General features: G+C 31.0%; 40 protein-coding genes. 12 read left to right on the forward strand and 28 right to left on the reverse strand.

Annotated elements, in window-relative coordinates:
• Positions 1-711 precede the first annotated feature (711 nt).
• The 12 genes from EC396_RS08430 to EC396_RS08485 form a co-directional block, all read right to left on the reverse strand.
• Complete coding sequence (locus EC396_RS08430; protein WP_164975231.1) at positions 712-1,296, reverse strand: LUD domain-containing protein; 585 nt, start codon at positions 1,294-1,296, stop codon at positions 712-714.
• Positions 1,289-2,656 carry a lactate utilization protein B gene (locus EC396_RS08435; protein ID WP_129366272.1) on the reverse strand — a complete coding sequence of 456 codons (1,368 nt, stop codon included), beginning with the start codon at positions 2,654-2,656 and terminating at the stop codon, positions 1,289-1,291. Before EC396_RS08435 ends, EC396_RS08430 begins: the two co-directional genes overlap by 8 nt.
• A 2-nt stretch (positions 2,657-2,658) precedes the next feature.
• A complete protein-coding gene (locus tag EC396_RS08440) occupies positions 2,659-3,396 on the reverse strand; it encodes a (Fe-S)-binding protein (protein ID WP_129366273.1) in 738 nt (245 codons plus the stop codon).
• Positions 3,397-3,467: 71 nt separating this feature from the next.
• Positions 3,468-4,475, reverse strand: coding sequence for a GntR family transcriptional regulator (locus EC396_RS08445; RefSeq protein ID WP_370276451.1), 1,008 nt, complete (start codon positions 4,473-4,475; stop codon positions 3,468-3,470).
• A gap of 294 nt (positions 4,476-4,769) precedes the next feature.
• The gene (gene uxaC / locus EC396_RS08450) at positions 4,770-6,182 is read right to left on the reverse strand and encodes a glucuronate isomerase (RefSeq protein WP_129366275.1); all 1,413 of its coding nucleotides are present in this window, start codon (positions 6,180-6,182) and stop codon (positions 4,770-4,772) included.
• 160 nt (positions 6,183-6,342) lie between these two features.
• A complete protein-coding gene (locus EC396_RS08455; protein ID WP_129366276.1) occupies positions 6,343-8,175 on the reverse strand; it encodes a DUF5060 domain-containing protein in 1,833 nt (610 codons plus the stop codon).
• Positions 8,176-8,261: 86 nt separating this feature from the next.
• Entirely contained in the window at positions 8,262-9,827 is a 1,566-nt protein-coding gene (locus tag EC396_RS08460) for a ThuA domain-containing protein (RefSeq protein ID WP_129366277.1), read from the reverse strand.
• A 186-nt stretch (positions 9,828-10,013) separates the two neighbouring features.
• Complete coding sequence (locus EC396_RS08465; RefSeq protein ID WP_240665665.1) at positions 10,014-11,006, reverse strand: kelch repeat-containing protein; 993 nt, start codon at positions 11,004-11,006, stop codon at positions 10,014-10,016.
• 183 nt (positions 11,007-11,189) lie between these two features.
• Positions 11,190-14,186, reverse strand: a complete 2,997-nt coding sequence (locus EC396_RS08470; protein WP_129366278.1) for a glycoside hydrolase family 2 protein — start codon at positions 14,184-14,186, stop codon at positions 11,190-11,192.
• A gap of 479 nt (positions 14,187-14,665) precedes the next feature.
• Positions 14,666-15,154, reverse strand: coding sequence for a hypothetical protein (locus tag EC396_RS08475; protein ID WP_129366279.1), 489 nt, complete (start codon positions 15,152-15,154; stop codon positions 14,666-14,668).
• A 135-nt stretch (positions 15,155-15,289) separates the two neighbouring features.
• A complete protein-coding gene (gene typA, locus EC396_RS08480) occupies positions 15,290-17,059 on the reverse strand; it encodes a translational GTPase TypA (RefSeq protein ID WP_129366280.1) in 1,770 nt (589 codons plus the stop codon).
• A 148-nt stretch (positions 17,060-17,207) separates the two neighbouring features.
• Positions 17,208-18,374, reverse strand: a complete 1,167-nt coding sequence (locus tag EC396_RS08485) for a proline dehydrogenase family protein (protein ID WP_129366281.1) — start codon at positions 18,372-18,374, stop codon at positions 17,208-17,210.
• 85 nt (positions 18,375-18,459) lie between these two features.
• Here EC396_RS08485 and aroB point away from each other — a divergent pair, with 85 nt between their 5' ends.
• Positions 18,460-19,527, forward strand: coding sequence for a 3-dehydroquinate synthase (gene aroB, locus EC396_RS08490; protein WP_129366282.1), 1,068 nt, complete (start codon positions 18,460-18,462; stop codon positions 19,525-19,527).
• Here aroB and bshA read toward each other — a convergent pair.
• The 4 genes from bshA to dnaB all read right to left on the reverse strand — a co-directional run bounded on the left by bshA (position 19,524) and on the right by dnaB (position 24,642).
• Complete coding sequence (bshA, locus tag EC396_RS08495) at positions 19,524-20,657, reverse strand: N-acetyl-alpha-D-glucosaminyl L-malate synthase BshA (protein WP_129366283.1); 1,134 nt, start codon at positions 20,655-20,657, stop codon at positions 19,524-19,526. The two genes, aroB and bshA, sit on opposite strands and share 4 nt — an antisense overlap.
• Before the next feature lie 229 nt (positions 20,658-20,886).
• Entirely contained in the window at positions 20,887-21,732 is an 846-nt protein-coding gene (locus tag EC396_RS08500) for a transketolase (RefSeq protein ID WP_129366284.1), read from the reverse strand.
• 95 nt (positions 21,733-21,827) lie between these two features.
• Positions 21,828-23,144 (reverse strand): asparagine synthetase B, encoded by a 1,317-nt coding sequence (locus EC396_RS08505; RefSeq protein ID WP_370276452.1) that lies wholly within the window; start codon positions 23,142-23,144, stop codon positions 21,828-21,830.
• Complete coding sequence (gene dnaB, locus EC396_RS08510; protein WP_129366285.1) at positions 23,122-24,642, reverse strand: replicative DNA helicase; 1,521 nt, start codon at positions 24,640-24,642, stop codon at positions 23,122-23,124. The genes EC396_RS08505 and dnaB overlap by 23 nt, the downstream gene beginning before the upstream one ends.
• Positions 24,643-24,891: 249 nt before the next feature.
• Between dnaB and EC396_RS08515 the strand changes: the two genes are divergently transcribed.
• The 10 genes from EC396_RS08515 to EC396_RS08560 all read left to right on the forward strand — a co-directional run bounded on the left by EC396_RS08515 (position 24,892) and on the right by EC396_RS08560 (position 36,085).
• Positions 24,892-25,965, forward strand: a complete 1,074-nt coding sequence (locus EC396_RS08515) for a DUF3810 domain-containing protein (RefSeq protein WP_129366286.1) — start codon at positions 24,892-24,894, stop codon at positions 25,963-25,965.
• Between the two features lie 24 nt (positions 25,966-25,989).
• Entirely contained in the window at positions 25,990-26,793 is an 804-nt protein-coding gene (locus tag EC396_RS08520; protein ID WP_129366287.1) for an RNA methyltransferase, read from the forward strand.
• A 143-nt stretch (positions 26,794-26,936) separates the two neighbouring features.
• A complete protein-coding gene (locus tag EC396_RS08525) occupies positions 26,937-28,169 on the forward strand; it encodes a M48 family metallopeptidase (protein WP_129366288.1) in 1,233 nt (410 codons plus the stop codon).
• 60 nt (positions 28,170-28,229) lie between these two features.
• Positions 28,230-30,452: a bifunctional (p)ppGpp synthetase/guanosine-3',5'-bis(diphosphate) 3'-pyrophosphohydrolase gene (locus tag EC396_RS08530; protein ID WP_129366289.1), complete on the forward strand. Its 2,223-nt coding sequence runs from the start codon at positions 28,230-28,232 to the stop codon at positions 30,450-30,452.
• Positions 30,453-30,556: 104 nt separating this feature from the next.
• Complete coding sequence (locus EC396_RS08535) at positions 30,557-31,003, forward strand: Fur family transcriptional regulator (RefSeq protein ID WP_129366290.1); 447 nt, start codon at positions 30,557-30,559, stop codon at positions 31,001-31,003.
• Between the two features lie 16 nt (positions 31,004-31,019).
• Entirely contained in the window at positions 31,020-32,291 is a 1,272-nt protein-coding gene (locus EC396_RS08540; protein WP_129366291.1) for an adenylosuccinate synthase, read from the forward strand.
• 99 nt (positions 32,292-32,390) lie between these two features.
• Positions 32,391-33,887: an OstA-like protein gene (locus EC396_RS08545; RefSeq protein ID WP_129366292.1), complete on the forward strand. Its 1,497-nt coding sequence runs from the start codon at positions 32,391-32,393 to the stop codon at positions 33,885-33,887.
• Between the two features lie 61 nt (positions 33,888-33,948).
• Positions 33,949-35,136, forward strand: a complete 1,188-nt coding sequence (locus EC396_RS08550; protein WP_129366293.1) for an aspartate aminotransferase family protein — start codon at positions 33,949-33,951, stop codon at positions 35,134-35,136.
• Between the two features lie 74 nt (positions 35,137-35,210).
• Positions 35,211-35,636 (forward strand): hypothetical protein, encoded by a 426-nt coding sequence (locus EC396_RS08555; protein ID WP_129366294.1) that lies wholly within the window; start codon positions 35,211-35,213, stop codon positions 35,634-35,636.
• Positions 35,637-35,656: 20 nt separating this feature from the next.
• Positions 35,657-36,085 (forward strand): hypothetical protein, encoded by a 429-nt coding sequence (locus EC396_RS08560; protein ID WP_129366295.1) that lies wholly within the window; start codon positions 35,657-35,659, stop codon positions 36,083-36,085.
• On the opposite strand, the gene bshC is transcribed toward EC396_RS08560, so the two are convergent.
• Entirely contained in the window at positions 36,069-37,661 is a 1,593-nt protein-coding gene (gene bshC / locus EC396_RS08565; RefSeq protein WP_129366296.1) for a bacillithiol biosynthesis cysteine-adding enzyme BshC, read from the reverse strand. The two genes, EC396_RS08560 and bshC, sit on opposite strands and share 17 nt — an antisense overlap.
• 6 nt (positions 37,662-37,667) lie before the next feature.
• Positions 37,668-38,333 (reverse strand): class I SAM-dependent methyltransferase, encoded by a 666-nt coding sequence (locus tag EC396_RS08570; protein WP_240665666.1) that lies wholly within the window; start codon positions 38,331-38,333, stop codon positions 37,668-37,670.
• Positions 38,334-38,673: 340 nt separating this feature from the next.
• Here EC396_RS08570 and EC396_RS08575 point away from each other — a divergent pair, with 340 nt between their 5' ends.
• Positions 38,674-39,678, forward strand: a complete 1,005-nt coding sequence (locus tag EC396_RS08575; RefSeq protein ID WP_129366297.1) for a radical SAM protein — start codon at positions 38,674-38,676, stop codon at positions 39,676-39,678.
• Positions 39,679-39,780: 102 nt separating this feature from the next.
• Here EC396_RS08575 and EC396_RS08580 read toward each other — a convergent pair whose 3' ends face one another.
• From EC396_RS08580 to EC396_RS08625, 10 genes are all read right to left on the reverse strand, one after another.
• Positions 39,781-40,656 carry an anti-sigma factor gene (locus tag EC396_RS08580; RefSeq protein WP_129366298.1) on the reverse strand — a complete coding sequence of 292 codons (876 nt, stop codon included), beginning with the start codon at positions 40,654-40,656 and terminating at the stop codon, positions 39,781-39,783.
• 71 nt (positions 40,657-40,727) lie between these two features.
• A complete protein-coding gene (locus EC396_RS08585; RefSeq protein ID WP_129366299.1) occupies positions 40,728-41,399 on the reverse strand; it encodes a Crp/Fnr family transcriptional regulator in 672 nt (223 codons plus the stop codon).
• Between the two features lie 101 nt (positions 41,400-41,500).
• Positions 41,501-43,897 carry a glycoside hydrolase family 31 protein gene (locus EC396_RS08590; RefSeq protein ID WP_129366300.1) on the reverse strand — a complete coding sequence of 799 codons (2,397 nt, stop codon included), beginning with the start codon at positions 43,895-43,897 and terminating at the stop codon, positions 41,501-41,503.
• Between the two features lie 136 nt (positions 43,898-44,033).
• Positions 44,034-45,941 carry a 1,4-alpha-glucan branching protein GlgB gene (glgB, locus tag EC396_RS08595; RefSeq protein WP_129366301.1) on the reverse strand — a complete coding sequence of 636 codons (1,908 nt, stop codon included), beginning with the start codon at positions 45,939-45,941 and terminating at the stop codon, positions 44,034-44,036.
• Positions 45,942-45,944: 3 nt separating this feature from the next.
• Positions 45,945-47,561, reverse strand: a complete 1,617-nt coding sequence (locus EC396_RS08600) for a trehalose synthase (protein ID WP_129366302.1) — start codon at positions 47,559-47,561, stop codon at positions 45,945-45,947.
• A gap of 5 nt (positions 47,562-47,566) precedes the next feature.
• Entirely contained in the window at positions 47,567-49,504 is a 1,938-nt protein-coding gene (locus EC396_RS08605; protein WP_129366303.1) for an alpha-1,4-glucan--maltose-1-phosphate maltosyltransferase, read from the reverse strand.
• Positions 49,505-49,530: 26 nt separating this feature from the next.
• Complete coding sequence (locus EC396_RS08610; RefSeq protein WP_129366304.1) at positions 49,531-50,793, reverse strand: glucose-1-phosphate adenylyltransferase; 1,263 nt, start codon at positions 50,791-50,793, stop codon at positions 49,531-49,533.
• Between the two features lie 41 nt (positions 50,794-50,834).
• Positions 50,835-52,037 carry a glycogen synthase gene (glgA, locus tag EC396_RS08615; RefSeq protein ID WP_129366305.1) on the reverse strand — a complete coding sequence of 401 codons (1,203 nt, stop codon included), beginning with the start codon at positions 52,035-52,037 and terminating at the stop codon, positions 50,835-50,837.
• A 325-nt stretch (positions 52,038-52,362) separates the two neighbouring features.
• Positions 52,363-54,636, reverse strand: coding sequence for an aconitate hydratase (locus tag EC396_RS08620; protein ID WP_129366306.1), 2,274 nt, complete (start codon positions 54,634-54,636; stop codon positions 52,363-52,365).
• 151 nt (positions 54,637-54,787) lie between these two features.
• Positions 54,788-57,565 carry a bifunctional aconitate hydratase 2/2-methylisocitrate dehydratase gene (locus EC396_RS08625; protein ID WP_129366307.1) on the reverse strand — a complete coding sequence of 926 codons (2,778 nt, stop codon included), beginning with the start codon at positions 57,563-57,565 and terminating at the stop codon, positions 54,788-54,790.
• Between the last annotated feature and the right edge of the window lie 106 nt (positions 57,566-57,671).

Raw genomic sequence — 57,671 nt, forward strand, 5'->3', positions numbered from 1 at the left:
TTTAACTCAACCTGTTCCTGAACTTTTTGCCAACAAACACCCCGTTAGCGGCTGCAAAGATACCACCTTTATTAATTCCTAAACAAACTTTTTGCAATGTTTTTTTATTTAATTTTTTGTTTTATTTATACAAACCTTAAAACGTGGTATTTACACCTAAATTATTTTTTGAAAGTCTACTTACTTAACACTTCCTTTTTTGAACCAAACTGCAATTGCAATCTATACATGTTAATATGGTATAAACAATCTACTACTAAAACGATCCTATTGCGCTTAGTTTTTAACAATATAATAGTATTATCCCACGATTTTTGATTGATTCAATCGCGTTAAGGATAGCAGCGGCATCCTTTTTTGTAATGAAGCTTGGCGTAATTACAAAAAAGATATAGCGGATAGCCTGGCCCCTTTTCGGGGAACGCACACTAAATTATTATCAGTAAACTTTATAACAACCACTTTAAACTGCTTGCAGAACCTTATTCAACTACTTTTTTTGTTTAATAAGCACTTATGTTTTACCAATTTACTAAAACTAAAAGCCAAATGCTGGATACTTTTAATGAAAAAGGTTCGCCTTTAATTAAAAAGACGAACCTAATTGTATAAATTAAAACACTTTTTATGTTGGTATGGCGTTGGTAATTTAAATTGCATTAACAATTTTAATTTGCCTATTTAACACAACTTATACTAAATTGTGAGTATTTAATTAACTATTATTACCGTTAAACTCATTGCTCCCTGAGCTCCAACAACCAAACATTGCTCAATATCTGCAGTTTTTGATGGACCTGAAAGAAACAATCCAAAACTACGTTCTCTATTTGCTATTATTTCAAAAGCTTTGTGCATATTTAAACACAAACTATCTTTTGACAAAACAAGTACCAAATCATTGGTTATAAAAGGCAAGACTCGAACTGGAAATTGATTTTCAGAAATCCAAACTGAGCCGTTTTCTGCAATTCCTATTTCACCTTTTATAATTGCCAAGTCAATATTTTCAAGTGAATGTGGTTTTGTTTCTTTTGAAATGGTAATATTTCCTAGGTTTGATTCTGATAACTGAGCTACAATTTTGTTTGCATTTGGATACAGCTTTTGAATTTCTGCATCTAAATTTTCAACATTATTTAATTCAATTAGTTTTCCACCTACCAATTGTACATTTCCTTTAAAGGTGTCTAACAAATCAATATCTTCAAAAAACAATTGGACATCAATTTTTGGTAACTCCACCAATGCTGGCTTGTTTTGTTGTATCGATTTTAATATGGATTCTCTACTCATTTTTTTTTCTGTTTTTATACCACTCATTAAAATTCTGCTTACCTACTTCTGGCAATTCACGTTCTTTACCCCAAGCATTTAATTTTGAATACACCATAAATCGAGGTGCGTGTTTCAACATAAATCTAGCTGAACCTCCCAGTAAATTAAATAATTTAGGTCTTGCCATTAACCAACCAGTAGTTTTTAGTATTACTTTTTTAACAAATGGTTGTTTTACATCTTTTACAATTAATTGTCTCCATTTATATAACTGCTCGTGAATGTTGATTTTTACAGGACAAACATTGGAACACGAGCCACATAAAGTGGATGCAAAAGGCAATGAACTGTGTTTTGTTAAATCTTTTCCCGGTGAAAGTATAGAACCAATTGGTCCTGGAATGGTAGCATCATAACTATGACCTCCACTTCGTCTGTAAATTGGACAAGTATTCATACAAGCACCACAACGAATACAACTTAATGAAGATCTAAAATCCTCACGACTTAACTGCTCTGTTCTGCCATTATCAACAATTACAATGTGCATTTCTGCTCCAGGTGCTGGCGTATTAAAGTGAGACGAATACGTTGTTATGGGTTGGCCGGTTGCACTACGAGCAAGTAAACGTAAAAAAATACCTAAATGTGCTTCCTTAGGAATTATTTTTTCTATTCCCATACACGCAATATGCACAGGTGCTAAATGTGCACCCATATCTGCGTTCCCTTCATTGGTACAAACTACAAAACCACCTGTATCTGCTACTGCAAAATTTACACCTGTAATAGCTGCATCAGCCTGTAAAAACTTATTTCTTAAATGTTTTCTTGCTTCATTTGTTAAATATTGAGGATCTCCACCACTTGGTTTGGTACCTAAATGTTCTTGAAACAATTCATCAACTTCTTCTTTTGTTTTATGAATCGCTGGCAATACAATATGGCTTGGTGGTTCTTGTGCAATTTGAACAATATACTCACCCAAATCGGTATCAACAACTTCTAAACCTTTGCTTTCTAAAAAAGGGTTTAAATGACACTCTTCAGTAAGCATAGATTTACTTTTTACTATGTTTTTAGCTCCTTTTTCGGCTAAAATTTTATAAATAATCTTATTGTGTTCTTCTGCACTTGAAGCCCAATGTACTTTTATACCATTTTTTTGAGCATTTGCTTCAAACTCCATAAGGTAATTATCTAAGTTTGAAAGTACATTTGCTTTAATTCCAGATGCTACATTTCGTAGTTCTTCCCAGCCTTTAATTTTATGAGCTGCGTTATCTCTTTTTTCTCTAACATACCACAAAGCTTTATCGTGCCAGTTTACTTTAGCTTCATTTTTGTTGAATATTGTTGCTTTTTCAGAATGACTCATAACTATAAACTATTGTTTAAAATTTCAGCAATATGCATTACACGTATTGGCTGTTTATTTCTATTTAACAATCCTTCTAAATGCATTAAACACGAATGATCTGCACCTGTAATAACTTCTACCCCATTGTCTAAATGATCTTGAATACGATCTTTCCCCATTTTTACTGAAATTGCTTCTTCAAAAACAGAAAAAGTACCACCAAAACCACAACATTCATCTTTTCTGTTTAAAGACATTAGTTCTAATCCTTTTACATTGTTTAGCAAATCTTCTTCAGTGGAATAATGTGCATCCATCCTTTCAGAACAAGAACCTAATTTTAAACCACGCAATCCGTGACAGCTTTTATGTAAACCAACTTTGTAAGGAAATGATGCGCCAATATCCGTTTTCCCTAAAACTTTCACTATAAACTCACATAATTCATAAGCATTGTTTCTAACTCTAATTACTTCAGGTGTTTGCTCTAAAATGTCAAAATGATGTTTTACATGGTAGATACAACTTCCTGATGGGCCTACAATATAATCGTACTCCTTAAAGTTTTCTACAAATAATTGACAGGCTCCTTTTGAATCATCCTCGTATCCAGAATTCCCCAAAGGTTGTCCACAACAAGTTTGACTTGAAGGATAATAAACCTCAACCCCTAATTTTTCTAATAATTCCAACGTAGCAATACCAACTTTTGGATATAATTGATTGATATAGCACGGTATAAATAGACCTACTTTCATTTTTTTAGTTATTCATTGTTATTATGAATTATTTTAATTCATTTAATTTTATCTTCACTTTATAAAAAATTTTATAAGGATTCTCTTTTTATTAATGATGTTGGTATATAACATTGCATTTTTTCACCCTCATTTAAATTTATAAATTCGGCAGCTTTCATCCCCATAGCTTTAAAATCTGTTGAAATCACAGAAACACCTTTATAAACAAATTTTTTCATAGGAGTTTCATTATAAGACAAATAACCAACATCAACTCCTGGTTCAAATCCTTTCTCTCTACATTGCTCTAAAAATGCTGCTAAAATTCTATCATTTACACTTACGTATCCAACATTTTTTTCAATGTTTAAATCCTTTACTTTTGTTACTACTTTGTAATTAAAATTGAATTTATCTCCAAATTTCTTAAAATAATTAACCGCATCTTTTGGATGCGTTGTATAAGAGGGATAAATAAATTTAATTTTTTTATATTTTCTAAATAAATCCTGCGCTTCTATTAGGCAATTATAAAATGATTTTCCAAAATCTTGAAAAACAAAATTATTGTCAGGTGAAGCGTGTATATTCCAGTCTAACAATAATAATTTATCTTTATTAATTTTTGAAATAACAGCAGGCACCTCTTTATGATCCATATTCATAACAATGTATTTGTAATATTTTCCTTCACTGTTATTTATAACCATTTTAAAATCTTCGATATTATAATGATGAAACTGTAAATCTATAATCGTATTTTCGGGTAAATTACCGATAAAAGAATCGTACAAGACCTCCTTATAAGCTTTAAAAGTATCTAACAACAATAAAACTTTTCGAACATTACTAGCAATATGATACCCTTTATTTGGCACAGAAGCTATAACACCATCTTTTTTTAATTTTGTATATCCCTTAAAAACAGTATCCCTAGATAATCCTTGTGCTTTACTCATACTAGTTACAGATGGTAATAAATTACCTACCAATAACTCCTTTTTTGCAATTGCATTTACAATTGCATTTACAAGCTGTTGATATTTAGGAATATCACTATTATCAATAATATTCAGTAAAACTTCATTTTTTCTCACTATAAATAGTTTTGATTAAACCATAATAAAAGTAACTTTTGCAAAAAAAATTACTTCCCATTCTCTTTAATTAAAGCCGTTCCGTTTTAATGTCTTGCCCTATTTAATTTAACGAGCAACTCTCCCAGAAGCATCAACGCACTTTAATTAATTTATTTACCTCATCAACCGTTACCAAGTTTGCATCACCTTTAAATCAGCTTGTGAAAATCTTAAAAATCCTTGTGAAGCCAATCTTAGCATGATTTCTCCAAATGTTACTACTATACCCATTTAATCTATTTAATACTTTGTTTATTTAAAATTGAAATATTCTTTTGCGTTGTAATAACAAATGTCCTGTATCATTCTTCCAAGAAAATCAAGATCATAAGGTAACAATCCATTATTCACATCGTTTGCAATTAAATTACACAATATTCTTCTGAAATATTCGTGTCTAGGGAAAGATAAAAAGCTTCTTGAATCGGTTAACATTCCAACAAATCGACTTAATAAACCCATGTTAGACAAGGTATTTAATTGTTTTTCCATACCATTTTTTTGATCTAAAAACCACCAAGCTGACCCCCACTGCATTTTACCAGGAATACCACTAGAATTAAAATTACCCATCATAGTAGCAAAAACTTCATTATCGGCTGGATTTAAATTATAGGTAATTGTTTTTGCTAACTTTTTATCTGAATCAAGTATATTAAAAAATTTAGACATTGCTTCTGCTATTGAGTAATCGCCAATAGAATCGCAACCTGCATCAGAACCTAACTGTTCTTGTAAACGACAGTTGTTATTTCTAATAGCACCTAAATGATATTGTTGAACCCAATCCTTTTCATGATATTTCTTTCCCAAATACAACATCAAACTTGATCTGTATTTCATTATTTCTACAGGTAAAAGTGTTTCACCTTTTAAATTTTTATCAAAAATTACTGTAATTTCATCAATAGTAAAATCTTCTTTTGAAATTTCGCCACCAACACCAAAATCGGACAATCGGCATCCATTTTCATGAAAATAATCAATACGACTATCTATTGCTTTTAAAAAATCAGCATAGTTATGAATTGGAAAAGCAACAGCTGCAGCTAATTTTTTTAGATAATTTAAAAATTTATTCTGACCAATAAAAAATAGTTCATCTGATCTAAATGTTGGGTAAACTTTTGTATAAAAACCAGCTTCAACAATCTTTTTATGACATAGAAGATCATCTGTTGGATCGTCTGTAGTGCAGATAATTTCAACATTCATATCTTCTAATAATTGAGCTGGTGTTTTTGTAGCCAAAACTGCATTCGCTTTGGTGTAAATTTCTTCAGCAGAACTTGATTGCAAAATCTCATCTATATCAAAATAGCGCTTTAACTCCAATTGTGTCCAGTGAAACAAAGGATTTCTTAATGTGTGTGGAACAGTTTCTGCCCATTTTTGGAATCTCTTTTCTAATGATGCTGAACCTGTAATAAATTCTTCATCAATTCCATTTGCACGCATTCCACGCCATTTGTAATGATCTCCAGAAAGCCAAGCTTTTGTAATGTTTTCAATAGGCTTATTTTCAGCTATTTGCTTTGCAGAGAGGTGATTATGATAATCAATAATAGGCATATCTTTTGCATACTCATAATACAATATTTCAGCCTCTTTAGAATTTAGTAGAAAATTGTGTTTAATAAATTTTTTCTCTGCAATTTGCCTCATTTATATGATATTTTAAAATTCCATAAAATTTTGGTTGATTTTTTGAATAAATTACTCGCTTATTTGTTGAAACTTTGATTATTCAATTATCAAAACTAATATTCAAATCTAAAAATAGTGTCCTGTACTATCATGATAACAGTTCGTAACAGTCATTTATTTATTTGTCCAACTTTTTTAAATAAACAACCCAATCCAAATTAACCTCTAAAGGAGCGCCTTCTAACTTCACAATTGAATTGGCTTTCACTTTTTTTAATTTTCCTTTTTGAAGATCACCACCTTTTCTTGGGTTGAACCACTGAATTGAAAACTCACCTTCAACACCTTTTAAATCTAACGTTCCATTTCCATTTTTAAGATAAACAATGTAAAATTCAGTTGGTTTGGCTAAACAATAATCACCTTCTAAAACCAACTCATCATGATTGACTGTTTCCCAAAAAGAAATGTTATTTTGTTTAAAAAAGGCTAACACATAACTACATTGATCCCAAAATAAATCACGACTAGCATAATCTTGGCAAGTTAAATCTGAATGCGGATGTTGGTATCCAAAATACCATTCTGTACCCCAAGCACCTGCCATAAAAGCACCCCACAAACCATTTTTACGTGCATTATTATGCAACGGATCTTCATCATCGGTTAATAAAGCATGTTTTGCATCACCAGGCTCATCAACAGCAACAGCCCATTGTTTACCCGCATTTTTAGATTCGTTTATCCACTTTAAAGCTTCACTATGAACCCTGTTAAAATCTGCTTTATTGGTTTGTACAGATGCTCCTGTAATTTTACTATCTGCCCCTAAAACATCATAAAAAGGTGCCCCATTATGAATTACAATATGATGCTTATAAGCATCCGTTTTATTCAAATAAGCTGCTGCAGCCAAACGTTGATCCGTATTCATTGGTAAAGTTTCATGTTTTTTAATCCACTCTCCGTTTTCTTCACCAATATTCCAGTTTAAAGCCAAATGATGTCCAAAACGCGCAATAATTTCTCGGTAATACAACATTGTATTTGCACCAATCCCACCATTGTCTAACAATCCTTGATTTTCAGATTCAGACAATTTAAAATGAAGGAACATTCCCATTTTATCTGCATAATCAAAAATAATTTCCCATTGATCTAATTTTGAAATATCATAACGGTCATAGGTATCATAATTGATAAATGGAAACACATTTTGATCATCACCTTCAATATTAAATGTTAGAAACGAAAAAACATTCATTCCTTTTGAAGCCAAGTAATTAATTGCGCCAATCATAGCTTTACCCTTGCCATTTTGCCAAGTTGGATCGCCATTGTTCCAATGTTTTAAATGTGCTTCCCAAGTTTTAACTAAATTATCTTTATGACCATCATTTTTAAAATCTCCATCAAAATCGGCGTAAGAAAGAAAATTTTCAGGAGCATCGGGTCCCACTTTTAAAAAATACTCACCTGTTTCAGCAAATTTTAAATAACGCTCACCAACATATTGCAATCTTCCTTTTGCTCTAAAATCCCTTCCACTTTTATCTGTTTTTTCAATAAAAAAAGTACCCGTTTCACCATCCATAAATTCAGCTGAATCACTAGAACTATTGGTATAACTTAAGGCTGCAAATTTCCCTTTTCTAAAATCAACTTTATAATTCCAATCACCAATTTCATCGGGCGAAAAATGCACTTTCCATTTGTTTCCTTTGGTTGCTGAAGTTTCACCTGCGTTTCCATCAGCAGCAAAATAACCTGGAATTAAATAGGTTTTTCCTGTTGCATTGTGCGTAAATAAAACATTTAATCTATAATTTAAAAACGGATTGTAATTTTCGGTTTCTGAAGTTTCAGGACCTTCAAATGTCAAAGTAACTTTATGCCATTTTTTTAATTCTCCTGTAATTTTAGAATTGTTTTTTTCTTGTGCCACTAAAAAATGAACACTTGTTAAAAAAACTAAAAAAGTGAAGTAAAATGTTTGTTTATATGATTTCATTTTTGAAAAATTTATTAAAATAATTTAAATCTTAATTCTGATTTTTTGAAATAACAAATAGTTACCATTTCAAAAAAAGCCAAATATTACTTTAAATACTTGTTGTATTTACCCGGAATTTTATCAATTGACTTGATTTCAATATTTTTATAAAACACTTCAGCTGCTTCAGACTGAATTTGAATTCTACCTTTTTGAAGTGGCACAATTTCTTTATCCAAATTTTGAATCTGAGAATTGAATAAAGCCATTACAACTTTGCCATTTACAATATGAAAACTGGTTCCTTCAAAACAAATTAACTCTAAAGTGTTCCATTCACCGTGCGGATTTTCATTATCAAAACCTTTATTGCAATGGTTTGAAGGGTACTTTGTTAAACTAGAAAACTGATTTAAAGTACCACCTTTTACATAATCAAACTGTTTTTCTCCTTTTTTCTTTTCTGAAGGAATCTGAATTAATGTAGTTGATAAAGCATAATAATCACCAACATTGCCTTCTTCAACCTGAAATTCTTGAGATTGCATCCAAACATTCCAAAATGTAGTATAAGGTCCTGTACAATGGTATAAAATACCACTGTCTCTATTTTTTGTTAAACGTGGCTCCCAAATTTTTTCTCCCCATTTAAATTGTAATTTTAAATGGTAATTTTCATATTCATTTTTTGAAGTTAATGAACCATAAATTTCTCCTGAAATATGAAGCACTTGCTCACCATCAATAGTTTGAAAAGTAAAAACATTTTTAGGATCGTTATTTAACCCAAGCGGCGCTGAATTTTTTCCATCACTATTTGGATCTACATTCTCCAAGCCTTGTACTGTTTTGTGCGGCGCCCCCATAAAAACATCCCAATTTAAATAAGGATCACCTTCTAATAAATTTGTCCATTTTTTTGACAATCCTGGTGTTTCTTTGACTCCTGCAGCCCATAAAACAGCACCTTTAATATGGTTGTAATAGCGATTTTCTTGATAAATTTCATTTGTATGTCCTAAGCCCGTATAAAAAACACGGCCACCATTATAAATATGATACCAACTATTTGGATGGTTATCGGTATTCATTTGTTTTCCTTCATACGTATTTTCATCAATAGATGTTAATACATTAACATGTTTCCCTACTGGTTTTAAAAAATTATACCATTCATCTTTAAAAACTTCTTTTTCATTCCAGCCATCAATAGCCGGATGCTGGCAAGTAGTATTTACATTTAAAGTAGCTGTTTGCACTTTAGGATGGTCTTTAAATGTTGCTCCAACCATTTCAGTAAACCACTGCCATTCTTTTTCTGTATCAGAAGCGGCGTGGATACCTACAAAACCTTTTCCTCTGGCAAAATAATTTTTTAAGGCATTTTTATTTTTATCACTAAAAATATTTCCCGATGTATTTAAAAACACAATAACATCAAATGTGGCTAGTTTAGCTATGTTAAAAACAGTTGAATCTTCTGAAAATTCCATTTTCCAATGATTTTCAGCACCCATTTTGCTCAAAAAATCTATTCCTGCAGGTATCGATTTGTGTCGAAATGCATTCGTTTTTGAAAATACAAGTACATTTAAATTTGTTGATTGTGCTTCTAAATTTTGAATAATTAAAAAAGTAAGCAGTATAATTGCGATTTTTTTTAAAGCCATTTAACCTTATATTATTAAATTATGTTAATTATAAATTGATTGAATATAACAATTATAAGTAAACGCTTTTAAAAACTTGTCCTGTACTGTCCTGCGATGAAAACTGAATTTAAATTGCCTCTATTTATTTTAACCATCTCAAAATCTGCTACCAAGAAACACTTTATTTTTCATGTTTAAATCAAATCATTTAAACTCGAACATCTCAATAGTATCCAATTCAGGTTTGCCACCTCTGCTTCCACTTCCGGCAGCTATAAAAATCTTTTTTTCATAAACAATTGCTTGCGTACCGTGTCTACCCGTTTTTAAAGTGTCTAATGGTCTCCATGTTTCATTTTTTATATTATAAGCATCAACATTGTTATGTGCAGATTTTTGAGACATACTTTCACCACCAATAACTATTAAATCATTTTCTAAAAATACTGCGGAAGCCCCCGCACGCATAGTAGGTATGTTATTTTTTGAAGGCAATGTAGTCCAAGTATTTGATTTTAAATTGTAAACATCAACCTCTGCAATTGTTAAGTCGAAGGTTTGGTTGGTAGCAAAAGAAGAATTTCTACCGCCAGCGCAATAAATTTCATTTCCGTTTATAGCTGCTGCAAAATGATCTCTAGATCTTGGAGCATTGGCTAAAACTGTCCATTTATTTGTTTTAAAATTATACGCATCAACCCATGGAACATGCGTACTATTATGCCCATCAACAATACCACTTATAACTATTGCAACATTGCCTTTTACTACAATTCCCGAAGAACCTCTTCTTCTTGCTTCAGGAATTTCAGCACCTTCTTGCCAAGCATCTAGCTTTGGGTTATACACCAAAATATTTTTCAATGGTGTTTCATAAGGGTATTTTCCGGTCATTGCTCCAATGACATATATTTTTCCTTTATAAGAAATCCCTTGAAAATGATGAATTTCTATTGGTGGTGCTAAGCCTTCAGACCAAGTTTTTGTTTTTGGATTAAAGATTGATATTGATTTTATGCCTCTTCCACCTAATAAATAAAACAATCCATCAACCTCCGTAAAACTACATTCGTGTCTTGCAATGGCATTGTTAGCACATTCCATCGTGTGCCATTCGCCTGTTTTAGTTGTTTCTTGTGCAAAAGAAATTTGAGTTGTTATTAGTAAATAGGTGAAAAAAATCAATAATCGTTTCATATTTTGGACTTTATTAGTTTTCTTTCAGTTTAAATAATGGTGGATATTGTAACTTTTCTAAGTGGCTTAAATTTCAATTAATGTACGCACTTTTCATAAAACTTTTAATATTTAACAAAAAAAAAGATTCTATACAATAGTTAAAACTACCTATAGAATCTTTTCTTCAAACTTAATTAATTGTTATTTTTTCTTACCAATTACAGTATACATTCTGCATTCTTTTGGAATTTCTCCATCGCTATTTCCAGCCATTACAATACTTTCTCCTGCTTTTGCTGTTCTTTTAAAAATAGACATTGTTACACCTCCAATAACAAGATCATCACCTGTATCAACATAATCTTTCAATAAAAACTCAGGTCGTGAAACACGATCATCATGCAACACATAAATATCCATATCTGCACCAGCAATAAATTGCAACAGGTCTCTAGCCCAATAACCTTTGTCTGAATCTGGAGTTCTAACATATTCAGCACCTCTTAGATATGAAGGAATTACCGTATAATTCATATCCAAATCTGTATACGCTTTTTTACCCCAATCCATCGTAGTTCTTAACATTGCTTTCGCGTCACCAGTATAACTAAATTTAGAAAACAAGTCACTTCTATTATCATCACCCGGATCGTATGCTTCCATTTTAGGCGTATAAATTGGTAAAGGTTCTTCTACTAAAGCTACATCAAATACTTGAGGAAGTTCCGTTGTCAGCCCATTTTCGATAGCTATTGGCAAAGATGTAATTTCTACACTTGCTGAAGTTAAACCATCTCTTGAAGCTGTAATTTTAACAGTTCCTGCTTCTAATAAAGAACGTACAGCAACTCTATTGATTCCACATTCAGTATCTAAATATAAATTATTGGTACTTTTTTCTTTACCACTATTGTAACCACCTCTCCATATTCCAGGACCAGAAATTGTAAAGTCTACGCGATCTTTATCTAACGGACATCTATCTCCATTTTTATCTACAACTTCAAAATCTATAAGTACAATATCAGAACCATCAGCTCTCCATCCTTTTGGACCTGTCATTGTTGTTAATTTAATAGCTACTGGTTCTCCAACTGTTTTTTTAGTTTGAGTAACTAGTAATTTACCATCAACATACCCTTCAACTTTAATTTCACCAGCTTCAAAAGCAACATCTGAAAATTCATATACATAGCCGTTTTTAGCAGCGCTATTTGTACCAATTAATTTATTGTTGATGTATAATTTTACTTCAGCACAATTTGATATTACAAACATATCTTTTTTTGTTCCTTCAGCATAATTCCAATGACCAATAACATGAACCTGAGGCTCTGGTCTCCACATAGATTTTACTGCATAAAATGCTTCTTTAGGCAATCTTACCGCATCAACTTCACCACTTGCTCTTGTAACTTCTGTAGGATTACGACCACCATGAGGACCATCAGTAAACACCCAATTTGCACCACCACTATGGTATGATTTTCTACCCATTTTATTCCACCAATGATCTGCTTGTCGAACGGCAAATTCTTCAGAACCAATTTGGTATGTATTTTTACTTATATTAGGATGCGTCCAAAAATTATCATCAGGTGTTGATTTATCCCAGGCACGTCTTGGTGCTTCATCACGCAAATATTCACTTTCAATAATTGGCAAACTTGCAAATTCACGTTGCCAACCTTCAGTACCAACTTCAATGGTAACATAATTTTCAGATTCCGTTTTTGTATCTGAACGTCTATTACCCATCAATCTTTTTCCGTTTGGATCAAAAGTATTGATAATATCTAAAATCTCTTCGTAATGTTCAGGAGTCTCAGCCCAGTTACCACCTTCCCAAATAAAAATAGATGGGTGATTTCTATAATAAACAATCATATCACGAAAAGCTTCCATACGAATTTTCCATGTTTCACCTTCATCTTGAGATTCTCCAGCTACACCAGGCATTAAGGTTACAAAACCATATTTATCACCCATTGCAATTTCTGCAGGCGATCCCGCACAATGTCCCCAACGAATAAAATTTCCTCCTGCTTCATCCATTAATTGGTATGTATAATCACGTAACCAATCTGGTAATGCTGCTCCTAAACCAGCCCACGTATTTGTAGGTTTTTGACCCCATCCGTGTAGTTTTGCATATTCTCCGTTGTTATGAAATCCAGTATCTTTATTGAATTCGAAACTTCTAATTCCAAGTGGTGTTTCATAAGTATCCAATACTGTATTGCCTTCTTTTAAGATTGAGACAACCTTGTACATATACGGATTGCGTGTATACCAAAGATTTGGGTTTAAAACACTTGTTGTAGTCTCAAACGTGAATTGTTGTCCTGCTTTAATTGTTTCAGATGCTTTTGCCGTTTGAACAACATTTCCATCTTTATCAACAATTACAGCTTCAAAAGTTACATTTTTATCTTCGTTATATTCGTTTTTAACTTCAGCCTTTACAGTAACATCTGCACTTTTTTCACTCACATTATCAGCAAAAACATACGTTCCAACAGTTTTTAAATTGTCGTATAGTGGCAATGTAATATGCAACGGATCCATAGTGTGTAAAAATACATTTCTGTAAATACCACCGTGTGTTGGATGCCAGTGTTCGTGGTTCCAAACAAGTGGATCGTTATCTCTAAAATCATCACTATTACGATCGTTATTAACTTTTACGGCAATAACATTTTCTTTATCTCCAAAATTTAGATATGGTGTTAAATCATAACCAAAAGGAATAAATCCTGTTTGATTTTGACCTAAATATTTTCCATTTACATAAACATCTGCAATTTGACGAACCGACTCGAACTCAATATATACTTTTTTACCAGCATCGGCTGCAGGTAGTTTAAAATGTTTACGATACCAAACAGTACCTCTCCATTGATTTTTTTCTCCTTTATGACCTCCTAAACTGAAATCGTCAAAAGTATCAACATCGTTAAAAGTATGAGGTGCACTAACCGTACTCCATGAAGTATCATCATAATTAAATACTTCTGCATTTTCAGGATTTTCTTGAATAAATTTCCAATCCGGATTAAAATTGTATTTGGTTCTGTTTCCTTGGGTAATTTCTTTTAAAACTTGACTATTTGATTGACAGGAAATCAACAAGAAACCCGCAAAAACAATCATTAAAAATTTGTTTCCAAATCTTGATAAAGTTCTTTTATTCATCATCTAATTAATTATGTTTGTTATTTTTATAAGGTTTATTTCTTAAAAATTAATTTTGAAGTATAATTCTTAACAAATGCTAATTTAAGTTTTGATTAAAATTATACTATCCTGTACCGTACTGCAATTGCAATCAATTCTTACATACTCAACATCTATTTATATTACATAACTTCCTGGATGTTTTGAAATTATTTTAAGGTTTAAACTTAAATATTGCTATTTTTATAATACTACTTTAGATTAAACGGTAATTTTTTTTACTAAAATGAAGCGCATTTATATTATAATTAAAAAGCCATAAAAAAAGTATTGATACTTTTTTTATGGCTTTTTAGGTTTAAAAAACTTACTTATTATTTTATTTTTCAGCTTTTTATTAAAAAAATTAAATTGTTTATTTTCACTAACTATGCTGCCTTTACTCTGCTATAAATTGTAAACATAAATATTAGTCGTAAAATAAAAAAAGAATTATTTTATTATTGTCTGTTATTACCTTTTCCTTGCCCCATTCCCATTCCATTTGGATGTTGTTGATTAAAATGATCTTCAAACCATACTGGAGCTTCTAATTTATTGCTAAACATGTATTGAGCAATTGCTATAATTTCATCACTATTAAACGGCTGTTTAGGCATAACATTAAATTTATCAACAGCTCCCCTCATTAAAGCATTTTCGCTAGTTGGATTTAGCACCCAATTTGAAACCGCTTCAACAAATGCTTGCTCTGTAGGGTAAGACATTTTATACCTTTTTACAACTGCAACCATTGGGGGTGCTATTATTTCATCATGAGATTTGGAAGTGGTTGAATGACAAGCATAACATTTTTGCTGTAAAAGATTTAAAATTTCTTTGTTATCATTTGTAATCTCTGCTGCTTTATTTTCTACAATCTTTGTTTTATTTTCAAAATTACAACTTGTCGCAATAAAAAATAACATAATTAAAACTATATATCTCATCTTATTAAAAATTAATTTGAAACAAATATCTTATAAAAATTTTAACCATATAGTAACTTGAGTAGCACTACTACTTCATATATAAAAAAAGCTTCCAAAATGGAAGCTTTTTATTTAAACTATTTGATGTAAAATTTATCTAAAATTAATTTTACGCATACGTAAACTTAATGGAGTAACTTCTAAATATTCATCATCTTTAATATATTCCATACATTCTTCTAATGAATAATCTACTTTAGGAGCAATTTTAACACTGTCATCTGTACCAGACTTACGAACGTTTGTTAATTTTTTCCCTTTAATTAAATTTACCGCCATATCTTCTTGCTTGTTGTTTTCTCCAACAATTTGACCTTTGTAAATATCTTGGTTAGGATCAATAAAGAATTTACCTCTATCTTGTAATTTATCTATTGAATAAGCTGTTGCTTTACCTGTTTCTGCAGAAATAATAGCGCCATTGTTTGACGTAGCAATTTCACCTTTATAAGCATCAAAACCACGTAATCTATGGTTGATAATTGCTTCTCCTTGCGTTGCAGTTAATATTTTATTTCTTAAACCAATCAATCCACGAGAAGGAATATCAAATTCTAAATGTTGTAAATCACCTTTAGGCTCCATTACTAACAAATCTCCTTTTCTTAAAGAAACTAAATTAATTGCTTTACTTGCAGACTCTTCAGGAACATTAATTACCAATGTTTCATAAGGCTCACATTTTACACCATCAATTTCTTTGATAATTACTTGTGGACGACCAACTTGTAACTCATACCCTTCTCTTCGCATTGTTTCAATTAAAACTGATAAATGAAGAATTCCACGTCCAAAAACATTAAATTTATCTTCAGTATCAGTTTCTTCAACTCTTAGAGCTAAGTTTTTCTCAATTTCTTTAAACAATCTATCACGTAAATGACGAGAAGTAACAAATTTACCTTCTTTACCATAAAATGGTGAGTTGTTAATGGTAAACAACATACTCATAGTAGGTTCATCAACTTTTAATCTTGGCAATGCTTCTGGATTTTCTAAATCAGAAATTGTATCACCAATATCAAAACCTTCAATACCAGTAATAGCACAAATATCACCACTTCTTACTTTTTCAGTTCTATCTTTACCTAAACCTTCAAAAGTATGCAATTCTTTTATTCTTACTTTTTTAAAACTACCATCAGCTTTACAAAGCATATAATCCTTTCCTTCAACCAAATCACCTCTAAACACACGTCCAATAGCAATACGACCAACAAATGATGTAAAATCTAATGAAGTAATTTGCATTTGAGGAGTCCCTTCCTGATAAGGAGCTTCTGGAATATTTTCTAAAATTGAATCTAATAAAGGTACAATATTATCTGTTTCTTCTTTCCAGTCGTAACTCATCCAACCATTTTTTGCAGACCCATAAATTGATGCAAATTCTAATTGTTCTTCCGTTGCATCTAAAGCAAACATTAAGTCAAATACTTTATCGTGAACTAAATCTGGCGTACAGTTTGGTTTATCTACTTTATTAATAACTACAATTGGTGTTAACCCTAATTCTAAAGCTTTACCAAGAACAAAACGAGTTTGTGGCATTGGTCCTTCAAAAGCATCGACTAATAATAATACACCATCAGCCATTTTTAATACACGTTCTACTTCACCACCAAAATCGGCGTGACCAGGAGTGTCAATAATATTAATTTTTACTCCTTTATAAACGATAGAAACATTTTTAGACAAAATGGTAATTCCACGTTCACGTTCCAAGTCATTATTATCTAGTAATAAATCGGTACGTACTTTGCGCTCATCTAAAATGTGAGCTTGGTCAATAATTTTATCAACCAATGTAGTTTTACCGTGGTCAACGTGAGCAATAATTGCTATGTTTCTGATAGATTGCATATTCTGATTTTTTAGAAGTTGCAAAAGTAGTTGTTTTATTTTATTTTACACTACAAAATTAAAAGAATCGAATTAAACTAATTAATTGATTTTCAATAAAATAAAAAAGAGTTATAAAAACAACTCTTTCAACTTCTTCTATTTTGAATTAAATTTTTCTTCGTTCACGTTCTCGCTTCAACAATTCTAGTTCTCGGTTTGTTTGGCCGGCTACAGAAGTATTTTCTTCGGCACGTCTAATTAAATAAGGCATAACATCACGCACAGGACCAAATGGCAAATATTTTGCAACGTTGTAATTTGCTTTTGCTAAATTGTAACTAATATGATCGCTCATACCATATAATTGACCAAACCAAATGCGTTTGTCATTTTTTTCTAAACCTGAATTTGCTATTAAACTCATTAATAAATAAGAACTTTCTTCATTATGAGTACCTGCAAAAATTGCCATATCATCAATGTTTTCAAACATATAAGTTAACACATCATTAAACATTTTATCGGTTGCTGCCTTGTTTTCGCAAATAGGATCTTTATAGTGTTTTTCTTCGGCACGTTCACGTTCTTTTTCCATATATGCACCACGCACTAACTTCATTCCCACCTTAAAACCTTGTTCTTTTGCGCGTTTATGCAACTGTTTTAAATAATCTAGTCTATCCCAACGGTATAATTGCAACGTTCCAAATACAATTACTTTTTTAGTATTGTATTTACGCATCATTTCTTCAATTAAATTGTCTGCGGCATCTTGCATCCAACTTTCTTCAGCATCAATTAATAAAGGAACATCTCTTTTAAAAGCAGCTTTACTAACAATATCATAGCGCTCTTTAATTCTATGCCATTCCAATTCTTCATGGGCACTAAGTTGTTCGCCCTCAGTAATTTTTCTATAAATTTCTAATTTCCCAAATCCGGTTGGTTTAAAAACAGCAAACGGAATACTCTTTTTCTCTGTACCAAATTTAATGGTATTCAAGGTTTTTTCAAGAGCCAAATCAAACTGCTCTTCAACTTCTTTTCCTTCAACAGAATAATCGAGTACCGAATGTACATTTTTAGTATACATTTTATCAATAACTGGCATACAATCTTTTTCAGTTACTCCGCCACAAAAATGGTCAAAAACAGTGGTTCTAATTAGTCCTTCAACAGGCAAATGTGTTTTCAATGCAAATTTGGTAACAGCTGTACCAATTTTAACCAAAGGCTCTCGCTTAATCATTTCAAATAAATAAAATGCTCTATCTATTTCCGAATTTGTTTTTACAGCAAAAGCGACTTCAGTATTGTCAAATATTTTTTCCATTGTGTATGTGTTTAAACAAAGATATTTACAAACAGTTTATTTTTTCGTTTTTTTACCTTTAATTTGCACAAAAATATTACCCAACATGCAACCTATTTTATCCAATAATTACTACGTAAATTTTCAAGAAGACGCTTATTTAAAATTAAATAAGTACATAGCCGATACAAAGCACTCTAAAATATTTATTTTAGTTGATGAAAATACCAATGAATATTGCTTACCACTTTTGCTACAAGCATTGGAAACAACTTTAGAAATTGAAATTATTGAAATTGAAGCAGGTGAAGAAAATAAAAATCTTGAGACCTGTACTGGCGTTTGGCATGCTCTAACCGAATTGGGTGCTGACCGTAAAAGTTTGATGATTAATTTAGGTGGTGGTGTAATTACAGATTTAGGTGGTTTTGTTGCTTCATGCTTTAAACGTGGTATCACTTTTATCAATATTCCTACAACTTTATTAAGTATGGTTGATGCCTCTGTTGGTGGTAAAACCGGTGTTGATTTAGGTGTGTTAAAAAATCAAATTGGTTTATTTTCTGATCCAGAGATGGTATTGATTGATACAACTTATTTAAATACAGTTACAGAGCGTGAAATTAGATCTGGTTTGGCTGAAATTATTAAATATGGCTTGACTTACGATGTTAATATTTGGAATGCAATAAATAATTTTGATGAATTGAATTTAGAAAATATTAGTACCCTAATACACCGTTCTATTGAAATTAAAAATGAAGTTGTTACTGAAGATCCAAAAGAAGGTGGTTTAAGAAAAATTTTAAACTATGGACATACTTTAGGTCATGCTGTTGAATCTTACTTTTTAGAATCGGAAGAAAAAGAAAATTTAACGCACGGTGAAGCCATTGCAATTGGTATGATTACTGAAGCTTTTATTTCTGAAAAATTATTGAATTTTCCTGCTGAAACTTTAAAAGACATCAAAGAAAAAATTATAGCTATTTACGGAAAGGTTCAAATAAACAAAGCTGATTATGATGGTATTATGGAATTATTAATCCACGATAAAAAGAACGTTGGCGGACGCGTAAATTTTGTACTATTAACTAGCTTAGAAAAATTTAAATTAGATTGTAAAGTAGAAAAAGATTTACTTATTGAAGCTTTAGATTATTACAACGCTTAACAACAATTAGGGCAAACTTTTCTATACAACTTTTTGTATGCAGGTAAAACATTTTGCAAACTAAATTGTTTTGCCTGCGCTACAGCATTTTGTTTAAACTGCTGTAATCTATCTGTATTTTCTAAAATATAAATTCCGTTTTTAGCCATATCGTCAGTATCACCAACATTGCTTAAAAACCCAGTAACACCTTGTATGTTTACCTCTGGCAAACCTCCAGCGTTTGTAGAAATCACAGGCGTTCTGGCAGCCATAGCTTCTAAAGCTGCCAAACCAAAACTTTCAGTTTGTGATGGTAATAAAAATAAATCGGAATAACACAATAGTTTATTTACTTCGTTGCTATTTCCTAAAAATAAAATCTTATCTAAAATACCCAATTCTTTTGCCTGAAACTCTAAATGTTCACGATCAGGACCTTCGCCAACCAATAATAATTTTGAAGGTATTTTTTGCTGAATTTTATTAAATATAGCAATTACATCTGCGGCTCTTTTAACAGGACGTAAATTACTTATATGTGTAATTATACGCTCATTGTCGTTTGCAATGGTATTGCGCTGACATTCAGAAGAGCTTATTTCAGGGTATTTTTCAAAATCTATAAAATTATGAATTACATGAATTTCATTCGTAATATTAAACAAACGTAAAGTATCTTGTTTTAAACTTTCAGAAACCGTAGTAACTATATCAGAATTGTTGATACTAAATTCAACGGCTGTTTTATAATTTGGATGACTTCCTACCAAAGTAATATCTGTACCATGAAGTGTTGTAACCACCTTAATATCAATCCCTTTTTCTTTTAACATTTGCTTTGCCATATATGCTGCATAAGCATGTGGAATTGCATAATGAACGTGTAAAATTTCTAAATTATACATTTGAACAACTTCAACCATTTTACTAGACAATGCCAATTCGTAAGGTTGAAAATGAAATAAAGGATATTCTTCAACAAAAACTTCATGAAAATGAATGTTTTTAGAAATAAAATCGAGTCTAACTGGCTGTTTATAAGTTATAAAATGTACATGATGACCTTTATTGGCCAATGCCATTCCTAATTCAGTTGCTACTACTCCACTTCCTCCAAATGTTGGATAACAAACAATACCTATTTTCATTTTATATTTTGAATGATTAAAAGATTATAAAATTGAATAATCACTATTCAACTTCATTTCATATCACTAATAGTTGTAAATATAACCGTAAACTTACAAAACCAATTAACAATTACTAATTTTCTATTGACAATTTAGAATTGGTAATTGATAAAACTATAAATAAAAATAGCTACAACCTAAGTTATAGCTATTTTTAAATATTATAATTATTTAATTTTATCAAAAATTAATAATCTCCTAAAGTTTCAGGATTTTGATTTAAAGCACTTTCTAATTGAGCATCGTTTGGTGCTTTACCATGCCAAGCATGTGTGTGCATCATAAAATCAACACCATTACCCATCATTGTTTTTAATAAAATACAAACTGGTTTTCCGTTACCCGTTAAAGACTTTGCCTTAGCCAATACTGCTTTTATTGCATCAATATCATTTCCTTTTTCTTCTTCAAGAACAATCCATCCAAAAGCTTCAAATTTAGCTTTTAAATCTCCTAAAGGAAGAACTTGGTCTGTAGAACCATCAATTTGTTGACCATTATAATCAACAGTAGCAATTAAATTATCTACATTTTTACCTGCAGCATACATAATTGCTTCCCAGTTTTGACCTTCTTGCAATTCGCCATCACCGTGTAAAGTGTAAACCAATTTATGATCACCATTTAATTTTTTTGCTTGAGCCGCACCTAATGCAACACTCATACCCTGACCTAAAGAACCTGAAGCCATTCTAATACCTGGCAAACCTTCGTGTGTTGTTGGATGACCTTGTAAACGCGAATTTAACAATCTAAAAGTTCCTAATTCTTTTACAGGAAAATAACCACTTCTAGCCAAAACACTATAAAAAACAGGTGATATATGTCCGTTTGATAAAAAGAACAAATCTTCATTAATGCCATCCATTGTAAAATCTGTTGAATAGCTCATAACATCTTGATATAAAACTGTTAAAAACTCATTACATCCTAATGAACCTCCTGGATGACCTGAATTTACAGCGTGCACCATTCTAACAATATCTCTTCTTACTTGTTGTGCAAAATTTTGCAATTCTTGTGTAGTTGACATTTTTTATATTTTAATTTTGAAGCGGTAAAAGTACTCTTTTTGAAGTTTTTATTCCTAAATATTTAAATAAAATTTATTGCTATGTTATTAACAACTTAGGTTTTCTGTTTTTTCTTTTTTGCGGCAGGAAACAATACATTATTTAGTATCAATCGGTAGCCTGGAGAATTTGGAAATAAATCCAATTCGGTTTTAGGATCACCTACTCTATGTTGATAATCTTCAGGATCGTGACCACCGTAAAAAGTAAACATCCCTTTTCCTTTTACACCATGTATATAACGAGCTTCTTGATTTTTATTTACTTCACCCATTACCAAAACCGTAGATTTTATTGTATTTCGATCAAATGAAGTAGTTTGCCCCATAAAACCTTTTACCAATTGTGTATGATTTTGACATAGCATTGTAGGCACTGGATCCCATTTTGCTGAATATTCCTTCAATAAAAAATAATCGGATGTACGTTGAATACTTTGCCTTTTTGAAGTCATATCTATAGAAGAAAACTCATATTCGTTGGGATTTCTAACCAAAGTATAATCTTTAAATGCAAAAGTTTTATTGAAATCTATTTTTTGCTGATAGTCTATTTCTGAAGGATCTCCATCAAACATCGTTTCACAAATATCAACACCTTCCGCAGAAAGAGCAATATCAAAACTATCAGTTGCTGAACACATTGCAAACATAAATCCGCCTCCAATTACAAAATCTCTTATTTTTATTGCTACGGCTAATTTTTCTTGTGATACTTTAGAATAACCAAGTTCTTTGGCTAAGTTTTCTGAAGCTTTTTTTTGTTCAATATACCAAGGTGCCGATTTATAAGCACCATAAAACTTACCGTATTGACCTGTAAAATCTTCGTGGTGTAAATGCAGCCATTCATATAAAAGTAGCTTATCATTTAAAACTTCTTCATCATAAATTACATCAAAAGGAATTTCAGCATAGGTTAAAACCATAGTTACAGCATCATCCCAAGGCATTTTATCTTTTGGCGAATACACCGCTATTTTTGGTGCTTTTTCTAAATCAACAGCCTCCATATTCAAAGACGGGCTACTAATTTCATCTAAAATTTGCGCTACTTGTGTGTCGGAAATTACCTGAAAGGTTACCCCTCTAATTTTACATTCATTTCGGGTTGCTTCATTGTCTTCTAATAAAAAAGAACCACCTTCATAATTTAACAACCATTTGGCAGCGTTTCCATTTTCTAAAGACCAATAAGTAATTCCGTAAGCTTTTAAATGATTGGTTTGTGTAACTGCATCCATTGGAATTAAAATAAAAGATGCAAATAAAGATGGAGATATTAATAACAAGAAAACGGTCAATACAAATTGTACTGCCGTTTTTTTAGTTTTTGAAAAAAGGATTTTATTAAAACGGAACTTCACCATCATCTTCTAAATTGTCGTGAATTCCAAAAGCTTCTTCAGCACTAGGTGTCATTCCACTGGTTGGATTCACATTCATTTTAGACTGAAATTCACTACTTGAACCATCATCTAAATTACTAAATTGTGCCAAATGACCTGTAAATTTAAGTCTGATATTTTCTAAACCACCATTTCTATGTTTAGCAACAATAAATTCAGCCTGACCTTCACAAGGTGTATGTTCTTCATCATCCCACTCTGTAAGTCCGTAATATTCTGGTCTAAAAATAAATGAAACAATATCGGCATCTTGCTCAATTGCACCAGATTCACGTAAATCGGATAATAAAGGTCTTTTACTTCCCCCACGCGTTTCAACAGCACGAGATAATTGAGAAAGTGCAATTACAGGAATGGATAATTCTTTTGCCAATGCTTTTAAATTTCGAGAAATTGTAGAAATTTCCTGTTCTCTGTTTCCGTTTGAAGCACTTCCGGCTGTCATTAACTGCAAGTAGTCAATTACAATAATTTTAATACCGTGTTGCGATGCTAAACGACGTGCTTTTGCTCGTAAATCGAAGATAGATAAAGAAGGTGTATCATCAATAAAAATTGGTGCTTTTGCTAAATTTTTCACCTTTACATTTAACTGCTCCCATTCATGTGGTTCTAAATTTCCTTTTCTTAATTTTCCTGAAGAAATACCAGTTTCACTAGAAATCATACGTGTAATTAACTGAACGGAAGACATCTCTAACGAAAAAATAGCAACAGGACTGTCAAAATCTATCGCCATATTTTTAGCCATAGACATTACAAAAGCCGTTTTACCCATACCAGGACGTGCGGCTAAAATTACCAAATCTGATGGTTGCCAACCCGATGTTAACTCATCTAAACGTGTAAAACCAGTGGCAACACCACTCATCCCTTTTTTATTAGAAATCTCCTGTATTTTTTTAATCGCTTGATCAACAAGACCTTGAGCAGATTCTGAACTCTTTTTTAAATTTCCTTGAGTTACTTCAAATAATTTGGTTTCAGCATCATCTAGCAAATCAAATACGTCTACAGTTTCATCATAGGCTTCTTCAATAATTTCAGAAGAAATGGTGATTAATTTACGTTGAATGTATTTTTGCAATACAATACGAGCGTGAAACTCGATATGTGCAGATGAAGATACTTTTTGAGTTAAGCCAACAATATAAAAATCGCCACCAGCAGCTTCCAAGTTACCCGACTTTCTTAATTGGTTAGAGACTGATAATAAATCTATTGGCTCTGTATTTTGAAATAAAGTAAAAATAGCATCGTAAATTAATTGATGTGATTCTTTGTAAAAAACCTCTGAATGTAAAATATCAATAACATCATCAACACCTTTTTTGTCAATCATCATTGCACCTAAAACGGCTTCTTCTAAATCAATAGCTTGTGGCGGAATTTTTCCTTTTTCAAGACTTATAACATTACTTTTTTTAAATGTTTTAGATGGGATTGGCTGTAAACTTTTCACTTAGTAAATTTTATAAATATTTAATTATTAATTAGTTGAATACTACTTGTAATTAAAAGTTCGTATTTCATTTTATAAAAAAATAAAATGTATTTTTCATTTTGTGTGTTTAGCAAATGTAATTTTTAAAACACAGTTTTACTGTTAATTTTTGTTTTTATTTTTACACAATTGTTGTTAACAAGTCTACAATTTGTTAATAACTTATAAATGACATATTACTGAATAATTATTTCCTATTTTTGAAAAATGGAAACAAAAAAGACCTATAAAATTTTAACGCTTATTTTAATTATGCAATGGGCATTGATTCAAATTTTAGCTCAATATCCATTGTTTATTGAAAATTACTATTCAAACGGTCTTTACATTTACATTTCAAAATTTTCACGATTTATTTTAAGTTGGATCCCATTTTCTATAGGTGATTTAATGTATGCTTTTTTTATAATATACATTGTTAAATCTATTTACAAAGCTATAAAAACAAAACAATTTAACTTAAAAAATACCTTATTTAAAATTGGTGGAATTGCATCTGTTGTCTTTTTTATTTTTCAATTAAATTGGGGTTTGAATTATTTAAGAGAACCTTTATATTACCGCTTAAATTTCAAAAAAAACACCTATACTGCCAATGAATTATATGGTTTTACTGAAAAATTAATTACAAAAGTAAATGAAGTTCAGCTATCAATAACCCACAATGATACTGTTGTTGTTGAAAACCCCATTTCAAAAAAAGAAATTAAAAACGAAGCTTCTTTTGCCTATAATCAACTTCAAAAAAAACACCATCAATTTATATATTCAAATCCAGAAATTAAACATTCTTTATTTAGTTTACCTTTAACTTATATGGGATTTGCTGGTTATTTAAATCCAATTACCAATGAAGCTCAGGTAAATTATTTGATTCCTAAAAATAGCTATCCAGCAACAGTTTGTCATGAAATTGCACATCAACTAGGCATTGCATCAGAAAAAGAAGCCAATTTTGTTGGGTATTTGGCAGCAACAAATGCTAACAATACTTATTATAATTATTCAGGCTATTTAATGGCTTTGAAATATTGTTTGTATGAAATTTATCAGAACGAACCTGATAAATTTGACACACTTAAAGCGACTTTAAATAAAGGTGTTTTAAAAGATATGCAACAACATCAGGATTTTTGGCAATCGTATCAAAACTGGTCAGAGCAATTTTTTAAAATATTTTACGACTCATATTTAAAAGCCAACAAACAAGAAGCTGGAATTTATGGATATAATAAAGTAATATTACTTTTAATAAATTACCACTTAACCGAAAAATTATAGCTTTTTTAAACTTATTTTTGCAAAATGCGAAAACAGATTACAAGTACACAAAACACGTTTATAAAAGAACTTTTTCAATTAAAAGAAAAAGCACGTGCACGAAAAAATACGCAAACTTTTTTAATTGAAGGTTTGCGTGAAATTACTTTAGCTATTAAAGGCGCTTATGTTATCAAGACTATTTTGGTTGACGTTAATTTAATTTCAGAAAAAGATATTGAAGGTTTATTAAATAGCAACTCTACGCCTGTTGAAGTGATTGAAATTTCGACCGATGTTTATAAAAAATTGGCATTAAGAGAAACCACTGAAGGTATTTTAGCCGTTGCAAAAAGTAAAGATTTAGCATTGCAAAACATTGTTTTTAAATCTGAAAATCCACTAATTTTAGTTGCTGAAGCTCCTGAAAAACCTGGAAATATAGGTGCTTTATTAAGAACTGCTGATGCTGCTGGTATAGATGCTGTGATTATTGCCAATCCGAAAACAGATTTATACAATCCAAATATTATTCGCTCTAGTGTAGGTTGTGTTTTTACAGTAAATTTAGCAACGGGTTCTACTGCTGAAGTGATTTCGTTTTTAAAAGAAAAAAACATACAATTATATGGTGCTGCTTTAACTGCATCTGTTGCTTATGAAACTATAGATTACACTAAAGGTAGTGCAATTGTAGTTGGTACTGAAGCCACCGGTTTAAGTAATGAATGGCTGCAAAACACAACAAAAAATATTATTATACCTATGAGAGGCGCTATAGACTCTATGAATGTATCTGTAAGTGCCGCAATTATTTTGTTTGAAGCTGTAAGACAACGAAAGTTGTGATTTTTGATTTACGATTTAAGATTTTAGATTTAAGATTTAAGAAGTTTGGAATTATTTAATACTTGACACCAAATAGTTGATACTAAATACCTGATAAAAAAACAATTACACCATTAAACCCATAAACCATTCCACAACAACGCATGACTCCACAAATACTTTTCTATATCATTATCGGCATTTTAATTGCAAAATTTTTATTTGATACTATTATTGATGCCCTAAATGCAAAACATTTTAACGATGCCATTCCTGAAGAATTACAAGGTGTTTACAATAATGAAGAATATTTAAAATCTCAAGCCTACAAAAAAGAAAATTACAGATTTTCATTGTACGTTAGTATTGTTTCAACTTTGGCAACATTGGTGTTTTTTATGCTCGACGGATTTGCTTTTGTTGATGAATTAGCAAGAAATTTTTCAGAAAACAACATCATTATCACCTTAATTTTCTTTGGAATTATCATGTTTGCTAGTGATATTTTAACCTTGCCATTATCGTACTACAAAACTTTTGTTATTGAAGAAAAATATGGCTTCAACAAAACTTCAAAAAAAACATTTGTACTAGATAAGTTAAAAGGTTGGATGATGACAATAATTATTGGAGGTGGAATTTTAGCTTTAATCACTTGGTTTTATCAACTTACAACTACCAATTTTTGGATTTATACTTGGGTTTTGGTAACTGTTTTTAGCCTTTTTATGAATTTATTTTATTCAAAATTAATTGTACCATTATTTAATAAACAATCGCCACTTGAAGAAGGTGATTTAAAAAATGCCATAGAAAGTTTTGCTAAAAAAATAGGATTTAAGTTAGACAATATTTTTGTTATTGACGGATCAAAACGCTCTACCAAAGCAAACGCTTACTTTTCTGGATTTGGCGCTCAAAAAAGAATTACGTTGTACGATACACTTATAAACGATTTAGAAACCGACGAAATTGTTGCCGTATTAGCACACGAAGTTGGTCATTATAAAAAAAAGCACATCATCTACAACTTACTATTATCCACACTATTAACCGGATTTACTTTTTACATTTTGTCTTTAATGGTAGGTAGTTTAATATTGTCTCAAGCCTTAGGCGTACAAATTACTAGTTTTCATATTGGATTAATTGCCTTCGGAATTTTATACAGTCCTATTTCAGAAATAACCAGTTTATTTATGAATATGCTTTCTCGTAAATTTGAATACCAGGCCGATGATTATGCTAAATATAATTTTGCTGCTGAACCTTTAATTTCAGCATTAAAAAAACTGTCAAAAAATAGTTTAAGTAATTTAACACCTTCAAATTTATACGTAAAAATTCATTACTCACACCCTACTTTGTTGAAACGAATTTTAAACTTAAAAAAATAATTGATAACAATTGATTAATTAATTTTAAATAGTATTTTTAAGCATCGCATATTTTTAGAAATGACATACAATTTAACAGAAGAAGAAGAAAATAAAGAAATAGCTCGTAGATACAAAGACTTGCTACAAGGTGCCTATCAAACTTTTACCGAAACTGATAAAACAGAAATTAGGAAGGCTTTTGATGTGGCATTGGAAGCGCATAAAAATCAACGACGAAAAACAGGTGAGCCATACATTTTTCATCCAATTGCAGTTGCAAAAATTGTTGCTTATGAAATTGGTTTAGATACCACTTCTATTATTGCTGCTCTACTGCATGATGTTGTTGAAGATACCGATTATACAACTGAAGACATTGAACGTTTATTTGGTGAAAATGTAGCCCGTATTGTAAGTGGTCTTACTAAAATTTCTCATTTAAACAAGGATTCAAACGCATCTGTACAAGCTGAAAATTTTAGAAAAATGTTACTCACATTAAATGATGATGTAAGGGTAATATTGATAAAAATTGCAGACCGCTATCATAACATGCAAACTATGGATGCCATGCCTTATGATAAGCAACTTAAAATTTCATCTGAAACATTGTACATTTATGCACCACTGGCACACAGACTTGGGCTATACAATATTAAAACCGAACTTGAAAATTTAGGATTAAAATACACTGAGCCAGAAATTTACAACGATATTTTTGACAGGATAACCCAAAGTAAAGAAGAACAAAATAAATATATTGAAACTTTTTCAAATATTATACGCGAATCTTTAGATGCCGAAAATTTTAAATATATCATTAAAGGAAGGCGAAAATCTATTTATTCTATTCGTAAAAAAATGCTTGATCAAGGTGTTACTTACGATGAAATTTACGACAAATTTGCCATTCGTATTATCTACGAATCTACCGTAAAAGAAGAAAAATTTGACGCTTGGAAAATATATTCAATAGTCACCGACCATTTTAGACCAAACCCTAGCAGACTTAGAGATTGGATTTCTCAACCAAAATCAACAGGATACGAATCACTTCATATTACTGTAATGGGACCACAAGGTAAATGGGTTGAAGTTCAAATTCGTTCAGCAAGAATGGATGAAATTGCTGAAAAAGGATATGCAGCGCATTACAGATATAAAAACAAAGATGAAGCTGAAACTGGTTTAGATGATTGGTTAAATAAAATTAAAGAATCTTTAGAAAACTCTGAAAACAGTGCTGCAATAGATTTTGTTGAAGATTTTAAATTAAATCTATATGCAAAAGAAATTTTTGTATTTACACCAAATGGCGATTTAAAAGCTTTACCAAAAAACGCTACTGCACTTGACTTTGCTTTTGCAATTCATACACAAATTGGTATGAATTGTAGGGGTGCAAAAGTAAACGGAAAATTAAAACCTATCAGTCATATTTTAAATAGTGGCGACCAAGTTGAAATTATCACTGCTAAAAACCAAAAACCAAATATTGGCTGGTTAGATTTTGTTGTAACTGCTCGTGCCAGAACCCGAATTAAAAATGCACTTAAAGAAGATCAAAAGAAAATTGCTGAAGAAGGAAAAGAAATTTTATCAAGAAAATTGCGCCATTTAAAAATTAATTTCGACGATAAAATTATCAATGAGCTGGTTGTGCATTTTAAACTTAAAACAAGTTTAGATTTGTTTTATCGTGTAGGAAATGGATCTATAGACAATGTTTTATTAAAAGAATTTATAAATCAACGTACCAACTCATTTGTAAATTTCTTTAAAAACAAAATAAAAAGGACTTCAAAAAATGCACCTTTAATTGACAAAGAAGAAGTTAGTGTAAACTATGATTTATTGGTGTTTGGTAAAGAAGATGAACGATTAGATTATAAAATATCACCTTGCTGCAACCCTATTCCTGGCGATAAAGTATTTGGATTTATTACCATTAATGATGGTATTAAAGTACATAAAAAAGATTGTCCAAATGCCATTAGCCTTCAGGCAAATTATGCATATCGAATTATAAATGCAAAATGGATTGACTCTTCAAAACAAGAATTTATGGCCATTTTAAAAGTTTTTGGAGAAGATCACGTAGGCTTAGTAAACGAAATTACTCAAATAATTTCAAAAAACATGAATGTTAATATTAAAGGGCTAAACATTTCAGGAAACAACGGTATTTTTGAAGGAAAAATCACAGTAATTATTAAAAATAATTTACAACTCGAAAAATTAAGTGAAAGTCTTAAAAAAATTAAAGGCGTTGATTCTGTTCAAAGAATTTACAAGCATTAATTTATTCACAATAAAAGGTTAATAATTATGCTTAATTCTCATCAAATTTTAAAAAATAAGAAGTAACTTTGCTCTTTAGTTCTTCAACTAAAAAAAGTTGATTTATGAGTAACGATAATCAGAAAATTGTAAAAAGTGTTTTTGTTAATTATTTGCAAGCAAATAATCATAGAAAAACACCCGAAAGATTTGCTATTTTACAAGAAATATACGATTTAGACCATCATTTTGATATAGAATCACTGTATATTCAAATGAAAAATAAAAACTATAGGGTTAGTAGAGCAACACTTTACAATACAATTGAACTATTATTAGAATGTGCCTTAGTTAGAAAACACCAATTTGGTCAAAACCAAGCACACTATGAAAAATGCTACTTCGACAAACAACATGACCATGTTATTTTAACAGATACTGGTGAAGTTATTGAGTTTTGTGACCCACGAATTCAAATTATTAAAAAAACTATTGAGGACACTTTTAATATAAGTATCCACAATCACTCACTATATTTCTACGGAACAAAAAAAAAAGATAAAATCAATTAATATTATAAAAAAAGCAATGGCTGTAAATTTATTATTAGGACTACAATGGGGAGATGAAGGTAAAGGTAAAATTGTAGATGTTCTTACCTCAAATTATGATATAATCGCTCGTTTCCAAGGTGGTCCAAATGCAGGACATACGCTAATTTTTGATGGACACAAACATGTTTTACACACAATACCTTCAGGTATATTTCATAAAACTGCTGTAAACGTTGTTGGAAATGGTGTTGTTATTGACCCTGTTATTTTTCAAAAAGAATTAGACAATCTAGCTAAATTTAATTTAGATATTAAATCTAAATTGTTAATTTCAAGAAAAGCACATTTAATTTTACCAACGCACCGTTTATTAGATGCTGCTAGTGAAGCTTCAAAAGGAAAAGCTAAAATTGGTTCTACTTTAAAAGGAATTGGTCCAACTTATATGGATAAAACTGGTAGAAACGGTATGCGTGTTGGCGATTTAGAATTAGAAGATTGGAAAGAAAGATACCAAGCATTGACAGACAAACATCTAAAAATGATTGACTTTTATGAAGCAGATATTGAATTTAATTTAAAAGAATTAGAAACTACTTTTTTTGCAGCTATTGAAAAATTAAAAGAATTGACTTTTATTGATAGTGAAGAATATTTAAATAGCGCCATTAAAAATGGTAAATCTATTTTAGCTGAAGGTGCTCAAGGTTCTTTATTGGATATCGATTTTGGAACTTACCCATTTGTAACTTCATCTAATACTACTGCTGCTGGAGCTTGTACTGGTTTAGGAATTGCACCAAATAAAATTGGTGATGTTTTTGGTATTTTTAAAGCCTACACAACACGTGTTGGTTCTGGCCCTTTCCCAACTGAATTATTTGATGAAGATGGAGCAACTATGTCTAAAGTTGGAATGGAGTTTGGAGCAACAACTGGTCGTCCTCGTCGTTGTGGATGGTTAGATTTAATTGCTTTAAAATATGCTGTTGAAGTAAACGGAGTAACACAATTAATGATGATGAAAGGCGATGTTCTTTCTGGATTTAAAACATTAAAAGTTTGTACTTCATACAATTATAAAGGCACCGAAGTACACCATTTTCCTTACAATGTTGAAGAACACAATGTTACACCAATTTATACTGAACTAAAAGGTTGGAAACAAGATCTTACTGGAATGACAACTATTGAAGAACTTCCTAAAGAGTTGTTAGATTACATTAAATTTATTGAAGATTTTGTAGAGGTTCCTGTAAGTATCGTTTCAGTTGGACCTGACAGAAAGCAAACAATACTTAAATAATTTTAAAAAGCTTCATTAATTTGAAGCTTTTTATTTTTTAACTCGTTTCATAAATTGCAAACTTTTATTTAATTAATTTTGCACAAAATAAATTTACAGTTGAAAAAATTAATTCTATTTAGTTTCTTATTCATTGGCATTACAGGATTTTCACAAGCAAAAAAAATAAAAATTCTGCAAGCCGACAATACCATGGCAGACCCTCAATATCCTGGTGCTACCATTTCATTAGGCAATGTTTTTATTGAGCATGCTGGTGCTACATTACGCTGTGACAAAGCTTATATTTATCAGGAAACAAAAATGATAAAAGCAATGGGCAACGTAATAATTAATCAAGGAGATACCATTGTGCAATACAGTAAATACACAGATTATGATGGTATAAATCAAATTGCAACTTCTTGGGGCGATGTTTTTTTAAAAGACCCTACTATGGAATTGCGAACAGATACTTTAAGATTTGACCGCTTAAACCAACATTTATATTACAAAACCGGAGGAACAATTAAAGATACTACCAATGTTTTGGTTAGTAAAATTGGAAATTATTATTTAGCCAACAATAAATTTCAAGCTACTACAAACGTTGAAGTTACTAATAAAGATAGTAAACTTGTTTCCAATCATTTAGATTACTATACAGATTCTGGTATTGCAGAATTGTATGGGCCTTCAACAATTACAAGTGAAGAAAATTCAATTTATACTGAAAACGGACATTATAATTCGACTACAAACATTTCGTATTTTTTAAAAAAATCTATCATTTATTACGAAGATAGAAGTATTGAAGGAGATAGCTTATATTACGATAAAGTCAAAAATTTTGCATCAGCAACAGGTAATATAAAAGTTATTGATACAGTTAATAATACAACCATTAAAGGTGGTTATGCTGAATTTTTTAAATTGAAGGATTCTGTATTTATAACAGACAAAGCTGTAGCGATTTCAAGCATTGAAAGTGACTCAACCTATATTCACGGAAATGTTTTAATGGTAACAGGACCTACAGATGAAAGATTAATTAGAGCCTTTAATTTTGTGAAATTTTACAAAAGCGATATGCAAGGTAAATGTGATTCGTTGGTTTCAAATGAAAAAACTGGTTTAACCCACTTGTTTAACAGACCTGTGGTTTGGGCTGAAGGAAACCAAATAACAGGAGATACAATCCTATTAATTTCAAACGCAAAAACAGAGCAATTAGATTCATTAAAAATCTTATCAAATGGCTTTATGATCCAAAAAGATTCTTCGGGATTTAGCCAAATGAAAGGAAAATATATGTTTGGTACTTTTAAAAATAACCAATTAACAACTTTAGATATTTTTGGCAATAGCGAAGTTATTTTTTATGGTAGAAATGACGAAAAACAATTGATTGGTATTACCAAAATGAAAGCCACTAAAAACATTTTTATAACATTTGACAACAAGGAAATAAATACCGTTGAGTTTTTTGTATTGCCAGAAGGAAAAACTTACCCTCCTTCTGAATTACCTAAAGAAGAACGTTTATTAAAAGGTTTTGTTTGGCGCGAAGATGAACGTCCTGTAGATAAAGACGCCATTTTTATTCGTGATAATTAAAACATAAAATAAGTTAAATATTAGAATTAATATAAGCTCCATAAAATAAATTTTTCCAATTTTGAAAGCAGCCTTTTTTAAACACCAAGCACAAACATCTCCACATCCTTTAGCGTTAGAAATTTCTAAAGCTAGTGGTAGTTACGTATTTGACATTAACGGAAAACCACATTTAGATTTTATTGCTGGTGTTTCTGCCAACACCCTAGGACACAGTCACCCTAAAGTATCAGAAGCTATTAAAAATCAGGTAGATGCATATACACATGTAATGGTTTATGGTGAATTTATTCAAAAACCACCTGCAGATTTATGCAAATTATTGGCTAAAAATTTACCCGAAAATTTAAATACTGTTTACTTAACAAATTCGGGTACAGAAGCTACCGAAGGATCTATAAAATTGGCTAAAAGATTTACTGGCAGAAGTGAAATTATTTCAGCAAAATGGGGTTATCACGGAAATACACAGGGATCTATGAGTGTGTGTGGTGCTGAGGAACAAAATAGCGCATTTAGACCTTTAATTCCCGGTATACAATTTATTGAATTCAACAATTTAATTGATTTAGAAAAAATTACTACAAAAACAGCTGGAGTAATTTTAGAAACCATACAAGGTGGTGCTGGTTTTATTGAACCTGAAAATAACTATTTACAAAAAGTAAAATTAGCCTGTGAAAAAGTTGGCGCATTGCTTATTTTAGATGAAATACAAACAGGTGTAGGACGTACAGGAAAATTTTATGGCTTTCAAAATTACAATGTAGTACCTGATATTTTTGTTACCGGAAAAGGTTTGGGTGGCGGTATGCCAATAGGTGCTTTTATTGCCTCAAACGAACTAATGAGTTGTTTAAAACAACAACCAAAACTAGGCCATATTACAACATTTGGAGGTCATCCTGTAATTGCTGCAGCTGCATTGGCAACACTTACAGAACTGTTTAACAGTAATTTAATAGAGCAAACCCTTGAAAAAGAAGCTTTAATTAGACAAAAACTAGTTCATCCTTTAATCAAAGAAATTAGAGGAAAAGGTTTAATGCTTGCTGCGATGGTTGAATCTAGTGAAATTGCTTCTGAAGTAATTTTAAAATGTTTAGACAAAGGCTTGTTATTATTTTGGTTGCTTTTTGAAGGAAAAGCCATTAGAATAACGCCTCCACTAACAATTTCAAATGATGAAATACTTGAAGGTTGCAATATTATTTTAGATGTGTTAAATGATATTGCTGCAAAAAAATAACTTCTTTTATAATAACCATTTGTATTTTTTTAACCACTATCAAATCATTATATTTGAGTTTTAAAACTATTTTTATGTATAAATCGCTTTTAATTATTTTCGTTTTACTCATTTCCGTTAGTGCCTGTAAAGAAGAAAAAACAAAAGAAACACAAACTAATAAAGAGGTTTCGAAAAAAGTGATGCATTATATTTGCAATAATAATTGTGAAAATAGCGGTGGCAATGAAGCAGGAAATTGTCCTGTTTGTAAAAATCCTTATACACATAATGTAGCTTATCATTCAGATGATTTGTTAAAAAGCGGGCCTTTAAAAGTACAATCAAATGCAACTCAACCAATAAATAACAAGCCACAACAAAACGCTACTCCTGCTCAAAATTCGGCAGGAATTTATCATTACACTTGTAGCAATGGTTGTTACGGAGGTTCAGGCACTGTAACAAACTGTACTACGTGTGGTAATCCTTTAGAACACAATCAGGCGTATCATAATTAACAATAAATTTTAAATAAACTATGGCATTTTCATTCTCTAAATTATTTCAACCAAAACAAACTGTAAACTATACTGAAATTTTAAATCAAATAGATTACAAAGAAGGAACCAAATTTGCAGAAAATGAAACCACTAAAATTTATATTGATATTGAAGAATTGGGTGGTTTTCCTTATTTAAAAACAGTTGTTTTTGGAATTCATGAAATCAACATTAAAAGAACAGGATGTACCATTACTTTTGTTTTTGAAAATGAAGAACTTACTTTAAGTTCAGACAATACAACTATAGAGTCTAATCAGATTCAAAAAAGTGGCATTTACGCTACTTTAATAGATTTTGAACTGAATGAAGATGAAGCAAAAAAAATACAAAATCAAAAAGTTATTGAAGTAAAATACCAGTTTAAAAAAGAATCAATCAGCCTTCAGCCTATTCATATTCAATAATTGTAAATTTCATTTGAAGCGGATCTAATGCTTCCATTAGCATTGGTATTAAACTATCACCTAATTCTAAGTATATTTCAGAAAAATTTCGAGTACGTTCTTCCAAACTTTGCTTTGGAAACAATTGATCTTGAATAAATTTAATACGTTCAACAGCATCTGCTAATTTTCTTTTTTGAGCTTTTAGTAATCTTTTTTCTAAAACAGCTAATCCGTTTAATTGCTTTTTCTCCTGGGCATTTACGGCTCCTAAAAAAGAAGCTTCTGTGTTTTTAGCCAATTCTTTTAAAGCTTCAAACTGCTGTTGTAAAAAGAGTTTTTGTGCTGAAAAATCAATATCAATAGTTGAAATTTCTTTAACCTTTTTATCAATTAAATTAATTTGATTATAAAACAACTCAGGGACGGAAATAGTTAATTTATCTAATTTAGCAGCTTGCTTTTTAGACATCAACAAAACCGAGTTTCTTAACAATAAAATTGGAAACGGTGTATTAATTGCATTGAAATATGCTTTTAATTGAAACCAATATGCCAATTCTCCTCCTCCACCAATATAACAGAGATTGGGTAAAATAGTTTCTTGATAAACTGGTCTCATTATCACATTTGGACTAAATCTCTTTGGATGATTTTTAAGTTCGTCTAAAATTTCTTCCTCTTCAAATACAATCTCAGTATTGTTTACTTTATAAATATTGTCTTCAAAAATAATGCGTTCTCTTAAACCTTCAACCAAATAAAATAAATTTATTTCACGAGGATTTACCTGAATTTTATAACTCTTTTGTAGCAATTCATTGGTCTTAATAACATTTTTATAAGAAGTGTTATTTAACAATTCATCTTTAACAATTGGTGCAAATATTGATTTCAATAATTTATCATCACCATCAATAATTACCAAACCATTTTGTCCAAATAATTCATTTACTAAATACCGAGTAGCATCTGTTAAATTATCATGCGCTAAGTAAGCTTCTTGAAATAATTTCTTAATATTTTTAGCATTGTTACTATTGTCTAATAACTTTAAAAATTCATCGTAAACCTGCTTAAAACCAGCTGTTTCCAGTCTTCCAACTGCACCTTTACTTTCAGCACTCCAACTAATTTTATTTCCTTTAAAATTAAAATAATTAATTTCTTCAAAATCGTGATCTTCTGTCGCCATCCAATAAACAGGCACAAAATTATATGATGGGAATTGGGTCTTTAACTGTTTTGTTAAATTTATTGTCGAAACAATTTTATACAAAAAATACAAAGGTCCTGTAAAAATATTTAATTGATGACCAGTAGTTATTGTAAAGGTATTTTTATCTTCCAACAACTGAATATTGTTTTTTGTCGCTACAGTTATTTGAGTATTTTGATACTGATTTTTTAAAGCTTCAACTAAAACAATTCTGTTTTTTGAGGGGAATGTTTTCTTTAAATCTATCTGATTTTTAAATCCTTCAATATTTGGAAAATTACCATAAAATTCAGTCAAATTTGGATTTTCATCCAAATAATCACAAATTAAATTTGAAAAATAGTTTGTTTCTTTAAAAGGTATTTGATGTATTTTCATGTAGTTTTATGCTGTTCTTTGGAATAATGTATAAATATATTCTCTTGTGTTTCCTGATGGTTGTGTGTATGTGTAATTGAACGATTGTAACAATTTAAAGTCGTTACCTAAGTTTTCTTGTAACATTTCCTCATTATAATTTACAACATCTAAACCACAACATTTTTTTGCTCCTTGTAAATTAAATTCGGCCAAAATAACATATCCTTCAACTTTTACTGCATTTTTTAACAATTTAAAATAAGCATTTTGTTGCTCTTTAGTGGTAAAAAAATGCAACACGGCTCTATCATTCCATAAATCCACATTTTTTAACTTCAATAAAACTTCAGACGGATTGGTTAAATCGTCAACAATAAATTGAATCGCTGTATTTTTATTATTACCAATTTGCTGTTTTAAAGCAACCAAAGCACTCGCCGAAATATCGTTTACAATTAAATTTGAATAATTGGCCGCAATAAGTTCATTTATCAATGTACTTGCACCAATACCAGCATTAAAAATTAAAGCATCTTTGGGTAAATTACATCTTTTAATTAACTCCATTGTAGGCTTAGGTTCTGCTTCAAACCAACCTAAACTATTTACAGGTATTTTTCTATAGGTATTGTTCCAATGCGCTTCAAAATCGTAACCTGATTGACTATTTCTACAAAAAGATTCGTCCATATTAAATGCAATTAATTTTTATAAAAGTAAACAAATTTCATTATTTGTCGAAGTTTTAAACAACTACTAACAGTTTTTTAACTTAATAATATTTAGACGTTAAATCTAAATACCATAATCATCAATCTAAGTAACTGATCTTATTGAATAAAACGTTTTTTAAAACTTTCAACCGACTTTAAAGTTAATTACTCAAATCTTTTTTTTGAAATCTATAAGATAATACAATCTATAATGCCCATACAACTATATTATTAAGTTTATTTGGTTACTTTTGAAATTATATAAAAAAATGGTTATCATAAATTTTTAATAAGTAAAATCATTCTTTAAATGTAATATGGATTACTACAAGCTACTAAAACTTAATAATATTATTAAAAATCCTAGAATTAAACTTTTAGGTCTTTATTTTTTACATAAACTCAACAAAAGATACATCTCTGTTTATTTTGACCCCGTAAATGCTTGTAACTTACGCTGCAAAATGTGCTATTTTACTGATAGTGATTATGTTAAAAAATTAAAAGGCGTTTTTGATGTAAATGAAATTCCTCTTTTTTCAAAAGCAATTTTAAAAAGAGCCTTAAAACTTCAAATAGGTTGCGGTACAGAACCAACTTTATATAAAAATGTGACTGCAATTATTTTAGAAGCAAAAAAGGAAGGTGTACCAAATATTTCAATGACAACAAATGCCAATTTATTAGTAAAAAACACAACACAAGAGTGGATTGAAGCTGGTTTAAATGAAATTACAATATCACTTCACGGCGTAAACAAAGACTCTTATGAAAATTTTATGGATAAAGGTAATTTTGAAGTTTTTATGAATTCGCTTACATTGTTAACTAAGTTAAAAAAGGAATTTCCAAATTTTAAAATAAGGGTAAATTACACTTTTAATGAAGACAATTTTGAAGAATTAAAATATTTCTGGAAAGCATTTAACAATCAAACCATTGATATACTTCAAATTAGACCCATCAATAAAATAGGAAACACTACATATTCAAATTTTAGTTTAGAGAAAGTATTGCCCTATTACCAAGAGATTAAAGAAGGATTAGCTATGGAATGCAAAAAAAGAAACACAACTTTTATTGCACCAAACTTAAATCAGTTAACCAATCGTACATCTGAAAACAGTATTTTATCAAAATTTATTTATTGTTATATTTCACCTACATCATTTTGGCACAAAGATTTTGAATGGAAAAATGAAACTTACGACCAGTACGCCAAACGCACTAAAATTTCATTAGATATTTTAAAAACAGCAATGTTAAGTAAACATAAAATGAACCTTTTAAAAAATAAAACATTGAATTACGAAATTAATTAATATCAATGTTACAGATCTAATATTGCTAAATCCAATTTTTTTCAAAAAAGAAAGGCTGTCTAAAATGACAGCCTTATAATCTAAATCTTATTTTATTAAATATTATCTACTAACAGTTCCTGTTGGGAAACTTAAATTCTGCCCCATTGAATATGTTGTATGATCAATAGCTGAAACAGGAATATCTCCTACCAATGGCTTTAATAAAAATGGATTTGGACTATTATCTGGAACTGGCTCTATTGAAATTACGGCCTTTCCTCCTGCTAAATCAGTAGGAAATGTTAAACCAGCTGGAGCATTTACTAAATAATCTTCACCTGGAAAAGGAGGTCCTGCCAAATCACCACTAAAACCATCAAAATCATCTACTCCTGTTAAAGAGGTAAACGTACCTGTAGATACAGGCTTTCCATTAATAACTGCCCAACCTTCATATTTCCAACCTGCTGGTAAAGTTGGTAAATTTAAACCTACAGCAGGTCCTGAACCTGTAATTTCTAAAAACCAAATTCCACTATTTTCATTTGTATCTGAACCATTTGTTGGTGTAGCTAAAATATACTTACCACTTGAAGTTTTATAATCATTACCCAAAGCAGCTGGATGGCTAATACTTAACTTACCCGTTTTACCTGAAAAATTACCTGCTAAAATATGCACGTCGCTTGGCGCAGGAACATCACCAACAACTGGCTCAATAGTCAACACAAAAGTTGAAGCAGCTTCTAAATCATCATAATCCAATTTAAATGAAGTTTTTGAAAGTACTCCATTGTCATTTACTGAAAATTTTCCTGTACTAACCGGAGCACCGTTAACAATTATCCAACCTTCATATTCATAATCCGATCCTAAATTTTCTAGTCCTGAAATGTTTAATGATAAATCTTTGGTTGTTGGCTCATCGTCATCTGAGCAAAATGTAATACTAAATGCTACTGCAAATAGTGCTAAAAATTTTAATAATTTTGTCATAATTTATTGTTTTTAAGTTTCTATGACAAAACTACTCCAACACTATTTCTAAAAATGTTAGCTAGCTAACATTAAGCAGTTTTTTTTAAAAAAAGTATTTTTTTTCCTTTAAATTCAATTAAACCTTCATCTTTTATTTCATTCATAATTAAGTTTAAAGTAGGTCTAGAAGTACCTATTAAATTTGCAATATCTTTTTGAGTATAGGGATGTTCTACCAAAGTTCCTCCTGTTTCTTTACAAATAACACCATGTTCTTCACACAATTCATCTAAAAACTCTAACAAACGGGTTTTGGCATCTTTAAACAATAATATTTGTAAACGACGCTCTAACTTACTTATTCTGAAGCTAATAAATTTATATATTTTTAGTGTAAATGTTTGATTGTCTTTCATTAAATCATGTAAAGTGTTTACGCCAATTGGGCAAATTGAAGTATTGCTATCTAAAGATTGCGCAAACTCAGTTCTTTTATCTTCACCTAAAATAGCTTTTTCACCAAACAATTCACCTTTAACCAAAATAGCCTTTACAATTTCTTTCCCTTCAGAAGTGTAATAACCCAATTTTACTTTTCCTTTATCAATTAAAAATACCTTTGTAGATGCATCCTCTTCAAAATAGATATAATCACTTTTACCATATTGTTTAAAATTATGACAACCTTTATATTCAGCATATTTATGCGGACATAAAATTTTAAAAAGATTTACATTTTCTAAATACCATACTTTTTCCATAGACATAAATTTATAAAAATTTGGTCGAATTTTAAGTCTATACTTACAAAAAAAAAGCTTCCTATTTTCATAAGAAGCTTTTTATAACATTATAATTTATTTTAACTTGTAATATACAATTCTCTAAATTCTTTTTTGATGATGAATGAAATATCACCATTTAACATTTCAACATCAATTTCTTCGTTATCAACTTCAATAGTCTTAATTTCAAAAGGCAAACCGTGAATATTAATTTTAAACGTTTCGTAAGTTGTTGTGAATTTACCCGATTTAAATTGTTGAATAGTTAACGAATCTTCTTTTCCAATCAAGTTAAAATTTCTTAAACTATACCTTCCTTTTTTATAGTCGTAACCATCTTGAGCATCTTCAAAGACTTCTGAAACTTCATCACCCTCTTTAAAATAAATATCCAATTCTAGCTGGTCAATTGTTTTTTCACCAACATATTGCTGTACAGGATATTTTGGAATTATAGCTCCTTCTTTAACAAAAATAGGCATACTATCTATATCAGCATCAACCCATTTTTCTTCTCCTCCTATTACAATAGTACTATCCCAGAAATTATACCATCTTCCAATAGGAAAATACATTCTTCTTCCTTTTGCATTTGGTTCTAAAATTGGGCAAACCAATATTTTTTCACCAAAAACAAATTCATCATTTCTGTAATAAGTATGCTTATCATGTTGATCAAACAATACCAATGATTTTAAAATTGGCGTACCAATTTCTGTATACCTCCAAAAAGCAGTATATAAATAAGGTAACAATTGGTATCTAATTTCAATAAATTTTCTAACAATGTCTGTCATTGTTGGTCCAAAAGTCCAAGGCTCTTGATCACCGTGATCACCTGAAGAGTGTACTCTAAAAAATGGGTGAAAAACCCCTAATTGAATCCAACGGGTAAATAACTCTCCGTTTGGTTGTTCTGCAAATCCACCAATATCAGATCCTGCAAATGAAAATCCAGACATACACATACGTTGTGCTTGGTTATTTGCCAAAGCCAAATGATCCCAAGTTGCCACGTTATCACCTGTCCATGTTGAAGTATAACGTTGCGTTCCAGAGTAAGCTGCACGTGTAATTACAAATGGTCGTTTAGGATAAGAGAATTTTTTTAAACCATGGTAAGTTGCTCTAGCCATTTGCATTCCATAAATATTGTGCGCTTTTCTATGACTACAAGGATTACCATCGTAATCATGGCGCACATCATTAGGGAAAGTTTTTCCTGGCACATCCATAACAGCTGGCTCATTCATATCGTTCCACACTCCTTTTACGCCAATATCTTCAATTAATTCTTTGAATAAATCAGACCACCACTCGCGTACTTCAGGATTTGTAAAATCTGGAAAATAACATTCTCCAGGCCAAACTTTTCCTTTCATATAAGGTCCATCTGCACGTTTACAAAAATAATCTTTCTCTAAAGCTTCTTTATAAACACTGTATTCGTTGTCAATTTTAATTCCTGGATCAATAATAGCCACAGTCTTAAATCCGTCATCAGCCAATTCTTTCACCATTCTTTTTGGATCAGGAAAATATTCTTTATTCCAAGTAAAACATCTAAAACCTTCCATGTAATCTATATCCAAATAAATGGCATCACAAGGAATTTTTAATTTTCTAAAAGTACTTGTTACTTCTTTAACTTTAGATTCTGGATAATAACTCCATTTACATTGGTGAAAACCTAAAGACCAAAGTGCTGGTATGTGTTGAGGACGCCCTGTTAAATCTGTATAATTTGAAACTACTTCAGACATTTCTGGACCGTAAATAAAATAATAATTCATTTCACCACCATGTGCCCAAAAACTAGTTACGTTTCTTTTTTCTTGACAAAAATCAAAAAAAGATCTAAAAGTATTGTCAAAAAATATACCGTAAGCTTTTTTGTGATGCAAACCTAAATAAAATGGAATTGCTTTATAAATTGGATCACTTCCTCTGTTATAAGCATACGAATCTGTTACCCAGTTTTCAAAACGTTTTCCTTTTAAATTAACATCAACTGGTTTGTCTCCCAATCCAAAAAAGCATTCACCTTCTAATGATGTTTTAGACATTTTAACAATATCTCCACCAAACTCGTAGCTTTCTTCCCAATGAAAACCTAGCTCATCTTCACAAATAAGTGTATTGTCTTTGGCATCAAAAATAGCACAACGCATGTCTAATTTTGAAACGTGGCAAATTAATTTAGACGTAGTTATAATATAATTATGATCGTCTTCGTCAATTTCTAATTTATTATAGCCTTTACTTGCGTATTTGGTAATACCGTACGAAAAATCTTTTTCAAATATGGCTGAAGTTGCATATCTAAACCTCAACACACTATCACGCTGCACCGTAACTTGAAGAGCTACTCCGTTCTCGCTTTTAAAATACAAGGTATCTACATGCTTTTTGTAAAAAATAATTTTTGAAGGAAATAAATTCCCCTTATATTCTAACTCCGTATTTAAAATCATATAATATATTTTTGGATTGAAGCAAACGTACTAAAATAAATATTTCTACACGAATACTTTTTATAAAAAATAAGCTTCATATTTTGTAAAAATCACAAAATATGAAGCTTATAAACAATAAATTTAAATTTATATGTTAAATTAACTCAAAAACGACGATTCCTAACGGCGGTAAAATTAAGTCGACAGAATACGATCTTCCATTCCATGGTTTCTTTTTACTTATTAAACCTTGTGGATTAGAATTACCTCCACCACCAAATTCTTTAGAGTCACTGTTAAAAATTTCATTCAATTTTAATTTTGAAGGAATGCCAACTTTATAATTTTCTAATAATGTTGGGGTAAAATTACATACAACTAAAACAGCATTTGTACCTTCTTTTCCTTTTCTAATATATGAAATAACAGAATTCTCGTGATCATCAAAACTTATCCATTCAAAACCTTCACTTTCAAAGCCTTTTTCAAACAAAGCAGGTGTTTCTCTATAAAACTTATTAAGTTGCTTGTAATAATTTAAAGTGTTTTTGTGTGGTTCAAATTCTAATAAATTCCAATCTAAACTTTCCTGAAAATCCCATTCGTTGTATTGACCAAATTCACCTCCCATAAACAATAATTTGGTTCCTGGGTGTGTAAACATATAACCATATAGTAAACGTAAGTTCGCAAAACGTTGCCATTCATCACCTGGCATACGACCAACTATTGAATTTTTTCCATAAACAACCTCATCATGTGAAAGTGGCAACATAAAATTTTCTGTAAATGCATACGCCAAACTAAATGTTATTTCATTTTGGTGGTATTTTCTATAAATAGGATCTTTTGAAAAATAGTCTAAAGTGTCGTGCATCCAACCCATCATCCATTTCATACCAAAACCCAGACCTCCCATAAATGTTGGTTTTGAAACCATAGGAAATGCCGTAGATTCTTCAGCAATTGTTTGAACATCTGGAAAAGATAAATAAACTTCTTCGTTTAGTTCTTTTAAAAATGAGATGACGGCTAAATTTTCGTTACCACCATAAACATTTGGTTCCCACTCACCATCTTCACGAGAATAATCTAAAAATAACATTGAAGCAACAGCATCTACACGTAAACCATCAATATGGTACTGTTCTAACCAAAAAATAGCATTGCTTATTAAAAACGAACGAACTTCATTTCTTTCGTAATTAAATATCAAACTTTTCCAATCTTGATGATATCCTTTTCTTCTGTCTGGATGTTCATATAAATTTGAACCATCAAAATAACCTAGTCCGTGTGCATCTTCTGGAAAATGCGAAGGTACCCAATCTAAAATAATACCAATTCCATTTTCGTGAAGTTTATCAACTAAATATTTAAACTCGTCTGGATACCCAAAACGTGATGTTGGTGCAAAATAACCTGTGATTTGATATCCCCAAGACGGGTCGTATGGAAACTCCATAATTGGCATCAACTCTACATGCGTAAAATTCATTTCTTTTACATATTTCACCAAATCATCAGCCAATTCAAAATACGATAAAAATCGATCTTCCTCTGCATGTCTTTTCCATGAACCTAAATGCACTTCGTAAACAGAATATGGTGCATCTATAGCGTTGTGTTTTTTACGTGTTTTTAACCAACTTTTATCTTTCCATTGGTAATTATCTTCCCAAACAATAGAAGCTGTTTTTGGTGGATGCTCACATCTACGCGCATAAGGATCAGCTTTTTCAGAAATATAACCTTGATTATTTGAATGTATTTTATATTTATAAGCCATTCCTTTTCCAACTAAGGGAATAAAACCCTCCCATATTCCAGAAGAATCCCATCTTACGTTCAGCTTGTGTTCGCCGTCTTTCCATTGGTTAAAATCACCGATAACTGAAACCTGATTTGCAGTTGGTGCCCAAACTGCAAAATAAGTACCTTCAATACCGTCAACAACCATAGGATGCGACCCTAATTTATTATAAAGTCTATAATGTTTTCCTGCCTTAAAAAGGTCAATATCAAAATCTGTAAATAGACTGTAGGATTGTACTTTTGTCATAAATTAATTATTAATAAGATTTGAAATTCCTTTTAAAGGAATTACTGCCCACGAAGGGCGTGAATTTAACTCGTAACCTAATTCGTAAACTGCTTTTTCTAACAAGCAATATTCTAAAATAAAGTTACGCTCTTGATTATAGCCAATATTTAAATTTGCATTTTGAACTGTTTCTACATATTTTCCTAAAAAAATTCCTGTAAAATACCCATACAATAGTTCTGCAGCTTTAAATAATTGCTCTTGTGACTGTTTATATGCATCTTGATTGTTAAAAATAGTTGCATAAATAGCATAATGAAATGATCTAAATAAACCAGCTACATCTTTAATTGGCGGCTGTTTTACTTGTCTATCTCTAATTGTACTTTCTGGTTCACCTTCAAAATCTAAAATATAAAAATCATCATTTTGAACCAATATTTGTCCTAAATGATAATCGCCATGAACTCTAATACGCTCTCCTTTTAACTTGGTCCAATCAAAATTTAAAAATTTGCTTCTAATTAAACTTTTTTTGCTTAAAAAATCTTTAGCCAATTCTAAACCATAACCATCTAATTTATGAAGGTTATTTTCAATAATATTTAACCTATTTTGAAATTGATGAATCATTCGGTTTTTCAACCAAACTGCATAATCTCCATTAAAATGTGTTGGTGTAAAAGCGGTATCTTCAAATTCTGAACCCAAATTAATATGCATCTCGGCGGTACGCTGCGCCAAAACTTTGATTTTTAAAAACAAACTAAGTCCAACCCAATCAATTATTCTATGCGGAATATCATGAATTCGAATGCGTTCATACAACAGTGGTTCTGGCAAATTATCAATATCAATATTTTTAGAATCTAAGGTTTCAAAAACTTTTCCCAATTCATTGGTAAAATAGTTCCAAGCATCACCTTGATTTTCAATAAGTTCTTGCATTACTGCAATAGTTAACACATGATTTTCATCAGAAACATAATTGATACTACCATAATATTTTGGTGTATTTTCAAAATCTTTTTTATCTGTTAAAAACCGATTCATTTCATAATCCGGATTTTTATTTGAAAATATTCTTCTGAAAAATTTCAAAACATATCTTTCATTAAAAACCAAAGAAGTATTGCTTTGCTCTAAACCCATTAATCTTGAAGATTGATAAACCACGTCTTCAAAAATTTTACTTTTATGGTATTGAACCCTTGTTTTATCAATCAATGCTGCATTTGCAATTCGTTCAAAAACAACTTTTCTAAACGATTCTAAATTAACGGCATCAATAATATAACCTACTTGATTTTTAATGCTAATTGGTAAAATTCGATCATTTTTGGCAAAATTTTCGTCAGATACAAATGCTATTGGTATAAAATAATGATGAAAAAAAGCTTCGACAAAATCAACTTCTAAAATCAATCCAAAGTAGACTTCATCATTTTGTTGAATTCTGAAATATTCTGAAAGTTCAATGTATTTTATGCTGCTTGCTTTACCTCCATACCAGCGTTGTTTTACGAGGTATTTATTTAAAACATCGGATAAAAAAATTGTTAGAAAATCTTTATTTTCTAACAATTCTTCCCAAGGAACATCAAAATTATACATTGAAACTTTTAGCTCTTCAGACATCTATTTTACTTTTTAATATTGAATATATGAAATGGTAAAGAAGGATGTAATTCAATATAATTCCATTCGCTATACCAATTATAAGTATTATCTGTAATTAAGTCTGTTACACGCACATGATGACCGTTGTTAATTCCTAAATCACCCATTGGCAACTGAACCATACCTTGTTGTGTATAATGCTCGTCTAAACTAATGATACAAAGCATTTCAGAAGTTTTGGCATCATTCCATTTGTAAAATGCAATTAAATTGTCATTATTTATGGTACAAAAACGAATGTTATTGGTTTGCTGAAGTGCTTCGTGTTGAAAACGAAGTTGATTTATTTTAGTAATAATTCGAATTAACTTATTGTCTTTAAACCAATCATAATTACAAATTTGGAATTTCTCCGAATTTAAATATTCTTCTTTTCCAAGAATTGGTTCACTAATCATTTGCTCAAAAACAGGTCCGTAAATTCCAACGCTCGAACTTAACAATGCTGCTAAAGCGTAGCGCTGCATATATTTTGACTCATTAGCACCCTGTAAATGAAACGGATTGATATCTGGTGTATTTGGCCAAAAATTTGGGCGCATATATTCACGCTGATCAGATTTTGTTAACTCTTCAACATATTCTATTAATTCATGTTTATTGTTTCTCCAGGTAAAGTATGTGTACGATTGTGTATACCCATGTTTTGCCAATTGTTGCATTACTTTTGGAGCAGTAAAAGCTTCAGCTAAAAACAATACATCAGGATGTTTTGCTTTTACTTCAGCAATAACCCAATTCCAAAAATAAAATGGTTTGGTATGTGGATTGTCTACTCTAAATACTTTTATACCACAATCAATCCAATAAAACAATATATCCAAACATTCGTCCCATAAACCTTTAAAATCTTCACTTTCCCAATAAATTGGCAAAATATCTTGGTATTTTTTTGGAGGATTTTCAGCATATTGAACTGTTCCGTCTGGTCTCCATTTAAACCAAGATGGATGTTCTTTAACCCAAGGATGATCTGGTGCGGCTTGCAAAGCATAGTCCATGGCAATTTCAATATTTAATTCTGAAGCTTTTTTAATTAAAGATTTAAAATCTTTTAAGCTTCCCAATTGAGGGTGAATGGCTTTGTGACCACCGTCTTTTGAACCAATTCCCCAACAAGAACCAACATCACCATCAAAAGCTTCAGTGGTGTTGTTTTTTCCTTTTCTATTAACTTCACCAATAGGGTGAATTGGAGGAAAATACAATACATCAAATCCCATATTTGAAACACGTGGCAATAATTTTTCACAATCTTTAAAAGTACCATGAATATTTTCTTGTTGTGAAGCAGAACGTGGAAAAAACTCGTACCAAGTACTAAATCTAGCTTTTAACCTATCTACATATACTTTGTATTCTTGTGATGAGTTTGCTAATATTTTTTCTGGCTGATTGTAAAAAATATGGTGTAATCTACCACTTACAGCTTCATGAATTGCAATTTGATACTGATTACCATCTGCAAAAATATTTGCTAAATGTTCTAAATATTTTTTATCGTCATTATTTGCAGTTGACTTACAATTATTTACAAAAGCAATTCCTTCTAACAATTCAGAATTTACATGTTGATTATCAGCAATTTTACGTTCTATACCGTGTTGCCAATTTAAAGCATAATCTACCCAACCAACAACTTTGTATAAATAACTACCTTGCTTTTCAACAACAAAAGAAGCCTGCCAATGGTTGTTGTGATGCGGTTGCATACGAACTTCTCTCCATTTTTTTTCCTTTTCGTGTTTATAAAAAACCGCAGCAGCCAATACATCATGACCATCAGCTAAAACAGTAGCTGTAACTGAAACTATTTCACCAACAACACGTTTTATGTAAAAATCACCATTATTTAATTGAGGATATACATCTTCAATAACAACTCTTTTTTGATTTTTCATTCGATAATATTACTTTAAAATATTTATTAAATTGTAAATCCACTAGGAATTACAGCTCCTTTTTTAACAACAACTATTCCGTCTCTAATAGCATAAGACTCGTTTTCAAAATCCTCTAAATGTCTTCCTCCAACAATTCTAACATCATTACCAACAAAACAGTTTTTATCTAAAATGGCATTTTTTATAAAACAACGAGCGCCTATTCCCATAGAAGGTATGTTTGGATTGATAATATCTTCTAATGCCTGATAATAATCGCTACCCATCATATAAGTATTAATAATTGTAGATTCTTTATCAATTCTAGAACGAACTCCAATTACTGAATGTTCAATTTTACCAGCGTTGATAATACAACCATCAGCAATGACTGTTTTATCTAACATTGTTCCAGAAATTTTAGAAGTTGGCAGCATTCTGGCATGAGTGTAAATTCTTCTTTCTGTGCTGTACAAATCAAATTTTGGAAAATCATCTGTCAAGCCTAAATTGGCTTCAAAAAATGAACCTATATTTCCAATATCTGTCCAATAACCTTCGTATTGATAACTTAAAGTAGGATATTTTTCTATTGATTGTGGTATAATTTCCTTTCCAAAATCGTTTGTACTAGGATTATTCATCAATTTAACCAATAAATCTCTGTTAAAAACGTAAATACCCATTGAAGCTAAATAATTTCTACCCTCACCTTTCATTTCATCACTAACCTCTGAAGTCCAATCTGGAAGTAATTCAGCTGCTGGTTTTTCAATAAATGAAGTCACAAAATTCTTGTCATTTGCTTTTAAAATTCCGAACTCAGTAGCATCTTTTGCATGAACTGGAATGGTAGCAATTGATATTTTAGCTTTATTTTTAATATGTGCATCAATCATTTCACCAAAATCCATTTGATACAATTGGTCTCCTGATAATATTAAAAAATAATCAAAATCGTGACTTAAAAAATGATGCATACTTTGACGCACAGCATCGGCTGTACCTTGAAACCATCCTTTATTACCTGGCGTTTGTTCAGCAGCCAATACATCAACAAAAGCAGAACTAAAAAAGCTAAAATGATACGTATTTTTAATATGACGATTTAAAGAAGCTGAATTAAACTGCGTTAATACAAACATTCTTTTTATAGATGAGTTGATACAATTTGAAATTGGAATATCAACCAATCTGTATTTTCCTGCAATTGGCACTGCTGGTTTTGATCTTGTTTCTGTTAATGGATGCAATCTAGAACCTTGACCCCCTCCTAGTATAATTGCTAAAACGCTATGTCCTGCCATAATTTTTTAATTTATATATTTTGTTTTATTTTGTTTATTATTTATAGTAAAGATTTATATAAATCTTCAACCTGCTTAGCAATAGCTGTCCAATCAAAATAATCTTCTACTCTTTTTCTGCTATTTATTGCCATTTTATCTCTTAACGCTTTGTTGTTGATTAATTGATTGATACCATCTGCCAAATCTCTTGAAAATTTATCAGGATTTACAGGCTCAAAAGGTGCTTCGTTTTGCTGCTCCAACGGAATTAACAAACCTGTTTCTCCATGAACAACCACTTCTTTAATACCACCTACTGCACTTGCAACAACAGCTGTTTTACAAGCCATTGCTTCAATATTTATAATTCCAAACGGTTCGTAAATAGATGGACAACAAAATACATCTGCGTGCGAGTATAATTGTATGACTTCTTTTTTACTCAACATCTTGTCTATCCAAATAACATTTTTTCTTGTTTTTTTCACTTCGTCAACGCTATCCTTCATTTCTTTTGCTATTTCAGGAGTATCAGGTGCGCCTGCACAAAGTACAATTTGTGTTTCTGGATCTATATATTTAATGGCATTTACCAAATGAATAATACCTTTTTGCTTGGTAATTCTTCCTACAAAAAGCACATATGGTTTAGACTTATCTATACCGTATTCTTCAAGTGTTGAAGTTTCATTTGTTACAACATATTCTTGAAGATTTATACCGTTATAAATTACTTTAACCTTACTTTCATCAACATCAAAATATTTTAAAACATCTTCTTTTGTTTCTTTAGAAACAGCTATTAATGCATCAGCCATTTCAATAGCTGTCTTTTCAATCCAAGAAGATGCGTCGTAGCCATTTCCTAATTGTTCTCTTTTCCAAGGTCTTAAAGGCTCTAAAGAATGTGTTGTAATTACCAAAGGAATACCATAACATAATTTGGCAACTATACCTGCAAAATGAGCGTACCAAGTATGACAATGAACAATGTCTGCGTCAATTTCATCAGCATTCATTTCTATACAAGTACTGAGTGTTTTTAAAACCGCTTTTAATTTATCGTTTGATTTATCAAAAATAGGATTGTCATACGAAAACCCTTTTACCGATAAATTTTTACTATTCTCATTTTGATCTCCAAAACATCTTACATCAACCTCCATCAATTTTGCCAATTCGGTTGCTAAATATTCTACATGAACCCCTGCTCCACCATACACATAAGGGGGGAATTCTCTTGTATAAAAAAGTGCCTTCATAAAATTTTTACTTATTAATATATTGTATTACATTATTTAAAATCCCTAAAATCAAACCTCAACTTAACAACCAAAACAATTATTCTATTTATAATGATTTTATTGTGAAGTAAGGTATTTTCATTTATTAATTAAGATGAAAAAGTTACGAAAATTTATGAAATTTAGGTAATAAATATCAAAAACGTTGACAAATTAACTTATTTATACTGATTGTTAACTGTTTACCATTAAAAATGAGACTATTTATACTATTTTATAACAAAAAAGAGATGTTTTTTGTACATCTCTTTTTTGCTTAAGAATATATTTTAAAAGTTAATAATTAACTTTTTGCATTTTCTTTTTTAATTAAATTAAGAGCAGAACCTTCGGTGTACCACTCAATTTGACCTTGATTATAAGTGTGATTTAATTTGATAACATCTTTACTTCCGTCTATATGAACCAATTCAAGTGTTAATTGTTTTCCAGGAGCAAATTCATTTAAATCTAAAAAGTTAAATGTATCATCTTCTAAAATTAAATCATAATCTGCTTCATTTGCAAAAGTCAAACCTAACATTCCTTGTTTTTTTAGGTTTGTTTCGTGGATACGTGCAAATGATTTTACAATAACTGCAGCAACTCCTAAATGGCGAGGCTCCATTGCGGCATGTTCACGAGATGAACCTTCACCATAATTATGATCACCAACAACAATAGATTTTACACCTGCAGCTTTATAAGCGCGAGCGGTTGCAGGTACTGGTCCATATTCACCAGTTAATTGATTTTTAACTTTATCTGTACTTTGGTTGAAAGCATTTACAGCACCAATTAAACAGTTATTTGAAATATTGTCTAAATGTCCGCGGAAACGCAACCAAGGACCGGCCATAGAAATATGATCTGTAGTACATTTCCCAAAAGCTTTAATTAACAATTTAGCATTTTTAATTTCAGTTCCTAAAGGAATAAAAGGCTCTAATAATTGCAGTCTTTCTGAATTTGGATCAACAACAACTTCAACAGTAGAACCATCAGCAATTGGCGCTTGAAATCCTGCATCTTCAACTGCAAATCCGTTTGCTGGCAACTCATCTCCAGTTGGCTCATCAAACATAACTTCTTCACCATTTTTATTGATGATTTTATCTTTTGTTGGATCAAAATCTAAACGACCTGCTATTGTAATAGCAGCAACCATTTCAGGCGAAGCTACAAATGCATGTGTATTTGGATTTCCATCGGCACGTTTTGCAAAGTTTCTGTTGAAGGAGTGAATTATAGAGTTTTTTGGTGCATTTTTAGGATCAGAGTAACGAGCCCACTGACCAATACATGGGCCACAAGCATTTGTAAAAATTTTAGCTCCCAATGCTTCAAAAGTTCCAAGTAAACCATCTCTATCTGCAGTATAACGTACTTGTTCAGAACCTGGATTGATTCCAAATTCAGCTTTTATTATCATACCTTTTTCAATTGCTTGCTTTGCTATTGAAGCCGCTCTTGATAAATCTTCATAAGAAGAATTTGTACAAGAACCAATTAATCCCCATTCTACCATTAAAGGCCAATCATTTGCAGTTGCTTTTTTAGTTAAGTCTGCACCTGCTTCAGTAGCGATATCTGGAGAAAAAGGGCCGTTAATATGCGGTTTTAAAGTATCTAAATTAATTTCAATTACCTGATCAAAATACAGTTCAGGATTTGCATACACCTCATCATCACCTGTTAAATATTCAGCTACAGTATTTGCAGCATCTGCAACATCACCTCGATCTGTTGCACGTAAATAACGTTCCATAGAAGCATCGTATCCAAAAGTTGAAGTAGTAGCGCCAATTTCAGCACCCATATTACAAATAGTTCCTTTACCTGTTGCCGACATAGATTTGGCACCTTCACCAAAATATTCAACAATACAACCAGTACCACCTTTTACAGTTAAAATACCTGCTACTTTTAAAATAACATCTTTTGGTGCTGTCCAACCCGATAATTTTCCGGTTAATTTTACCCCTATTAACTTTGGAAATTTTAATTCCCAAGCCATCCCTGCCATTACATCTACCGCATCAGCACCACCAACACCAATTGCTACCATACCTAAACCACCTGCGTTTACCGTATGAGAATCGGTTCCAATCATCATTCCTCCAGGAAATGCATAATTTTCTAACACCACCTGATGAATAATACCTGCTCCTGGTTTCCAAAACCCAATTCCATATTTATTAGAAACAGATGATAAGAAATCAAAAACTTCTTTACTTGTTTTATTTGCAAACTGTAAATCTGCTGCAGCACCATCTTTAGCCTGAATTAAATGATCACAATGCACTGTTGTAGGAACAGCAACTTTACTTTTACCTGCCTGCATAAATTGTAACAAAGCCATTTGAGCAGTTGCATCCTGACAAGCAATACGGTCTGGAGCAAAATCCACATAATCTTTACCTCTTACAAAAGCCTTGGTTGGTTTACCATCCCAAAGGTGATTGTACAATATTTTTTCAGCTAGGGTTAATGGTTTTCCAACAATACTTCTTGCTGCATCAACTCTTTCTGTCATTTTATTGTAAACACCTTTAATCATTTCAATATCAAATGCCATAATCTATAGTTTTACTTAACGGTTATTCTTCAAATTTAATAAAAAAATAGATATCTAAATGTAATTATAACTGTTATAGCATATTAAAAGCATAAAAAAAAACCGTCTCAAGTTATGAGACGGCTTCATGTATAATTTATAAATTTTATAACTATTTAACCAACTGCTTACGCGAAGGTGAAAATTTAGTTAAGTCAATACCATCAACTGCAGCAACATATTCATCCATTGTAGGAGTTCTTCCTAAAATTGTTGAAAGCACTACAACTGGTGTTGAAGACAATAAAGATTCTCCCTTTTTTTCATCAGAATCTTTAACAACACGACCTTGGAACAAACGTGTAGATGTAGCCATTACGGTATCTCCAGCAGCTGCTTTTTCTTGGTTACCCATACATAAGTTACAACCAGGACGCTCTAAATACAACATTTTTTCATATGAAGTACGAGCTGTATTTTTAGGATTGTTATCATCAAATTCGAAACCAGAATATTTTTTCAAAACATCCCAATCACCTTCTGCTTTTAACTCGTCTACAATATTATATGTTGGAGGTGCAACAACTAATGGCGCTTTAAATTCAACCTTACCTTGTTGTTTTTCAATGTTTTTTAACATTTGAGCTAAAATTTTCATATCACCTTTATGAACCATACAAGAACCTATAAATCCAAGATCTACTGTTTTTGTTCCACCGTAATAAGAAAGAGGTCTAATAGTATCGTGGGTATAACGTTTAGAAACATCTTCGTTATTTACATCTGGATCTGCAATCATTGGCTCACCAACAACATCAAGATCAATTTCTACTTCAGCAAAATATTTTGCATTGGCATCTGGTCTTAAAGCTGGTTTTTCACCTGATTTAATCTGAGCAATTCTATTGTTAGCAATAGCTATCAAACCTTTTAAAACCTGAAGTTTGTTATCCATTCCTTTATCAATCATAATCTGAATTCTACTTTTTGCAATCTCTAACGATTCAATTAAAGTAGCATCTTCCGAAATACAGATAGAAGCTTTTGCTTTCATCTCTGCAGTCCAATCTGTAAATGTAAAAGCTTCATCAGCAGTAAGAGTTCCTAAGTGAACTTCAATAATTCTACCTTGAAATACGTTCTCTCCACCAAAAGTTTTCAACATTTGAGCTTGCGTAGCATGAACAATATCACGGAAATCCATGTAACTCTTCATAGCTCCTTTGAAGGTAACCTTTACTGATTGTGGAATTGGCATTGAAGCTTCTCCAGTAGCCAATGCAAGTGCAACCGTACCAGAATCTGCACCAAAAGCAACACCTTTAGACATTCTTGTATGAGAATCTCCACCAATAATAATTGCCCAATCATCAACCGTAATATCATTTAAAACCTTGTGAATAACATCAGTCATTGCAGGATATACTCCTTTAGGATCACGAGCCGTAATTAAGCCAAAATCATTCATAAACTTCATTAATTTAGGAATGTTTGCCTGCGCTTTTTTATCCCATACAGAAGCTGTATGACACCCCGATTGGTATGCACCATCAACAATTGGAGAAATAATTGTAGCTGCCATAGACTCTAATTCCTGAGAAGTCATTAAACCTGTAGTATCTTGAGAACCTACAATATTTACTTCAACACGAACATCAGAACCAGCGTGTAAAACTTTACCTGGAGTAGTACCAACGGCATTTTTATTAAATATTTTTTCTACAGCCGTTAAACCTTGACCTTCAATAGAAATTTCTTTTGATGGAGCATATACAAGTGGAGCCTTAATACCTAATACCTTTGCTGCAAAAGTTTGAATTTTTTTACCAAATACAATAGCGTAAGAACCACCAGCTTTGATAAACTCTACTTTTTGCGGAGTTAATGAAGCTGAAATATCCATTAATTCCTGATCTCCGTTGTATAATTTTTTCTTTTTAGTATTGATCGTTAAAACAGTACCTGTTTCAACAGAATATACTTGCTCTAAAACAGGCTCTCCGTTTGCATCTAAAACAATATTTCCTTCAGCATCTGTTTTCTTAACCCAGTTTTTAAGGTCAATTCCAATACCTCCTGTTACACCAACAGTAGTTAAAAATATTGGAGAAATGCCATTTGTACCTGCAATAATTGGAGCTATATTGATAAATGGAACATATGGGCTAGCTTGAATACCTGTCCATAATGCCACATTATTTACTCCCGACATTCTTGAAGAACCAACTCCCATTGTTCCTTTTTCGGCGATTAACATTACACGTTTGTCTGGATGTGCAGCTTTTAAAGTAGAAAGCTCTTTTTGCATTTCTTTATTGTGCTCAAATAAACACTGACCATGCAACTCACGGTCTGACCTAGAGTGTGCGTCTCCACCTGGCGAAAGTAAATCTGTAGAAATATCTCCTACACCAGCTATAAAAGTAACTATTTTAATTTCTTCTTCAACATCTGGAAGTTTCGTAAAAAACTCAGCCTTAGCGTAACTTTCTAAAATATCTTTTGCTATTACATTGCCGTTTTTAAAAGCTTCTTCTAAACGGTTTGTGTCTGCATCATATAAAAAAACCTGCGTTTTTAAAACTTCTGCGGCTTCTTTTGCAATAGATACATCATTTCCTAAAGCTAAATCTAAAAGCACCTCAATAGAAGGTCCACCCTTCATATGTGACAATAATTCAAAAGCAAAAGCAGGAGTAATTTCTTCAACAACTGATTGACCTAAAATAATTTCCTTTAAAAATTTAGATTTTACACCTGCAGCACTCGTGGTTCCAGGTATAACATTATATATAAAAAAGTTAAGTGAACTTTCTCTATACTCGTTTTCTAAATCTTTAATTTGCTCAATAATTTCACTAAGCAATTCGGCACCATCAATTGGCAGTGGGTTAAGCCCCTGAGCTTTTCTACCTTCAATTTCCTTGAGGTAATCTTTATAAATATTCATAATACTTCTGGGAATTAAGAGTATAGGCTTTTGATTATCACTAAATAAAATGCTATACCCAATATATTTATTAATTATTTTGTTGCGAATTTACAAAAAAGGAAGT

The organism is Lutibacter sp. HS1-25 (genome assembly GCF_004121075.1).
Lineage (GTDB): Bacteria > Bacteroidota > Bacteroidia > Flavobacteriales > Flavobacteriaceae > Lutibacter.

Coding starts and splice junctions, on each gene's coding strand:
- EC396_RS08430 (WP_164975231.1), bottom strand. CDS start 1,296: ATGAGTAGAGAATCCATATTAAAATCGATACAACAAAACAAGCCAGCA.
- EC396_RS08435 (WP_129366272.1), bottom strand. CDS start 2,656: ATGAGTCATTCTGAAAAAGCAACAATATTCAACAAAAATGAAGCTAAA.
- EC396_RS08440 (WP_129366273.1), bottom strand. CDS start 3,396: ATGAAAGTAGGTCTATTTATACCGTGCTATATCAATCAATTATATCCA.
- uxaC (WP_129366275.1), bottom strand. CDS start 6,182: ATGAGGCAAATTGCAGAGAAAAAATTTATTAAACACAATTTTCTACTA.
- EC396_RS08455 (WP_129366276.1), bottom strand. CDS start 8,175: ATGAAATCATATAAACAAACATTTTACTTCACTTTTTTAGTTTTTTTA.
- EC396_RS08460 (WP_129366277.1), bottom strand. CDS start 9,827: ATGGCTTTAAAAAAAATCGCAATTATACTGCTTACTTTTTTAATTATT.
- EC396_RS08465 (WP_240665665.1), bottom strand. CDS start 11,006: ATGAAACGATTATTGATTTTTTTCACCTATTTACTAATAACAACTCAA.
- EC396_RS08470 (WP_129366278.1), bottom strand. CDS start 14,186: ATGATGAATAAAAGAACTTTATCAAGATTTGGAAACAAATTTTTAATG.
- EC396_RS08475 (WP_129366279.1), bottom strand. CDS start 15,154: ATGAGATATATAGTTTTAATTATGTTATTTTTTATTGCGACAAGTTGT.
- typA (WP_129366280.1), bottom strand. CDS start 17,059: ATGCAATCTATCAGAAACATAGCAATTATTGCTCACGTTGACCACGGT.
- EC396_RS08485 (WP_129366281.1), bottom strand. CDS start 18,374: ATGGAAAAAATATTTGACAATACTGAAGTCGCTTTTGCTGTAAAAACA.
- aroB (WP_129366282.1), top strand. CDS start 18,460: ATGCAACCTATTTTATCCAATAATTACTACGTAAATTTTCAAGAAGAC.
- bshA (WP_129366283.1), bottom strand. CDS start 20,657: ATGAAAATAGGTATTGTTTGTTATCCAACATTTGGAGGAAGTGGAGTA.
- EC396_RS08500 (WP_129366284.1), bottom strand. CDS start 21,732: ATGTCAACTACACAAGAATTGCAAAATTTTGCACAACAAGTAAGAAGA.
- EC396_RS08505 (WP_370276452.1), bottom strand. CDS start 23,144: ATGATGGTGAAGTTCCGTTTTAATAAAATCCTTTTTTCAAAAACTAAA.
- EC396_RS08515 (WP_129366286.1), top strand. CDS start 24,892: ATGGAAACAAAAAAGACCTATAAAATTTTAACGCTTATTTTAATTATG.
- EC396_RS08520 (WP_129366287.1), top strand. CDS start 25,990: ATGCGAAAACAGATTACAAGTACACAAAACACGTTTATAAAAGAACTT.
- EC396_RS08525 (WP_129366288.1), top strand. CDS start 26,937: ATGACTCCACAAATACTTTTCTATATCATTATCGGCATTTTAATTGCA.
- EC396_RS08530 (WP_129366289.1), top strand. CDS start 28,230: ATGACATACAATTTAACAGAAGAAGAAGAAAATAAAGAAATAGCTCGT.
- EC396_RS08535 (WP_129366290.1), top strand. CDS start 30,557: ATGAGTAACGATAATCAGAAAATTGTAAAAAGTGTTTTTGTTAATTAT.
- EC396_RS08540 (WP_129366291.1), top strand. CDS start 31,020: ATGGCTGTAAATTTATTATTAGGACTACAATGGGGAGATGAAGGTAAA.
- EC396_RS08555 (WP_129366294.1), top strand. CDS start 35,211: ATGTATAAATCGCTTTTAATTATTTTCGTTTTACTCATTTCCGTTAGT.
- EC396_RS08560 (WP_129366295.1), top strand. CDS start 35,657: ATGGCATTTTCATTCTCTAAATTATTTCAACCAAAACAAACTGTAAAC.
- bshC (WP_129366296.1), bottom strand. CDS start 37,661: ATGAAAATACATCAAATACCTTTTAAAGAAACAAACTATTTTTCAAAT.
- EC396_RS08570 (WP_240665666.1), bottom strand. CDS start 38,333: ATGGACGAATCTTTTTGTAGAAATAGTCAATCAGGTTACGATTTTGAA.
- EC396_RS08575 (WP_129366297.1), top strand. CDS start 38,674: ATGGATTACTACAAGCTACTAAAACTTAATAATATTATTAAAAATCCT.
- EC396_RS08580 (WP_129366298.1), bottom strand. CDS start 40,656: ATGACAAAATTATTAAAATTTTTAGCACTATTTGCAGTAGCATTTAGT.
- EC396_RS08585 (WP_129366299.1), bottom strand. CDS start 41,399: ATGGAAAAAGTATGGTATTTAGAAAATGTAAATCTTTTTAAAATTTTA.
- EC396_RS08590 (WP_129366300.1), bottom strand. CDS start 43,897: ATGATTTTAAATACGGAGTTAGAATATAAGGGGAATTTATTTCCTTCA.
- glgB (WP_129366301.1), bottom strand. CDS start 45,941: ATGACAAAAGTACAATCCTACAGTCTATTTACAGATTTTGATATTGAC.
- EC396_RS08600 (WP_129366302.1), bottom strand. CDS start 47,561: ATGTCTGAAGAGCTAAAAGTTTCAATGTATAATTTTGATGTTCCTTGG.
- EC396_RS08605 (WP_129366303.1), bottom strand. CDS start 49,504: ATGAAAAATCAAAAAAGAGTTGTTATTGAAGATGTATATCCTCAATTA.
- EC396_RS08610 (WP_129366304.1), bottom strand. CDS start 50,793: ATGGCAGGACATAGCGTTTTAGCAATTATACTAGGAGGGGGTCAAGGT.
- glgA (WP_129366305.1), bottom strand. CDS start 52,037: ATGAAGGCACTTTTTTATACAAGAGAATTCCCCCCTTATGTGTATGGT.
- EC396_RS08620 (WP_129366306.1), bottom strand. CDS start 54,636: ATGGCATTTGATATTGAAATGATTAAAGGTGTTTACAATAAAATGACA.
- EC396_RS08625 (WP_129366307.1), bottom strand. CDS start 57,565: ATGAATATTTATAAAGATTACCTCAAGGAAATTGAAGGTAGAAAAGCT.